Source organism: Dyadobacter sp. CY343, assembly GCF_021390335.1.
GTDB lineage: Bacteria > Bacteroidota > Bacteroidia > Cytophagales > Spirosomataceae > Dyadobacter.
In genome coordinates, this window is sequence record NZ_JAJUXK010000002.1 from 1 (window position 1) to 57,671 (window position 57,671).

Consider the following 57,671-nt stretch of genomic DNA (forward strand, 5'->3'; position numbering starts at 1 on the left):
GCAAAAAAATTTATTCAAATAGCAACGGTAAATGCAAGCGGCAGCGGGGATCATCAGTACAGTTATGTGGATCAAAACCAATACAACGGAACTGTTTACTACCGCCTGAAAATGTCAGATTTAGACGAGACTTATACATACAGCAAGATCATTTCTCTGACTGGTGAAGGAAATCTTACTTCTATTTATCCAAACCCCGCAGGTGAAGCTGTCATTTTCCAGGTGAACAATGCATTGCTGAAAACCACGGCGACTTTGCATGATATTTCTGGACGAAAATTGCAGAGCATTTTGATTACGAATGACCGGCAGGAGATTAACGTTAAATCGCTGGCGAGCGGGTTCTATATTTTGAAATTTGCTGATGGAAGCGCGGAAAGATTTGTAAAGGAGTAATTGCAGTTCCGGGCTAAGTCGAATAATTGTAAACCTGTTGTGCGGTTAACATTTAGATGGAAAAAGATTGTGCATTTTACTGAAAATTTAGTAAGTTAATAGCGGTACCAAACCGTATTGACGATGCACAATCATAACGCAAATTCTGGCAATTGCCAACCGGTTTTTTGGGACGAAATTAACGCCGATGGTAATTTTAGATTTTACCCGAACAGACCTAGGTATCTGATATACAGACACTATCCTGTTATGTTTAACAGAATCTTATCAATAGATTCGTAAAATTAGCTTTTTGGTAAGCTTCCCTCCGGGTATCCAAAACTGTTTCCAGACTTGATTCACATGACAAATATAACAGAAGGCGACGCGGACTTTTAGAGAGGACGGCACAATTGTCAAAGCTACTCTTTTAAAGTTTTGCGGAAGCGATAGTGAGTACATTATTGACTCAATACCTGTACTTATTTGTCAGAGACCTGGGATTGCGAGGCTGAAAATTTGTAGGGACGATGATTTAGTTCTGCCTTCGACGGCTTGGCATCCAAGTCATGAGAGTTACTACCGAGGCTTTAATATGCACCTGGTATTTCCAGAAGCGGCTTTCCGTTTGCAGCAGGCATGACCATCGCAAGCATGCATAATTCACAGTACATTCCATTCTTGAAACACGACATTTGCCTGAATGTGAACTACTTGCGGACTAGCTAGCAGGCAAACCACTCGGGTGCATAAAACATGCATTACTTTGCTATCGAACAACGAATGGTATAGCATCAAAGACGCCGATTTTCACCGAAGCCTTTGCCGGGATGCTTCAAGGCTGGCCTTGCCTGGTATTTTACCAATGAATCCAAGTATTCAGAACACGCAGCTCAGCTTTTGAGAGTTTGGTTTCTCGATGAAATGACGAAAATGAATCCGAATCTCAACTTCGGGTAGGCAATACATGGCCGGGCTAATGGACGGGGAATCGGAATCATCGACACGCGGGCGCTGGCCGTACTGATCCCTTTTGCCCAAAAAAAGAAAGCATGGACTTACCAGCAAATCAAACCCATTCAAATGGATGGTTTTTACAGAATAGCAAAAACGGTTTCAAATAGATATCCTGATATTGACCTGTCAGGAATTGAAGAGGAAAACAACCCGGAAAACAGTCTGTTGCTGCTTACCAATGCGAATTTCTAGTTACACAATTCCCTCATCGAAACGCGGCGTGCCGAAACGTTTCAGACTTATGATGTGGGACTTTACTGCGGTGAAGAAAGACTTGTTTTCCATATAATTTAACCCGAATTCGCTTGCCGTTTGCTTGACAATAGGGGCGAGCCCCGGGTAATGCACGTGGCAAACTTTTGGGAACAAATGGTGCTCGATCTGAAAATTCAACCCGCCGATATACCAGCTTAACCACTTGTTACGCGGAGAAAAATTGACCGTCGTTTCCAATTGGTGGATCGCCCAATCTTTTTCAATGACGCCGTTCTCATTCGGAAGCGGGTGCTGAGTCCCTTCAACCGAATGCGCAAGCTGGAAAATTACCGTCAATACCAGTCCCGCTGTGAAGTGCATTAACAAAAATCCTGCAAGTATTTGCGGAAACGGAATATGAAATATAAGCGTGGGAATCAAAAGGAAAATACTGAAATAGATCAGCTTCATGGTGATCAGACCTGTGAGCATTTCCCTGTTTTCAGGTCCGCTTTGGCGGTTTACACCCGATTTAATAAAACCAAAGTATTGAATGAAGTCTTTCAATATCGCCCAGTAAAGGGTCAGGATACCGTAAAAAAAGAAGGCATAAAGCCATTGAAATCGGTGCGGCCGAGACACTTCCTCGTGCGGGGAGAGTTTAATAACCCCCCGGTCTTTGATATCTTCATCTATCCCGGCCACATTGGTGTAAGTGTGATGAAGGATATTGTGCTGCAATTTCCAGTTTGCCACGCCAGCTCCGGCCAGATTGATCGTATAACCCAGCCACTTATTAACAGCCGCACTTTTGGAGAATGCGCCGTGGTTGGCATCGTGCATGATGGACATACCGATACCCGACACGCCCAGTCCCATCACCAGCCAAAGGCACATGGCGGCCCAAACCGGCGGATTCAGGAAAATCAATATTAAAAACGGAAGAATATAGCTGCTCAGTAAAACGATCGTCTTAACGATCATCGTCTTATTGGCGTAGCGTGATTTTTGGTTATCGCTGAAATACTGGTCTACCCTTTTCTTGAGTGTAACAAAAAAGAGGCTTTTATCGCGGGCAGCGAATCTGATTTTTTCATTATTTGACATAAAACGTATTTGTGCTCGTTGCAGAGGGCCTGGTGAGAGAACAAAGTTTAATACTCGCAATGTCAGGAAGCCTTTCCGGATATAAAACGTTGTAAATCAATAGTTATTAGAGACTGAGCAAATTAATACGATTTTATTTTAGTACTATTTTGATATTGATATCCAATTTGCTGGATCGTACCGGTTTGTGAGCTGAGAGCACTATCTTTACCCATGACCGATCCTGATCCACAGCCCATTTCAACAATTGTTATTCTTGATACGCATCCTGTTATCAGAAAGGGCCTTGCCAGGCTTTTGGAGTCGAATTTTGAAACAATGCAGGTTATCGAAGCGAAGAATGTCGCTGAGCTCGGTCTGGCAGGTACGGATCTTGGGCGCGTCCTTTTCATTATCATCATGAACTCCGATTTCGAGGAAGACGGAACCAGCCCGGTGTTTGAGGTGAAGGCATTTAATCAGGCGGCTTCCATCATATTATATGGAGAGCAAACCCAGCCGGAACTGGTTATTTCTTATTTCAAATCCGGGATCAACGGATATCTTTCAAAACACAAAGACCTTTCAGAACTGATTACCTGTATCAACACGGTCGTTGCAGGTAAACGGTATGTCAGTGCCGACCACATGGACTTTCTGTTTGGGTATCTGATCGAAAATTACCGGACGCTGAAAAAAAAGGATCTGCTCACCCCGCGTCAGAACGAAATAGCCAGGTACCTGATGCAGGGCCTTTTCACCAGCTCGATTGCAGAACAGACCGGGCTGCATATCTCAACCATCAGTACCTTCAAAGCAGCCATTTTTTCAAAGCTGGGTATTGATAACATTCTGAAGCTCAAACAGATACTGGAAACGGGGGGAAATTAATGCTTTGGCAAAGCCAGCAAACCCGCGACAGGGGCTGACTAATTTAGGAAAGATTATTAAAATGGCTGATTTCAGGGATGGTTACTTCGCATTGCACGTTGTAACTTTGAGCATATTTATTTGCCTTATCAACATTCCCTGAGTTCAGATGAAAAAAATATTCTTAATCGGCCTGCTTTGTTCCTACTGTATTTCAAGCCCGGCGCAGCTGCTTGACCGGATCAAAAACAGGGTGGAGCAAAAAGTGGTAGATCAGATTGATGATTCGATCGATAAGGCGACCCAGAAAAAGAAAAACAAGGATAAAACCAGCACGGCCGATACTTCTGCTTCGGGTGCGGCCCAACCTGATCCGGCCCAACCGGGTTCGGCACAACCGGGTGCGGCCCAACCGGAGACGCAGCAGACGGGCGCGGCTGCTTCAACAGCTGGTAATAGCCAGCAGGACGGAGTTTCTGGTAAAACCGGAGCGGATATAACCGCTTATTCCAAATTTGACTTTGTGCCGGGAGACAAGATCATAGTGCATGAAGATTTCTCTCAGGATGCAATCGGAGATTTTCCTGCTAACTGGAATACGCGTTCCGGCGCTGAAATTGTGAATATCGCTGGCAAAGATGGAAAGTGGCTTCGCTTTAATCAAGATGGTATTTTTTATCCCGAATACCTGAACAGTAACCTGCCTGAAAACTTCACACTTCAGCTGGATGTGATTGCAAATAAAGACGTTTCGAACATTGGTGAATTTATGATCAGCCTGATGCAGACCGGGACTGTCGATGAGAAATTTAACTGGGGTGAGTCAAGACAGGTTTCTGCGCCAAGCTTTAAGATTTCCTTTCAACCCACATCCTCTGAAGGTCAGCTAACCTATTCATCGAATTTGATCGGTAGTCAGTACAAATACGGCGTGCCTGAATTTAATAAACACAAAAACACTACAAGGGTTTCAATCTGGAAGCAAAAGCAACGTATCCGGGTTTATCTGGACAGCACGAAAGCATTGGATCTGCCGCGTGCGCTCGACCCGGCGGCCACTTTGAACTCACTGGTATTTGCAGCCATTAATCCCGACTTCAACCAAAAAGGAGGCGCATTTTTCATAGGAAATATCCAGCTGGCTGTGGGAGCGGCAGATACGCGCAACAAACTAGTGAGCGAAGGCAAATTCGTGACACGCGGGATCCTGTTCAATGTCAATAGTGACAAAATCCTTCCGCAGTCGTATGGGACACTGAAAGACATTGCCCAGGTTTTACAGGAAAACACTTCACTTCGCGTTCAGATTGTTGGACATACCGATGCTGATGGAAATGAGAATACCAATGAAGACCTTTCAAAACGCCGTGCGGGCGCGGTGAAGGAAACATTGGTTTCTACTTTCAGTATTGACGCCTCGCGGCTGGAAACGGATGGGAAAGGCAAATCGCAGCCGATCGATACAAATGATACCCCGATTGGAAAGGCCAATAATCGCAGGGTGGAATTTATCAGGCTCTAAACGCATTGCACGTTTAGGTTACACAATGCGCTCATAGAGGTCTTTCAGCTCGCGCTGATAGCGGGAAGCGGCATCAAGATTTACTTCCCGGATCGCATCGTAGTCTTCGGTCTTTAATTGAATGCTATTATCTATCGCCTGGTGGAAAACGTCGGCTCCGCTTTGCGTCAACTCTGCAATAACGTCCCGGGCATTATCAAGGATAAATGAATTCCAGATGTCAGTGGTAATCGCCTCACCCGAGTTTTTATATTTGTCAACATATTTGCTGATGACAGCGTCGGTTCTGTCCCTGTGACTAAACAACAGGTTGTGAAATGTGAGCATTTTCAGGTGAGGGTTTTTAGATAAAATAGTGTGCGTACAGTGCGCATTCCTGCCTTATGTATGACGGGCAGGCACTTACTTCTTCACTACTTTGGTGCGCTCCACAGTTCCATTGTCAAATGTTATTTTGACGATATAAAGTCCCACAGGAAAATGATTGATACTGAATGTAGAATCTGCATTTGAGAATTCTGACCTTCCCTGATCCATCACAAGTTTACCAGCAGTATTCAAGAATTGCACACGCTGAATTTTTCCCGGATCATTGGCAAGCAATGTAAGCTGATCAACGGCAGGATTAGGGTAAAGTGCGATCTTATTGGCCGCATCCAGACTGATGCTTCTGATCTTGCTATATGCGAAAGTCTCGTCTTTGTCGATTATTTTCAGACGGTACAGGCTCTTTCCTTTCACCGGAGTAGCGTCGGTATAGGAATAGGAAATTAACCCGGCACTTTCGCCGTTCGACATCACGTGAGCCAGCTTATTCCAAAGTTTCCCGTTTTCGCTGCGTTGAATCTCGAAGCGATCGCTATTGGTTTCCGAAGTTGTCGCCCAGTCCAGTACAACCGTTCCCATCTCTCCTTTTGCAACATCAAAACGGGTCAGCGTCACAGGCAAGGAGATCTCCGAGTTTGAAATTATATTGTTGTCCAGCGATATTTTACCAGCCGTCGACAATGCCCTGCCGCTGAGAGAAGCGCCTGATGCCAGGTTAATTGCACCTGCGTTTACAACAGATCCCTTAAAGTTTACGCCAGATGCCACATTGAATGCACCATTCACCTGCCAGTACACATTTGTAGTCTGCGCGCCGCCGGTTAAGATGATATTCGCTGATGCATCCGCAGAAAGTGCACCGTTAATTTTAATGATAAAAATAGCATCAGGATTACCTTCGGCATCCAGGGTAAGGTCACCAGTGAATGCGGTGGCAGTTGTGCTGCAATGCACACCTTCGAGTAGCGTAGCGCCCTCGCCAATGGTCGAGCCCAAAGACGATTCGCACGGGTTGGATACTTCGCTAGCCAGAAAAGCGTAGGCTGCTGCCACGTCCGCCACTGCCAGTGCTCCTTCAATATCGCCAAAGTGCGTCTGGCCTGTTACCGTGACAGGAGTTCCGGTAACGTCGCCGGTGAAATTACCGATATCGCCGGTGACCGTCGTAGTTCCTGTATTAGCAAATTCTCCGGCTGATGTATAAAGGGCAAACCGCAAAGCTGTACCGAAAGTGGGGGCCGTTTGAGCCGAACTGAGGTGTGGCGCGAGTGCTACAAAGGTTGTAGCTGCCAGTACGTTGAGAAAAGATGTTTTCATATAGATGAAGTAAGCGTGAGTGAAGTTTCACGAAAACAAAGATGGTCTCTTTGCTGCCATGTAATATTATATCTTGTGTAGTAATAGTTGCAAGATTCACACTTTTGCGCAGCTGTTACTTTGAGTTTTCTTGTAGCTGATTTAGGATGGCCTGCTAGTTGGGAATTCACCAAATGCGGGTAAACGTGACTGATTGCGTCTTTAAACAAAAAGACCAACTTCAATATGAGCCTAAACCTGAGAATAAGTGCCCTGCTGTTTTTATTGGCCTGCGGAAATGTAGCCGACGCGCAGCAGAAGCAGGTTGATCCCGACGCCCGGTATGCCGAGGCGGAAATTGTTCAGCAAAAAGCGAATGGATTTAAGGGAATCTGGTACATGAACCAGCCTTCGAATGATGAATATGTGTACAAATACAGCGGCGGGCTGGCGGTATATCCGGCTAACCACCGCCCGTTTGCAGTGTATTCAAAGGAAGTTGACAAAACGTTCTTCTGCTTTGGTGGCACGGACGATGCTAATTCAACCTTACTTCATAATGTGTCCTATTTTGATCACAAAACCAAAAAGGTAGCAAATCCTGTTATTTTGCTTGATAAAAAAACGACCGATGCGCACGATAACCCCGTGATCTCGATCGACGACAAGGGGCATATCTGGATCTTTTCCACTTCCCACGGCATACAGCGGCCCTCGTACATTCATAAGAGCAAAAAACCTTACGATATCAGCGCATTTGATACTGTAAACGCGACCGAGATCGTCGATGGGAAAGAGCAGCCTTTCAATAATTTTTCATATTTCCAGATCTATCCGATCAAAGGCAAAGGATTTCTGGCACTTTTTACCAAATACAACAAAGCCGCTCAGCGTGTGATCGGCTACAATACCAGCCCGGACGGTGTGCGCTGGGGGGAATGGAAAGTGCTGGCTCACATTCAAACCGGGCATTACCAGGTAAGCGCGGAAGCTGACGGAAAGGTAGGAGTGGCTTTCGACTATCATCCTGACGGAAAAGGGCTCAATTACAGGACCAACCTGCATTACCTGGAAACTTCGGATTTCGGAAAAACCTGGCAGAATGCCGAGGGGATTCAGGCGCAATTGCCAATTACATCTACCCAAAATATCGCATTGGTGAAAGATTATGCGAGCGAGAAACTGAACTGTTACCTTTTGGATATCACTTTTGACAAAAAGAAAAAACCCGTGATCCTGGTGATTTCCAGCAAAGGTTTCGAAGCTGGTCCGGGGAATAATCCAAGGGAATGGACGCTGTTTCAAAGAAAGAAAAAAACGTGGAATAAGAGCGTTGTAACCACTTCGGACAGCAATTACGATATGGGTTCGGTGTATGTGGAATCCAGAAAAGTGATGAAGGTAGTGGGTCCCACAGTAGACGGGCCGCAGGCTTACAACCCGGGCGGCGAAGTGGCTATGTGGCTGACCGAAAACGGCGGCAGGACCTGGAAGAAAGAAAAGCAGCTCACCCAAAACAGCGAAATGAACCATTCTTACGTGCGCCGGCCTTCCCACGAGCAGCCCGATTTTTATGGGATTTGGGCCGATGGGAACGGGCGAAAACCGTCGGAATCAAATCTATACTTTACCAATCGAAACGGAGATGTGTACAGGCTGCCCAGAAGTAGCAGCGAAGATATGATCACGCCCGAGTTAGTGAAGTAATTTGGGTAAATACAAAAAGCGCCGGGCATTTCGAAATGCCCGGCGCTTTTATAACTATACCTTAATAAGCGACATTAATGCTTCGCCCACCATAACGGAGTAAGCGTTCCATCCACACTTCCCAGGAAGTTCAGTGCCTGATCGTACCCTCTTGCATTGCTCGCAGGCAAGCTGGAAGGATATTTCAGACGCTGCGGGAAGAACTTGATATTCGACGTCATGTAGTTGCTCGCATTCAGCGCAGGCATATTCACCAGCGGGTTTTCAACTGCCGGGTTCTCAAAGAAAGGCAGCCCCAGCCTGCGATGATCGCTCCAAGCTTCCAGCGGCAGCCACGGTGTTTGCGCAATGAACTTTTGCGTGATTATCTTGGTGAGCAGATCATTTTTGACAGCCCCGTTTTTGTACAGGTTGTTGACAGGATAAGTCTTGTTCACAGTGCCTTCCGCATTGGTATAACCGTCTTTAAATTTCATCGGATAAGTTGCAGGCGGCTCGGCCACGTGCGTCCAGCTTACTGAAGTACCAACCCGGTTGTACGCAGTTGAAGCTTTATAAGCGGTGGCAAAACCTGCTACATTCCAGTAGGCGAAACTTGCATCGATACCTGCTTCGTAGGCAGCCTGTCCGCTCATTGGAACAGTCCAGCCTCTTACAGCAGCCTCAGCCAGCAAGAAGTACGTTTCCCAAGGCGCGAAGAAGATTCTCTTGCTGGTGCCATTGCGCAAATGCTGCCCGTGGCGGGGAATAGTGCCGTTGTACGAGCGCACATTATTTTTAGCTCCCTTTGCGCCCCAGTCACCGTTCGCAGGTGCATTCCACGTATTTTTCGCCTCAATCTTTTTAACGGTTGCTCCCGCTGCGTCTACCAGCGTACGTTCCGTAGTTTTGGCTGTGTTATCCCACGAAGGGTAAGCATTGAAATCCGAATTGTCCACATCACCCGGGATGATATAGGTTTTGTAAGCGCGCGGATCGATCGTGTTAGGCAGCCCGTCCAGCCAGTAACCCGCCGAGGGATCGTTGGTCATGGTCGTGAAATGATCCGCAAAGCGCAATCCAAGATAATCCTGTGGCTTGATGAAAGGCAGCTGCGCAGGTTTTACCTGTTCTGCAGATGTGATACCGCCCAGGCCGAGGTACAGGTTATTGATCGTCGCCGAGATAGGGAAGTAGTTCCATTCGCGGGTCATCACGCCGGTCAATGCATCCCAGCCAGCAGTTTCCTGGATTTGAAAAGTTTCGTCGGCCGCAGTCAGCAGAGGGCCCGCCGCTGCCGCTTCGAATTCAGCTTTTGCTTTCGCCGGATCTACTTCCGAAAGACGCATAGCAAGTCGCAACCGCATGGAATTCGCATATTTCTGCCATTTAGCATAATTGTAACCGTAAGCCTGGTCGTATTTGGAAATCGCCGAGCTGGAAATGCCCAGGTCAAGTTTGGCAGAAGCGTCTTTCAGTTCATCCAGCAAATAATAGTAAACAGTTTTTTCATCAGAAAACTCCGGATTTTTTCCCTCAAAACCATTAATGGGAATAGGGCCGAAATTGTCGGTAAGCTCGCTGAGCAGATATACCCGCCAGATCCTCGCCACCTGCAATAGGTTACCGGTATATTCCTTGATATTACCCGTCGCGATCTGTTTCTCGGCTACCTGCACGGCGGCATAAATGCTGTTCAACCAGCCGCCCAGATACCCCGCTCCGTAATAGTCGCTCGACCAGCCGTCGTTATAGCCTCCCGTCGAGATACCTCCGCCCGCCTGCTGGCGACCGGCTGTTTTCCAATACAATACAAATACGCGCTCGGCAATATGCGGGTCCATCTGGCTCCCGATAATCGAACCGTTGATAAAATACTCCACCTGCACCTGACTTTCAGTGGCCAGGTAAGGGTCTGCATTTATCTCGTCAAAATCATTGCAGGCGGTTGTCAGCAACATCAGCGCCGCAGCGGGCAAAAGCGCCCTTCTTAAAAATGCTTTCATATTTTAAATATCTTTTGTCTAACTGATGTATCAGAATCCGAGGGTAAGCGAGAAAAGGAACGAGCGCATCGTGGGGAAACCACCGTTTTCAAAACCGACTGCATTGGTACCAGTCGCGAAAACAGACTCAGGGTCAATGCCTTTCAGGTGACTTTTGATCATCCAAACATTATTGGCTGAGGCGCTGATCTTCGCTTTCTGAAAGGTATTGCCCAATAGCTTTTTAGGAAGACTGTAACTGAGCATCACATTTCTCAAACGGATATTGGTCGCATCGTACACGTAAGCTTCGCCCACACCCAGGTTATTCAGGGTTGAAACCGTGCTCCAATATTGCTGCTGGGTAACCGGTTCGGTGTTAACCGTCGCCTGATCTCCTTCGCCCATCACAACGCCGTCCACCACAAATTCAGGTCTTTCGCCGCCCGGCGCAGTTACTGCCGCAGCTCCCGCCGATTGCAGACCCACATTGGATGCAGAGAATATTTCGCCGCCCAGACGCGCATCGATCAAGAACGAAAGTCCGATTCCCTGGTAGGAGAAGTTATTGGAAATCCCTAAAAGTCCTTTTGCCTGCTGGTTACCCAGCTTCACGATCGTCGCGTCACGCTGCGGAAGTCCTTCGGCTGTCAGGACCATTTTGCCAAAATGCGGGCTGGCCTGATCCTTCACGCGCAGAAACTGGGTTCCGTAAATATCCCCGTATAATCCGTCGGTGGTCGCTCTGATAAACAGATCGTCGAATGCACCAAGCTGGTATTCATTGACGCCCAGGTCTTTGGCGATATCGATGATTTTATTTTCGTTTTTAGAGAAGTTTGCTGTCAACGACCAGTTCAGGGAAGTCGGTTTGGTTAAAATACCCAGATCAGCCATGATCTCGATCCCTTTGTTCTGAATATTACCCGCATTCACTTTCATGTTCGAATAGCCGCTCATCGGGTCCATTGGGATATCGATCAACTGGCGCGTCGCATTGGATTTGTACCAGGTAAAGTCCAGTCTCAGCCTGTTGTTGAGCAGCTTCAATTCAGTTCCCAATTCCAGGTTTTTGATCAATTCGCTGCGTACGCCCGAACTTTTCAGCAGCGATTGCCTTACCGCGATCGTATTGCTCAATGGATCTTTGGAAATATTATATCCATTGTAAAGCTGGTAAGGCGCCAGGTCATTTCCCACCGTCGCATAAGAGCCGCGCAGCTTGGCGTAGTTGATCCAGAGCGGCAGGGTAGTGCCCATTTTATCGAGCATATCCGTTACTACGTAAGAAAGGCTGTACGAAGGATAGAAATAGGAGCGGTTTTCTTCGATCAGCGCCGAAGACCAATCATTACGCGCCGTCACATCAAAGTAGATCCAGCCTGCATAATTTATTCCCAGAGAACCGTAAACCGAATTGATCTTTTTGCGGCTATAACCCGGCCAAACCTGCGGAGCTGCCGCTGAATTGGTAGGTGTAAAAAGGTTAGGAACCTCCAATGCGCCCGTATTCACTGTAAGGGAGCTATACTTCTGCTGCATTAAGTTACCACCTAATGTAAAGGTACCTCCCAGCTGCCCAAACACTTCATCTTTGGTCGCTTTGATCAATGCGCTGTAATTGGTTTCGCTGAAAGTTTGCTTGCCCAGCGAATAGGAGTTGGAAAGCGGGCCGCCTGCGTAGGTTTTGCGTTCGGTATTGGTCGTGTATAAATCACCTCCTGCTTTCACTTCCGCATCCAGCCAGTCTGTAAATGCATATTTCAACGATCCGTTCATGATGAAACGGTTACGCGTATCATTGTTGAGGTTGTATTTGCTGAGCCAGTAGGGATTGGATTGCGAGCCCGGCGCGCCCGGGTACCAGAGCATTTTTCCAAATTCATTGGTAGCAGCGCTGAAATCGGTAATATCCAAACTCCGTGGCAACATATATAATACGAACACGCTGCTGTTGTCCCGACCGTTGATCGGCCGGTTGTAACCTGAGGTATTGTTGTATGCCATTTTAATGTCGCTCGTCCAGCGGCTTTCCTTACCGAAATGCGTAGTGGCCTTCGAGGTAAAATTCAGGCGCGTCAGCTTGTTTCCGGGAATGATACTTCTGTCTTCCAGGTAATTAAGTGAAGCGAAAACAGCGGTTGATCCGTATTGCTGTTGCAGGCCAAGACTGTAATTTTGACTAGAACCAGACCTCAAAAACGCATTAACATTGTCGTGAATAGCCAGAGGCGCCTGCGTGCTGTCCCACTTGGTCACTGATTGTCCCTCCACTTTTGGGCCCCAGCTGGTGGTATTCATCGCATTGTAAATATTATCAGTACCCTGTCCGAATGTATTCTGAAGTTCAGGTTTGATAAAGATATTCTCGGTGCCCAGGGTCGTGGAGAATGTGATACCCAGCCCCGGCTGTTTCCGTCCGGATTTGGTCGTGATCAGAATAACCCCGTTACCTGCGCGCGAACCGTACAATGCGGCCGCAGAAGGTCCTTTCAGTACGCTCATGGATTCGATATCCTCCGCGCTGATATCGCCTAGTCCGTTTCCCAGATCCAGGCCGGCGCCCCAGTAACCATTTTCTGTGGTACCTGTGAAGTTGTCGATCGGGATACCGTCCACCACGATCAGCGGCTGGTTGCTGCCGGTCAGTGAGGTATTGCCGCGTAATACAATCTTGGAAGATCCGCCGGCACCGTTACTGGACCTTACTACCTGCAAGCCGGCAACTTTACCCGTGAATGCATTTGCAAGATTCGTCTCTTTTGCGTCAGATAATGCCGATCCCTGGATTTCCTGGATCGCATAACCCAGCGATTTTTTCTCCCGCTGAATACCCAGCGCGGTCACCACCACTTCGGAAAGTGAGGTAGCGTCTTCCAGAAGTGTAATGTCGAAATAAGTCTTGTTACCTACTTCGATCTCCTGCTTTACATACCCAATGTAAGAGATGCTCAATACCGTTCCTGGTCCTGGAACTGCAATACTGAATGCACCTTCCGTGTCGGTGGTCGTGCCCGTTTTCGATCCCTTTACTACAACAGTAACGCCCGGGAGAGGAGGGTTACCTGCGCCGCCTGTTATCTTTCCGGAGATCTTGGTCTGTGCATAGACCTCCGAAAAGCTTAGCAGTAGCAGCAAGCCAAATACAAGTTTTCTCATTAGATTATTGGTATAGGTAAAACAACTGATAAATTAGAAGGAAAGGTTTGCTGAAAAATTTACTTTATTCTGGTATAAGTGCAAGAATATTGCAAAATCCATCAGTTTATTAAAGTTATTCAAAATTATGTATTGAAGTTTTGAATAATAGTGAAATATTATTTTTGTCACCGGTATTGCAAAAATAGGGATTGCAGGGCAAATGCACCGGGTACAAATGTTACATTGTACTGTATCAAAAGTTACCTGAACGTGATTTTTGAAGAGTTGGAACCCGTTAACGCGGATCGCGGGGATATTAAGTGTTATTCTTATTCCTGCTCAGATAGACCGAGGGAAGCTCGCCAAATTCGTCCTTGAATTGCCTGGCAAAATACTTGGGATTGTTGAAACCAACCTGATAGGCGATTTCAGAAATGGTAAGCTGGCTTTGTTCCAGCAATCGTGCGGCGCGCTCCATTCGGATCGAGCGGATAAACTCGACCGGCGTTTTGCCCGAGATCGCATTCAGCTTACGGTACAGGTGTATACGACTCATACCGACCTCGCGGCTCAGCGCCTCGACGGAAAATTCTGCATTGCCAATATTTTCTTCCACAATCGCAATCACCTGCCTGACCAGATTTTCGTCCCGGCTGCTGATCGCAATATCCCTTCCTTTGATCGCGATCTGCTGACTGAAAGTTTTGCGCGCTGCTTCCTGCTGTTTGAGGATATTGGAAAGGCGGAATTGCAGGATTTCGAAATTGAACGGTTTTTCAATATAATCATGAATGCCTAGTTCGTAACCTTCCAGATGCTGGTCGGGCGAAGTGCCTGCTGTGAGAAGTACCAGCGGAATGTGCTGGGTCCGCTCGTCATTTTTGAGCCGCCTTACCAGTTCCATTCCGTCCATTTCGGGCATGGTCACGTCGGTCACGATCAGATCGGGAATCACAGCAGTAGCCTTCGTCCAGCCCTCCGAGCCGTTTTTGGCTTCTATAATGTGATAAAGCTCTTTGAGATTGTCTTTTAAATAGAAAAGAAAATCTTCGTTATCCTCCACGAGAAGCAAAACCGGCAGCCCGCTATCGTGCTGGCTGGGCTCGCTTACCTGAACAGGTGGCGTAACCGGCGCAGGCGCAGTTTCTAATATAGATAATGTTGCATTCTGCGCTTTTTGAACGGGAAGCATTACTTTAAAACAACTACCCTCGCCAGGCTGACTCTTGACTGAGATCGCGCCGCCGTGCAGGCTTACAAATTCTTTGGTAATGGAAAGCCCGATTCCGCTGCCCTGGTTGAGCAGGCCCGCCGGCAGGTCATTCTGGAAAAAGCTCTCGAAAACTCTCTCCTGTTTTTCTTCCGGAATGCCGATCCCCGTATCGCAAACGCTGATTTCCAGCCAGGATTTATCGCCTGAATGCGGAAGTTGCGCGCTCTCAATCTCCACACTTACCTCGCCGTTTTCAGGCGTAAATTTGAATGCATTCGAAAGCAGGTTGAACAGTATCTTTTCCAACTTATCTTCATCAAAAGAAGTATTCAAGCTGTCCATTGAAGACTTAAATGACAGGCTGATCTGTTTTTTCTGGGAGATATCTGCAAATGAAAAAGTTGCTTCCCTGATGAAGTGAACAATGTCACCCTCGGTCGGGGAGAACTTGATCCCGCTTACTTCCAGTTTCCGGAAATCTAGCAGTTGGTTGACCAGGTTGAGCAGCCTTTTCGCATTGCGCTGCATGAGCTGCATCTGATTCTGCAGTGGCGAGTCGGGGTTGTCTTTCAGGATCTTTTCCAGCGGCGACAGTATCAGTGACAGCGGCGTTCTGAACTCGTGGCTCATATTGGTAAAGAACCTGATCTTCACATCGTTCATCTCCCGCAGCCGCCTGGATTCCCTTCTTTCCTGCTCGATCAGATACCGCTCCCGCTCCTTTTTGCGGATCGTTTTACCGGCCAGATACAATGCGAAAATGAATAGCAGCAGATAGGAAAGCCTGGCAACAGGAGCGTTCCACCAGGGCGGCAGTATCTGAATTTCAAGCGTTGTTTCATCACTATTCCAGCCGCCATTTTCATTGGACGCTTTTACCCTGAAAACATAAGTGCCCGGGTCGAGGTTGGTATAGGAAGCCGTGCGCGAAGTGGAAGATGCGTGTACCCAATCATCGTTAAAACCTTCCAGTTTATACTGGTAGCGGATCTTTTGAGGATGAAAAAAGTCAAGAACTGTGAAGTCCAATGCAAAAATATTGGCACTATGCGGCAGAACGATCTTTTTAGTTTCCGAAATAGCTTTTGAGAGTATCGCCCGGCCGCCTTCCAGCTGATCGTGCGCACTGAGCTTTTTATTAAAAACAGAAAACGAGGACAAAACCACCTGCCGGAAAATGGCTTTGGGCAGGATCTCTTCGGGACGAAAACGGTTATAACCTCTCGCACCGCCAAAAAACAGCTCGCCCGATCGCGTTTTCAATGCTGCGTTTTCAGTGAATTCCGACCCCTGCAATCCGTCGCTTTCATCATAATTGATAAACTGCACTTGCAGACCAGTTTTGGTTTCGGTAAGCTGGGTCCGGGCCAGCCCGTAAGGCGTAGCAATCCAGAGATCGCCCGAATCGTCTTCGATCACAGACAGAATCGAGTTGTGCGGAAGTCCCTGTGCCTGTTTAAAAACCCTGAACTGCTTTTTTAATGGGTCAAATAAATTAAGTCCATCCTGCGTGCCGACCCAGATCCTGTTTTTAGAGTCCTGAATAATAGCGTGCACAATGTTGTTGCTGATGCTGCCGGGCGCATTCGGTTCATAATGGTAATTGATAAACTTCCCCGAAACCGCATCACGTACATCGACCCCGAAAGAAGTCCCGATCCACAAATTTCCCCTGTTATCTTCTGTGATCTCGCTGATATAGGCATCGTGAACAGAGTTGGCGGCGCGGGCGGGATAGTGCGTAAATTGGCCGGTACTGCGGTCAAAAAGTTCCAATCCGCCGTCCAGTGTCCCGACCCAGAGATTGCCACGCGAATCCTCTTTGATCTCCCACACGCTGTGGTGCGACAAGCTGGCCGGGTCAGCCGGGTTGTGCCGGTAAGTCGTAAAGCGGGTCCCGTCAAATGAAGTAAGTCCGCCGAAATAGGTCCCGATCCAGAGCACATTCTTTTTATCAAGAAAAAGACTGATAATCACATTGGCACCCAGGCTATTGGGATCGGCCGGGTTATTCAGGTACTGCTTGTAAGTGTTTTTTTGCCTGTCAAAATAGATCAGTCCGCCTCCGTTTGAACCCATCCAGATATTCCCTTTCTGATCTTCCAGAAAGCGGTTCAGGTCATTATAGGGCAAACTGGTCGGATCAGCGCGTTTGTGCTTGAAGAGAGGAAACGGGAAAATATCTTCGTGATAATAATTCACGCCGTCTTTGTAAGTACCTACCCAGATCACCCCAGAGTGGTCCCTGTAAATCGCATTAAAGGTATTTTGACTGATCGCATTCCGGTCGTCATCGTCGGGCAGGATGTAGCTGATAGTTTTGCTTTTCTTATCGAGCAAATTAATACCGCCATGATCTACCCCGATCCACATTCTTCCCTGGTTGTCCTGCACTACGCCCTGGATGATATCGGAGTTGAGTCGCGGGGAGCCATTTGTTTTATTGTAAAATGAGAAAGACAGGTCGGTAGGATTGAAACGATAGATCCCCAGGTTTTCCCTGATCGCATACAACCATAGCTCACCGTCCGAATCGACTGTTATCCCGTAATTAAGCGACCTGTTCTGGTGCTTTTTGGCCAAATAATCCGACCGCCAGATTACTTTTCGGGTTTTGGGATTGATCTTTTCGAGTATCCCGTTCCGGTGGATAATCCATAAATGCTTATCCGGACTGTCGCTGATCGCCGATATTTCGTTGCTCGCAATGCTTCTTGGATCCTGCGCCGAATGCCGCAGGTGAATGGTCTTGCCGCCACTATCTGCCGGACATACAAACAAGCCGTTTTTTGCCTGCGCAAACCAATACTGCCCGATTTTGTCTTTGTGAATGGTCCGGATAAAACCGGCAGGTATTCCCAGCTTTTTTAATTCCGTCTGCGTGTCGCTGGCAAATTTCTCTGTCAACGGGTCGTAAACGCTGTTTTCTGTATTCGATCCGGCCCATATTTTCCCTTCCGGACCTTCCCACAAACTACGGATGCTATTGCTTCGCAAGCTGGTACTATCGGCCGGGTCGTTTTTAAAAACCTTGAATTCGTAACCATCGTAACGGTTCAGTCCCGCATTGGTGCCCACCCACATAAAACCATGACTATCAAGTAAAAAGCAGGTAGGGTGATTATTGGAAAGCCCGTTTTTTACATCCAGTTTCAGAAAACGTAACTGGTCGGATTGCCCCGAAACCAGCCCGGGCAACATTGAAAAGCAAAATAGGAAGAGGAGTTCTTTAAGCAGACGCAAGATTCTTTACTTTACCTCTGCTCAATTTACTTTTTTTTGGTTAACGAAAAAATGCCCTGTTGCACAAAAACGGCTGTTACTGACTACAAATTCTGCTTTTTTAATTCCTCCACGGCATGATTGGCCGCGCGGGCGGTCATTGCCATGTAGGTAATGGAAGGGTTTACGCAGGAAGAGGAAACCATGGCAGCTCCGTCGGTGACAAATACATTCTTACATGCGTGGAGCTGATTGTATTTGTTCAATACAGATGTTTTTGGATCTTTCCCCATTCGCGCCGTGCCCATATCGTGAATGCCCAGCCCCGGGTGCGTGTCTGTACGGTTGAAACCTGCCACATTTTTGAAGCCCGCAACTTCGAGCATCTCCACAGCCGATTCCATCATATCTTTCCGCATGGTCAGTTCATTTTCGCCAAAAGCAGCGTCAAAAACAATTAGCGGGATGCCCCATTTGTCTTTTTTCTCTTTGTCCAAAATCATCCGGTTGGAAGGGTCCGGCAATATTTCGCCAAAACCGCCAAAGCCCATTGTCCAGGTGCCGGGCCGGGTCATATCTTCTTTAAAATCAGCGCCGAAACCATTCATAGTGATGCCGCGTTTCCAGTCACTTTTGCTCGCGCCGCCCTGGTAACCATAACCCCGCAAAAACTGCTTTTTATCAGTGCCCCAGTTTCGGAACCTGGGTATATACAATGCGTTCGGCCGCTGCCCGAATATGTAGTCGTTCTCAAAACCTTCCACGGTAGCATTCGCGCCTACGCCAAGGTGATGGTCCATGATATTGCGGCCAACCTGATCGCTATCGTTGCCCAGTCCTGTCGGGAATCGGTCGGATTTTGAATTCAGCAGCAATGCAGCCGAGTTCATTGAGCCGGCATTCAGGAATATGATCTTTGCAAAGAATTCCTCCACAGCCATCGTATTCTGATTGATCACGCGTACGCCTTTTGCCTTCTTTGTTTTGTCATCATAAATCACCTCGCTGACAATCGTATCGTGCAGCATCGTAAGTTTCTCAGTTTTACGAGCAGCCGGTATCGAGCCTGAGAGCGAGCTGTAATAACCTCCATACGGGCAGCCGCGGGCACATTTGCTGCGGTACTGGCACGAAGCGCGTCCCAGATCGGTATGCCAGGGTTGTGGCTTGGTCAGATTGGCGATCCGGCCGATCGTTACCGGGCGTTTCAGTTTCTGCATCATCGTTTCCCTGAAATAAAGCTCAGGGGCGCTCATCGGCATGGCGGGCAGGTAATGACCGTCGGGCAGCACGTCCCAGCCTTCGGCCTGACCGCTGATACCCACGAATTTCTCAACGTGCGTGTACCAGGGTTCCAGGTCTTCGTAGCGGATAGGCCAGTCGATTGCGATACCCTCTTTGGCATTGGCCTCAAAATCCTGCCTGTTCATCCGGTAGGATTGTCGTCCCCAGTGCATGGATTTCCCGCCTGTGTGGTAGGCGCGGATCCAGTCAAACGGGCGCTTTTCTATATACGGATTCTTTTTGTCATCGGTAAAAAAACCTCCGGTCTCCTCATTTGCAAGGGTACCAAATCGGCTGTTGGCCCAGTATTCTTCGGCGGATTGAACAGAAACCTTTCCCCGATGTTCAAATTCCCAGGGCGCTTTCATCGCCGTATCATAATCTTCAATATGCTTCACTTCCCGGCCGCGCTCGATCATCAGCACTTGCATACCGCGCTCGGTAAGTTCCTTGGCCGCCATGCCGCCAGTCATGCCCGACCCGACCACGATGGCGTCGTAAGTATTTAATTTATTGGCTTTCAAATTTAGGTTCATGGTGGTAGCGGACTAATAGGCGAAGGATTTTTGATTGGGTTTCAGCTGGATCATTTCCAGTTTTCCAGGTATGGGGGTGTAGTCAAATGAAGATCTGATACCTTGTTCGGATGTGAAATAACCCAGCATGGTCAGCTCTTTCATCAGCCGCCAGTAGGGCAGGACTTTGGAAGCAGCGGCGATTTGCCTGGCGGCGTCACTTTCTATTTGTGTTAATAGCTCAACCCGTTTGGCAGCGTCCGATTCGAGAAAGCCCTTTTTTTCAAGATCCTGAATACCTTCCAGAAAGATGGTTTGTTCAGGGGCTTTGTAACAGTCGCGCAGCATCATCACGATAAATTCGGGGACACCCGCATCCTTTGCGCCGGGGGTACTGGTTTTGGGAATGATCATTTCAGCAACCTCGGCTACGATCAGTTTCTGCTGATCGCTCAGATTGATAGCCGTGCCAGACGCATTTTTGGCATTATCCCAATTTTCCATTGCCAGCAATGTGGGCGCTGAAAACGTACCGCCGATCAGCAGGGCCACCCGCTGAATCGCCTCTCTTCTATTCATCATAATGCTGGCTTTTGTTAAATCGGATCAATTTGTATTCGATGCACGCCATCAAACAGACGGCCGGAGATAAAAGCAGCCGGCCTTCTGTTTTTAATGGTCTGCCCCGGAATGTACTGGTACGTGATTTGTATAGTACGCCCGAAATACAAACTACAATCACTATGAAAAACGAAACAGGTTCCGAACCCAAATTCACAACCAAAACTTCTGCCGCGGCTGAACCCGCATTGAATGAGCTTTTTCTGGATTCACTCCGGGACATCTACTGGGCAGAGAATCATCTTGTTAAGTCACTTCCTAAAATGATTGAATCCGCACATTCTGAGAAATTGGCGGCAACTATTCAGAACCACTTGGCCGAAACCATTGAGCATGTGAGCCGGCTGGAAGTGGTATTTGATATGCTGGGCGTAGCAGCTATTGCTAAAAAATGTGATGCAATGGAAGGACTAACCAAAGAAGGCGAAGGCATCATCGAAAGTACCGATGAAGGCACTTCAACGCGCGACGTGGGTATTATCCTGGCTTCCCAAAAAGTGGAGCACTACGAGATCGCAACTTATGGCGGGCTTGTTCAGCTGGCAACAACGCTGGGGCTGACCGACGCTGCTGAGATACTCAGCCAAACGCTAGCCGAAGAAAAAACCGCCGATCAGCTGCTTACCCAGGTCGCAGAAAGCGATATCAACTATCAGGCTTCCACAGAGGCTTAACATTCTTAACGATACTTATGGACGAAAATAAAAAACCGGTTGACCCGAGCGTAAAGCAGGAAACCGAAAAGACTGAGAAGTTAGCAGCACATACCGCAGATAGTTCGGGAGAATTAATGACCAACAATCACGGTACGCGTATTAACGATGATCAGAATTCCCTGAAAGCAGGAGAGCGCGGTGCGTCGCTGCTGGAAGACTTTATATTGCGTGAAAAAATAACACACTTTGACCACGAGCGCATTCCTGAGCGCGTCGTGCACGCCAGAGGCTCGGGTGCCCATGGTGTATTTAAGGTGTATAAATCAATGGCCGATGTGACCAGGGCGCACTTTCTGAGTGACGAATCACTGGAAACACCTGTTTTTGTCCGGTTCTCAACCGTTGCGGGTTCACGCGGGTCGACGGATCTGGCGCGAGATGTTCGCGGATTTGCAGTGAAGTTCTATACCCAGGAGGGTAACTTTGATCTGGTGGGCAATAATATGCCCGTGTTCTTTATCCAGGATGCGATCAAGTTCCCGGATCTGGTCCATGCAGTGAAGCCCGAGCCGGATAATGAAATTCCACAGGCGGCTTCCGCTCACGATACTTTCTGGGATTTTATCTCTTTAATGCCCGAATCGGCGCACATGATCATGTGGGTGATGAGCGACAGAGCAATTCCTCGCAGCTACCGCATGATGGAGGGTTTTGGTGTGCATACATTCCGGTTCGTCAATGCGGAGGGAGTTTCCAACTTTGTGAAATTTCACTGGAAACCATTGCTTGGCGTACATTCAGTAGCGTGGGACGAAGCTCAGAATATTTCTGGAAAAGATCCCGATTTCCATCGCCGCGATTTGTGGGATGCGATCGAAAGCGGCAATTTCCCCGAGTGGGAGCTGGGCGTACAAATCGTACCTGAGGAAGATGAATTCAAATTTGAGTTTGACCTCCTTGATCCGACCAAGATCATACCCGAAGAACTGGTACCTGTGCAGCGCATTGGTAAACTGACGCTTAACAGAAATCCTGACAACTTCTTTGCTGAAACCGAGCAGGCGGCATTTCACATTGGCCACGTGGTTCCAGGTATCGACTTCACAAACGATCCGTTGCTGCAAGGCAGGTTGTTTTCATACACTGATACGCAGCTGATCCGGCTTGGCGGGCCCAATTTCCACGAGATTCCTATTAACAGGCCCGTGGTACCGGTACACAATAATCAGCGCGATGGTTTTATGCGCCAGACTATCAACCGCGGCAAATCAAGTTATAACCCCAATACAATCGGGAACGGATATCCCCTGCAAGCCAAGGCATCGGAAGGTGGCTTTACCACTTATCCCGAGCGTATCGACGCGAAGAAGATACGGGCGCGCAGCAAAAGCTTTTTCGATCACTTCTCCCAGGCTCAGCTTTTCTTTAACAGCCAGTCGGATCCTGAAAAAAACCACATTATTGATGCGTTGAGCTTTGAGCTTGGCAAGGTGAATTCAGTGGAGATCCGGCACCGGATGCTGGGGATTTTGTCGATGATAGATAAAAGTCTGGCTGCGGCTGTTGGTTTTGCATTGCGCTTACCGGTTCCTCAGGATCCTGAGCTGCCGATGAACCACAGCATTCCGGCCGACGGAAACCCTGCTGATTTTGATTCTGTCATTTTCGAAGCATCATTGAAATCGTCTGCCGCGCTGAGTATGGCCAATACGGTAAAAGATACTATTGCAACCCGCAAGATTGCATTTCTGGCTGCTGACGGAGTTGATGAGAAATCGTTGACGAAGGTGAGAGCAGCTTTGGAAGGTGCAGGAGCGGTTGTGGAGATCATCGCGCCAAGACTCAACTTCATCGTTTCAGAAGGAGATGAGCAGATCGCCGTTGACCACAGCTTTCTGACAGCTGCATCAGTTTTGTACGATGCGGTTTATGTTCCGGGTGGTACCAATAGTGTGGCTACAATTGAAGCCGAAGCCGACGCTGTTCATTTTCTGAACGAGGCTTTCAAGCATTGTAAACCAATTGCAGCCGACACTGGTGCAGCGCAAGTGCTGGAAGCGACCTATTTCAGCAAGAAAATCCCTTCTGACTTTTCAGATCAAACTGTGCTGAGAGAAGGTATTGTGGTTGGTGATGATGCAGATTCGCTCGCTGATAAATTCATTCTTGCGATATCTCAACACCGTTTCTGGGAAAGAGAAAAACCAAGAAAGATTCCTGCTTAATAGGAGTCTATATCATGAAAAAGAGGCTGTCTTGCACTTCGCGGAGACAGCCTCTTTACTTTTAACTGAAATATTAAGCTAACATTTCAATCGCCTGGTGATTTCCCTGCTGCAATGCGAGATCTTTAACGGATAAACCCCTCACATCCAGAATACTAGTATCCGCACCCTCTGCCAGTAACAGTTTGACAAGCTCATTCCTGCCAAACATCGCCGCAAACATCAACGCGGTACCGCCGTTTCCGTGTTGCAGGTTCAAATCGGCGCCATTACTGATCAGCAGCCGGGCAATATCGTCGTAACCTTTGAAACTCACGCCCATCAAAGCGGTATTGCCGCCATGATCAGCTGCATTCACATCTGCGCCATGTTTCAGCAGAAGCGCTGCGGCCTCGTAATGATTGTTGTAACAGGCGATGATCAGCGGCGTATATCCTTTTTCGTCCTGCACATTCACCGATTGCCCTTTCTCAATGATTTCACTGATAACCGGCGCATTGCCCAGCCGGGCTGCGTGAATAAGTACTTTGTCAAGATTTTCCATGTTTAGTTCAATGTCGCTGTAATTTGCCATTGCGGCAGGGTGAATAAATATAAGCCCGCCTTGCAATTATCCTGCCAACCGATCTGCCCCGCTTCACTAGCCTTAACGGGCGGATAGATCAGAAGCTTTTCCTGTAATATTTAAAACCAACCTACAACGTGGTTTTTCATATTGGCCCCTATATGATGATTTAGCATCGGTCTGACGGAAGCGGTAAACCAGGTGGCAACGTTCCCGGTAACGTCTGCGTAAAAAAATAGGGATAATGTATTGTTCGCGTTCAAAATTGGCTTCAAATTCTCCCGGATCCGGAAGTCGGGAATTCGCCCGATCTGGTAAAAGTTACATTTTTCAATGGTATGCTCACGTATTTACCGTTACGATCTTCGTTTCGGTATTAGTGGCTAGATTTCAATTATATGAATTTTAAGAAGAGATATTTACTGATAATAGCTGCTGTTTTTTGGTTTTCAAATGCATTCGCGCAAAGCACAACAGCGTACAGCTGGACCAATCTGCCACAGATAAAGCAGCCGGTTTTTAAGAAGGATACCTTGCTGATCACCACTTTTGGTGCCAGGCCCGACGGTCACACTTTAAATACGAAGGCAATCAATGCAGCTATTGAGGCTTGCAGCAAAAAGGGTGGGGGTGTTGTATTGGTACCCGCCGGCTTGTGGATCACCGGGCCTGTGGTGATGAAGAGCAATGTAAATCTGCACCTGCGTGTCGCTGCGACCCTTCTTTTTACGCCTGACAAAACACAATACGCACTTACGGAAGGTTTTTATGAGGGAAAAAGTGCGGCGCGAAATCAGTCTCCTGTGTCAGGGATCGACCTTGAAAATGTAGCGATCACCGGCAAAGGTATCATTGACGGAAACGGAGATGCGTGGCGGGCGGTCCATAAAAGTCAGCTTACGGAAAGTCAATGGAAAGAGAAACTGGCTTCCGGCGGAGTGCTTAAAGACGATGGGAAAACGTGGTATCCAAGCGAGCAATTCAAGAAAGCGAGCGTGGGAAATAAGAGCATGCTGCTCACACCAGGTAAGTCCCCCGGGGATTTTGCGGATATGAAAGATTTCCTCAGACCTAACCTGATCGTATTCAATAATTGCCGTAAAGTGCTTTTGGAAGGAGTGACCTTCCAAAATTCAGCTGCCTGGTGCATTCATCCCCTCATGTGCGAGGATTTAACAATCCGTGATGTGCGGGTAAAAAATCCGGAATACGCGCACAACGGCGACGGAATGGATATCGAATCCTGCAAAAACTTCTTGATAGAAGGCTGCACGCTGGATGTGGGCGACGATGCGATTTGCATTAAATCCGGAAAAGACGAAGAGGGAAGAAAGCGGAATATGCCCACAGAAAATGGGGTGATCAGAAATAATATCGTTTACAACGGACACGGAGGATTTGTGGTGGGCAGCGAAATGAGCGGCGGAGCGCGGAATATCTTCGTTCAGAATTGCACTTTCATGGGTACCGATAAAGGCTTGCGTTTCAAATCGGTGCGGGGAAGGGGAGGTGTGGTGGAAAAGATCTATGCAAAAGATATTTATATGAAGGACATCGCGCAGGAAGCTGTGTTTTTCGATCTGTATTATTTTGTCAAGTTTGCTACCGACGGCGAGCGGGATATGCGGCCGGTAGTGAATGAAGGTACGCCGGTGTTCAGGGATATGCACTTTGAGAATATTGTTTGCAATGGCGCGGTAAAGGGCGTTTTTGTGCGCGGACTTCCTGAAATGCCTGTCAGTAATATCGTGATGGAAAATATGGTACTTTCCGCCGATAAGGGGATAGAACTCACTGACGCAGATCAGATTCGGTTCAAAAATGTGCAGCTGATCACGAAGGAAACGAAGCCTGTTGTTTTTATGGAGAATAGCAGCAACATCAGCCTCGATTCGATCAGGTACGATTTTGAAAGTGAAGTTCTGTTTTCAGTTTCCGGCGAAAGGAGCAGGAATATCACTGTGCAAAAAACAGACGTTTCGAAAGCGAAAAAGGTGAATGAATTTCAGAAAGGCGCACAAGAAAAAAGTCTGATCATTGATCCGGGAAAATAGTAATCTCCCAGGTATCGCTGATCAGACTTTGCTAATATCAGTTCAATAGTTATGGAATCGGCTCAAACTTGGTTACCACATTCGTGAGCGGACGTACTGTTTGCAGGTAGGCGTATATTGCCTTTAAATCGCTTTCCTTCATGCCGGCATACATGTTCCACGGCATTACGGTATTGAATTCTTTCGGGCCGACCCGGTGCGGCTTGTAGGAAGAGTCGGCGTATGTTTTAAAGCGTTTCACAAATCCTTCCTCAGTCCACGAGCCGATGCCGGTAGCTTTGTCGGATGTGATATTGGGAGAGCGCAGCGTACCGGTTGGTATCTTAAACTCCATTCCGCCGCCGAAATCGGTTCCTTCCACGCGGGCTCCTTTTTCCATTTTACTGTGGCATTCCACGCAGCTTGCAGCTGTAACCAGGTATTTTCCGTAGGCGATCTGATCGGTTTCTGCCGGCATTTTTGTGAAAGTTGCTTTGGAAGGCATCGTATTCAGTAAGATGCTGACGGGGAAATCTGCTACCGATTCGGGTACTTCGTTTTTCACGGGCTCCAATGTGCGCACGTAAGCAATAATGCTGTAAATATCTTCCTGGTCCATTTGTCCGAAACCGTGGTAAGGCATTACCGGAAACAATGCGTTGCCATTTTTGCTTACGCCTGTCGTAACCGCGCGGAAAATCTCACCGTCGGTCCAGTTGGCCAGCGCGTAGGGGGTAATGTTTCTCGCGTAAAAATTGCCTGGAAAACCCATCTCAGCACTGAACTTCTCGCCTCCGCCACCGAAATTTCCGGAAAGTGGGGCCGCAAAGTAATTCCAGTCGCGGGTCGAGTGACAATCCATACAAACGGAAACGTGATTTGCCAGATATTTGCCACGCTCGATCCGGGCAGGCGTTTTTTCAATCGTGAGCACCGGAGGTTCGCCTACATTGGGAAGCGCTGACTTGACATAAATACCGGCGCCGGCAACAAGGATAATGAGCAACAGCAGGATCACGCCGAAGATTTTGAAGAACTTTTTCATTGAGTAAATGAGGGGAAAATGGTTCAAGGTGTTAAAGGCGCGAAAATAGCAGCTACCTGAGTGCTAAGTGAATTATATGGAGAAAACTTAGTTAACGGATATTTGTATATGCATCGCCCGGATTTTCCCAAATTAGTTGCAACCCTTTTTAGTAACAGTGTGTCAAAGTCCCGGGTCTCATCTTTCACAGCTCAAATCATGCAGAAAATTTTCAGGTTGCTATCACTTGTCTTTATTGGTTTCGGTTGTGTAGAACCAACCGACAGTCCGCCCAACGGTGTTGACTTTACCGGTACCGGTTACCGGCCGATTTACTCCTCGCCGGATGAGCTTGCCAGAATTCAGATTGCGGGAGCGCAGCCCCTGGCTCAACCGGGCAAGATCTACCTTTTTGACCCCTACATTTTTATCAATGAGCTGGGAAAAGGGATTCATATTATCGACAATAAAGATCCTAAAAACCCTAAAAATCTGTCGTTTATAGCCATTACCGGCAATTACGATATTGCTGTGAAAGGCAACTGGCTCTACGCAGACAATGTTTCAAACCTCCTCGTTTTTGATATTACCGATCCACTTTCGCCCAAGCTTTCCAAGACAATCGCCGACGCGATTCCCCATAATAACTTTCCGCCTTTTCAGAATGTATATTTCGAATGTGTGGATACCAAAAAAGGCATTGTGTCGGGCTGGGAGAAAGTGCCTATGTCGGCTCAGCCTAAGTGTTTTAGATAAGAAATAAATTCTATTCGTTCGTCCGGCATTTTTTATTTTAAATATGAAAAAAATAATTCCGATCCTTTACCTGGGCCTTGCTGTTCTGGGGCTCTGCATGATCCTTACCTCCTGCAATGAGGGCAAGGATTCGTCACTCACTCCACAGACTGGTACCGGCGGCTCCATGGCCCGCTTTGCGATCACCGGCAACACACTTTATATCGTCTCAAAGCAATCGTTGGAGGTTTATAATATCACCGACGGTGCCAATCCGGTCAAGACGGTCACGAAAGATATGAGTATGGGGATAGAGACGATTTTTCCTTACAAAAATCACCTTTTCATCGGCGCAAACGACGGGATGTATATTTATAATAACAGTAATCCAGCCAACCCCGCATTGCTGAGCAAATTCACGCACGTGCAATCCTGCGACCCGGTCGTGGTGCAAAACCAATATGCTTACGTAACCCTGAGAAGTGGCGTGGTTTGCCGGCAGGGCAATACGCGCAGCTCGCTGGACATTGTCGATGTGAGCGATCCTTCCAATCCAAAATTGGTTAACTCACAAACCATGTCGTCGCCATACGGGCTGGGCGTTTCGGGTAACAAGTTATTTGTTTGCGAAGGGGAATTGGGATTGCGGGTCATGGATATTTCCGATCCGGAAAAGGCGGTAGAAACAAAGTTTCACCAGGATATTCCGGCATACGATGTGATCGTCAGACCAAATCATTTAATCGTAACCGGCCAGAAAGGTCTTTTCCAGTATCAATATGATCAGGCAGACAAATTTGAACTGCTCAGCAAGATTCCTGTTTTATGAGAAATAGCTATTTGTTCGTCTTCGCTTTTTGTTTGATCCTTAACCGCGTTTCCGCGCAGGTGGATGCGCAAACTGCCTCGGACCACGTGATCATCAAATATTCGCCGCTACCTATGTTTGATTTTGACAACACGATCCAGGTCGGGGTCGAAATCCCATTAGGGAAAAGCGGGGTTACATTACAGCAGGATCTGGGTTTTGGTCGGTCCACTTTCAGCGCCTGGTACACCGAATCGGCCAATGTGCCGGATAAAACTACTTACAAAAGCAGGACCACGCTGAGATATTACTATTTTACGAAGCGGCGCGTAAGGGGATATTTTGGCGGTGAGTTTATGTTCAAACAGGTTGTGTACCGGCAAAATCAATGGGTAGGAATGGACTGCTCGGGTTTTGGCGGCTGCGGCTATTTCGAAAATAAGGATGTCCGCATTGCGCGGGTAGTAGGCGCGGGGCACGGAAAAATCGGCTGGCAATTTTATTTTCCCAGCCGGCTCACGATGGATCTTTTCGCCGGGATGGGAATGCGGAGTATTAAGGTACGGACATTGACACCCGGCCTGAACGATGCATTTGTAAGAGGTCCGGATGAATTCTGGGCATCCTCAACACCAGGCACGCGCGATTTTGTGCCGAGCCTGGTGTTGGGATTCCACCTGGGTATTGTGCTTGGGAAATTTGAAGATTGATATGACCTAGCTTCCCGAGTTCGCTTTTTTACCTGCGCTGTATTTCTTCTCCGCAGTTTTGGCTTTCTCGAAATCCAGAACAACACCATTAATGCAATAGCGAAGACCGGTAGGAGGCGGGCCGTCGTCGAAAACGTGTCCCAAATGCGACTTGCAGCGACCGCACATTACCTCGATCCGTTGCATTCCGTGGCTGTTGTCTTTTGCTTCAATGATCGATTTTTTGTTGATCGGTTCAAAGAAACTAGGCCAGCCACAACCGCTTTCATATTTCGCATCACTTTTGAAAAGGGCATTTCCGCAAACCGCGCAATAGAAGGTTCCGATCTCTTTGGAATGCTCATATTCGCTGGTAAATGGTCTTTCCGTTCCTTTCAGCCGCGCTACTTCATACACTTCCGGTGAAAGTACCTTCTGCCAGTCCTGATTACTTTTATTGACGGGAGCTGAATCGGTCCGCGAATACTCTGTCGCTTTTTTCTGGTCCGTTTGTTTGGAGGCCGACTGTCCGTAGCAGTTTTGAAGCAACAGCATCAACATCACCGAAACCGCTAGCACTACTGTATTTTTCATATTTGTTGATTTTGATTTTCCTTATATACGATGAAACGCCGCCCGTAGTTGACTTTGGCCAATACTATTGCAACAATTTTATCGGCGAAAAAGTCAAATGAATACGGAAAGATCTTTCACACCCAGCATTCTCGCATTGGTAAATCCTTCACCGAACGTTACCCCAACTGCGTGTCCCATTTCGCGGGCGCGGGCAGTGATGAATTCGAGGAACTCGGGTGTGGAAATATAGCTTTGCGGCTCGCCTTCCCCTCTATATTCGGGAATGTGAAACTGACTTTTGAATGCCCGCACAGCTTCAATTTTCTGATCGTGAAATGCGGTTATATCAACCACAAAATCAGGCTTTATATACCTGTCCTGCACTGCATGAAAGACTTGTCTCGGCCGCCAGGCTTCCTGTTCATTACCCAATGCATCATAAGTCTTCACCATTCTCAAACCAGAATAGAAACAACTGTCCGAAACCAGCTTACCGCCACGCCCATGATCTGGGTGCCGGTCGTCGATCGAATTGGTGATGACGATATCGGGCTGATATTTCCGGATAAATGGGATGATTGCCTTCTGATGTTCCTCGTCGTTTCGGAAAAAACCGTCAGCCAAACCCACGTTTTCCCTGACGGAAACGCCCAGGATAGCCGCAGCGTTTTTTCCTTCCTGAATCCGGCCTTCGGGTGTTCCCCGCGTGCCAAGCTCGCCACGGGTCAGGTCAATAATACCTACTGTTTTTCCCAAAGCGATTTGAGACAAAAGCGTACCGGCACAACACAGCTCCACGTCGTCTGGGTGGGCTGTGATGGCTAAAATATCCAGTTTCATAGTTGAGGTTATTTAATGCGGAGTTTCTGGCCGATCCGTAATGTAGCCCGCGCTGACATCCTATTCCGGCGTGCTATGGATGAAATGCTCACACCATAACGGTCTGCGATCGCGCCGAGGGTATCACCCGGACGTACTTTGTGAAGTACCGAGCGACTATAAGCAACAGGCGCCGCATCGCCTGACGCAAATTCACTTTTATTTGACTTACCACGTAAATGATTCCAAACGCTGCTTGTCAGCGTGAAGTGATCGGATTTGATCGTTTTATTATCCCAATCAAAAATATATCTTGGGTCGAAAGGGTTACCCTCATACCTGTTTTCATAATGCAAATGCGAGCCCGAACTCCGGCCGGTATTTCCTCCCAATCCAATCATTTCTCCCGCTTTTACCATCTGACCCGATTCAACCGATTGTTTCGATAAGTGGCCGTAAAGGGTTTCCAGACCATTATAATGCCTGATCACAATAAAGCGCCCGTAGCCAGATCCGTCCCAGGCTACAATACGGACCATTCCGTCAAAAGTACTGCGGACCGTATCACCCGTTTCCAGGTCAAGATCGGTTCCGTTGTGCCACCTTCCCCACCTGTAACTGAAATGCGAAGTGGTCGGAGTTTTCTCCATCGGCGTGGCCCATTTACGGTTCAGCGCTTCATTATATAAAGTAAGATCAACCGGTTCGTCAAATTCCAGCGGGTTCAAACCATAAGGATTGATCGTGCGCGCGTCCCAGATCACATAGTATTCGGCAGCTTTTACCCATTCGTCTCCAACTTGCAATGAATCAACTACCTCCACTACTTCGGTATCTCCTTCGTCGATGGTAGTTGTATCTTCATTGACTGTTGGATTGAGTGGTTTTACGGGTTCAAACTGGTTTTGAAATCTCAGGTTGGAAGTTTCTACCTCGTATTCATCCTCAGGCTGAGGAACGGCAGTTTTGCTTACAGGTCCTTCGTTGGCGTTGTTTCCGGACTGGTTAATTTTTGGGTTTCTTCTAAATTTACCTCGCTCTTGGGCTTGCGTGTTCCATGAAATCAAACACACCATCACTAGCAAACTTACAATAAGCTTTACTTTCATACTTAAAATGGGGCAGACTACACGCAAACGGAATAATGCGTGTAGTCTGGTTAAATTTTAGGGGTTGGGCAAATAATTAAGCTGTTGTTTCCTCGATAATCTCTTCCACTTCTCTTTCCATCAAAAATCTTTCAGCATCAAGGGCCGCCATACAGCCGGTACCGGCTGCGGTAATTGCTTGTCTGTAAACATTATCCTGCGCATCACCACAAGCGAAAACGCCTTTGATATTCGTGCATGAACTTCCTTTTACTGTCTGAATATAGCCGGTTTCGTCCATATGCAGGTATCCTTTGAAGATATCCGTATTAGGTTTGTGACCGATTGCTACAAAGAAACCAGTTACGTCCAGAAGTTGCTCCTCGCCGGTTTTATTATTTTTAACTAAAACTGATTCAAGACCTTCGTCTCCGTTCAGTTTAACGGTTTCTGTATTCCACAAAATCTCGATGTTAGGGAGCATTTCAACCCTTTTCTGCATGATCTTTGAAGCGCGCATTTCGTCGCGGCGCACCAGCAGGTATACTTTCCTGCATAATTTGGCAAGATAGCTGGCTTCTTCGGCAGCAGTATCTCCTGCGCCTACCACAACCACATCCTGACCCCGGAAAAAGAAACCGTCGCAAACCGCGCAGGCAGAAACTCCTCTTCCGTTCAGCCTGTCTTCGCCTTCAATACCCAGCCACTTGGCCGAGGCACCGGTCGAAACGATTACTGAATCGGCTGTAATTTCATGTTTGTTGTCGATGATAACCTTGTGAGGATAAGATGTAAAATCCACCTCAGTGGCCATTCCGTAACGGATATCCGTACCGAATCTCTTAGCCTGTTTCTCGAAATTGATCATCATTTCAGGCCCGGTAATACCGTCGGGATAACCCGGATAATTATCAACCTCGGTCGTAATAGTAAGCTGGCCGCCCGGCTGGGCGCCTTGGTAAAGTACAGGATTCAAACCTGCTCTGGCTGCATATATGGCGGCGGTGTAACCGGCAGGGCCGGAGCCGATAATTAAGCAGGAAACTTTCTCAGATGACATGGATAACGATAACTTAGGTAAATGACGCGTGTTAAATCTTCTTGAAAACAGATCGAAAACAGGAGTGTGCGAATTGGAGAAATGCCATTCAGGCATTCAATAACTACAACAAAGGCAGATGGACAAAAGTGCGAAATTTAAGCCCTTTATGCAAGTTTATCAGAGTATCCGCCACTCTATCCGCCTGTTTCTCTGACGGTTTTCATCCGAATCATTACCTGCAACCGGCTTGGTTTCACCGTATCCCCGCGAAGAAATGCGCTCGGTGGCAATGCCTGATTTGTGCAAATATTCCTGAACCGATTGCGCCCGTCTCCTGGACAGCTCCATATTTTCTCCGTCAGACCCCACATCATCGGTATGCCCGGAAATTTCGATTTTGATCGACTTGTTTCTCGTCAGGAAGTCGGCCATTTTATCAAGTTCCACCTTCGACTTTTCGTCCAGCTCATATTTGCCGGTTTGGAAAAAGATGTTGTTCAAGACCTCAGCGCGATCCTTTTCAATCGCTTCCAAAGGAATTTCCAGGTCTACAAAAGACACCGAGTCACTGACCGAAAACGAGAGGCTTTTGAAAAGGTAACCTGCTTTGGAAACATAAAATGCGTATTCGCCGCCTTTGTTTAGGACCGTCAAAAAAGAGCCCGTTTTACTGTCAGAGGAAAAGGCGCCTACTTTTTGTTGTGTTTTGAGGTCAAAAAGGTCGATTTCCGAAGCCAGCGGCCGACCCGTTTTTTTATCTGTGACTTTGCCTTTTGCGTAGCGCGCGGGCACAATGATATTCTGTAACGATTCGGGCACTTCGAAACTGTAAAGCAGCGAGCGGCCTTTGCCTCGGTCGGAAGTATCGTCGGTATAATAGGCAGTGCGGCCGTCGGAAGCGATGAAAAGCCCAACCTGCTCGGATGCGGTATTAATAGGATACCCCAGGTTTTTCGCCGCCGACCAGACCGTATCAATTTTTTGAGAAACAAATATGTCAAATCCGCCCATTCCAGGCAGCCCATTTGAAGCATAAAACAAAGTGCGGCCGTTGGCGTGAATGAATGGTGCATTCTCATCGTCGGACGTATTGATAGCGGGCCCCAGGTTTTTCGGCGCGCCCCATTGCCTTTTTTCATCCAGAACACTCACCCAAATATCCCGCTTCCCCTGCCCGTCTTTCCGCTCGGAGGCGAAATACAAGGTATGTCCGTCGGCTGACAACGATGGTTGCGATTCCCAGTCGCGGGTATTGACCTGCTGTCCAAGATTCACAGGCGCACTCCAATCGGAACCCTCTTTTTGGGAAATATAAAGGTCGCAGCTACCATAGCCGTCGGGTCGGTTACAGGCTGTGAAAACCAGCGTTCTTCCGTCGGCGGAAACACTGCACGTTCCTTCGTTATTAATGGTATTGATAGCAGGAGAAATTTCTTCGGGCGTATCCCAGCTGTCTTTTGAGCGCCTGGAAATGTAAATATTCTCGTCCCTGTTTTCGGTTAATCCGGTGAATATGAGCGTTTCATTGTCCGCTGTCATAGCCGGAAAATACTGTGTGCGCAGGAAATTGACAGTATCGCCCATTGATCTTTTCTCAATATTCAAAGGACTTTTGATCGCCTCGCGGGCAAATTTGGAAGATATAATAGATTTCTCCGCCAGGCGAGAGAGGCTGGATTTAGGAGGAAATAACTTGAATGCGTTCTCAAAAAAAACCTGAGCGGAATCGTACCGCTCAGATTGGAAGTAATATCTGCCCAGCCACTGGAACGCCGTCGCAGATTGTGGGGCGTCGGGTTTTATGGAAACAGCGGCAGTGTAATATTTTTTGGTGAGATCGGCATTGCGCTGCAAATCGTAGATCTGCGCCAGCCGCATATTGGTATCGTAGCTTTTTGGGTTTTCAGCCAGTACTTTTTCAAAAAGAATGATCGCCTCTCCCAGTTGCCGCTCCTGCCACGCTTTTTGAGCTTTATCAAAATTCTCGCGCCCCTTTTTAGACAATGTTGTTTCTTGTGCTACAAGGGAATATGATGCTGTGAAACAAAAAAGGATTACGAAAAAAACGGCCCGTCGCATTATGGAATGTTCATAAACTTATGGGTTTGTAACGACATTTTCCATTTCGGATTGTCTTTGATATAGTCAATAATCAAAGGCAGCATTACATCGTGCTTACTCCATTCGGGCTGCATCAGCAGCGTGCAACGGTCGGATACCAGCGCGGCGTGCTCTTCTGCGAAATCGAAATCACTTTTGTTGTAGATAATCGCTTTCAGCTCGTCGGCGTGGCGGTAGATATCCGGGTGCGGCGTTTTGAATTTTTTGGGTGAAAAACAAACCCAGTCCCAATGCCCGGTAAACGGATAAACGCCCGAGGTTTCGATATTGGTTTTAAACCCGGCCTGCTGTAATGCGCCGGTCAGTTTGTCCAGATTGTACATTAGCGGCTCGCCTCCGGTAATAACGGCCAGGCGGCCCGGGTACTGCAATGCACCATTCACAATCGAGTCAATGGAAAATCTGGGGTGCAGATTAGCGTCCCACGATTCTTTCACATCACACCAGTGGCAGCCCACCTCACAGCCGCCCAGGCGGATAAAATAGGCGGCGCGCCCACTATGCTGCCCCTCGCCCTGCAAAGTGTAAAAAGCCTCCATCACCGGAAGCGTAGTGGTTTCAATAGGTAAAGTCTCAGTTAACATTTTGCAAAGATACAAAAATCGAAACAGCCGTTTTATGTTAAACCCGCCAGTAGATTGTGTTGATATATAAGCGCTTTATTTTAAGTTTGTTACGTGCCCCTATTAAAACTATCAACGTTCATGAAGAAAACTCTACTCATCGTTGCTTTCGTGTTTTCATTTTCCTTCTCGTTTGCGGAGAAAATTCAGATTGTCAACTTCCAATCCTTACCTGCGAATATGCAGCTGTTTCCGCGTAATGCGAATAATGAAGCGGATATTACGATTTCCGGAAACGTGGAAGCCGCCGGCTATTCCTACATATCCGTTGTCAAATCGCGTGATGGCGCGCGGGTTGGTTACCATAAAAATGAGCTGAAATATACCGGCGAAAGTGGTGCATTCAGTGTCGTTTCTAAGATCAAATCTGAGCTTGCGGAGTATGCTTTTGAAGTGTATGTGTGCAAATCGGCGACAGATTCTACGCTGATCGTGAAGCGGGAAAATGTCGTTGCGGGCGATTTTTACCTGATCTATGGTCAATCCAATGCAGTAGCCTGGGAAGTGGACTATAAATACCGGAACGAATATTGCCGCACTTTCGGGACCGGCCCGCAGGGAAATAGTTTCGGGCTTTCAAATGAGATCAGTCCGCGTGTAGGGATTTTTGGTATTGAATTTCAGAGACGCGTAGCTGAAAAGTACGGCTTTCCAACCTGCGTGATCAACGGCGCACTTGCCGGCGCTTCCCTTGCCCAGCTCATCGACCGCAATCCAAACGACCACGCCGACGCTTCCAAACCTTACGGGGTATTACTCAGCTATGCGATGCAATCGGGCTTGCTGCCTGCATTGAAGGGGATATTTTACTGGCAGGGAGAAAATGAAGCTGCCTCACCGGACCCGCTGTCCTGGGCGCCACGTTTTGCACAAATGGTCTCCAACTGGAAGGAAGATTTTCCGATGATCGAAAAAGCATACGTTTTTCAGCTTCCCCTGTTTGGCGGCGGCGGTTACGACGACCGGATTGGCCAGTTTAGGGAAGATCAGCGACTTTTAGAAGAAAAATATCCGATTGTGCAACCATATGCCGCATTGGGCGCGCCCGGCTGGAATGGCTTTCACTACGGTTTGGAGGGTTATCTCAAACTAGGCCAGGAGCTGGCAGATATGGCCGGGTTTTATCATTATAAACAAAAAGAAAAGATCACTTCGCCCAGTCTGAAAAAGGCTTTTTACTCTACCAAAGACTCGACGGAGATCACTATGGTATTTGAGGATTACCAAAAAATGGTTTACCCTAATGATACATTAAATAACAATATCGAAGGCAGCCTGGAACCTGTTTCCAATTATTCGGTTAAAGATTTCTTTTACCTGAATGCAGAGTGGCAGAAATTGAAATCGGGTAGGGCCGAGGCTAACAGGATCATCGTGGAAAAAAAGACCACAGGGCCCGATTCGACTATCAAATACCTGCCTTCTAAATATCACTACGCGGGCTTGCTCAGTGCGCCGTGGGTTTATATAGGGCCTTTTTTAAGAAATGACAAGGGTTTCAGGGCATTGGCATTTCACCACAACAAAATTCATCCTTTTCCGGACCTGGGTAAAATCACACTGGCTGCGCGCGACGATGTCGGCAACGTGGAATTGACCTGGAATGAACTGCCGGGAGTAACTGGCTATATTCTCGAAAGGCATAGCAAAGCGGATTCCGCCGGCTCACACGAAATCCTGCATTTGCCACTGCAAGCTAGTTATGCTGATAAATCGGCGCAGCAGGGAGTGGAATATATTTACTCGATCCGGGGTGTAACCGAAAATGCGGAGTCGGCGATCACGAGCATTACGCACAAGAAAATGAGCGCGGATGTGCTGGGTACCGAGCTGCTGACTGCCGCTGGCTTCGATGTATTTCCAAATCCGGCTACGGCAGAGGTTAATGTAGTGTCGGCGCGGGGCGGTATCCAGACATTGGAGGTACTATCCGTTTCGGGTGCGAAGCTGAAAGAAGTACGTTATGATCAGCACGACTGGGCTATCCTTAATCTGGCGGGAATCTCGCAGGGCTCTTATCTGATCCGCATTCATACGGCGGCCGGCTCGGTGGTGAAACGAATCGTCGTCCGCTAACTTTTTGCTGATTTGCAATCGGCCAACATATCGGTCAATCGTGCTCTGAACTTTGCCCCATACTGGATTTAGTGGCATATTTGCGGCATGAATACTACACCAGTTCATCAGCAGGAAGTTATCTGCGCGCTGGCGACGCCTTCGGGAGTAGGTGCGATCGCGGTGATCAGGGTTTCGGGAGAAGGCTCGATCTCAATGGTTAACGCCATTTTTAAGGGTAAAAATCTGGAAAAAGCAGAGTCCCACACGGTACATTTCGGGACGATTTCTGACGGGACGGATATTATCGACGAAGTGCTCGTTACTGTTTTTAAAACCCCGCGGTCATTTACCAAAGAGGATTCGATTGAGATTTCCTGCCACGGTTCCGACTATATTATCCGGCAAATATTAAAGGTACTGATCTCAAAAGGCGCAAGAATCGCGAAGCCAGGCGAGTTTACGCAAAGAGCTTTTCTGAACGGACAATTTGACCTCGTCCAGGCCGAGGCAGTCGCGGATCTGATCGCGGCTGACTCGCAATCCAGTCATAAAACGGCATTGAACCAGTTGCGCGGCGGCTTTTCAAAAAAGCTGGCTGCATTGCGCACGGAGCTGATACATTTCGCTTCGCTGATTGAACTGGAACTGGACTTTGGCGAAGAAGATGTTGAATTCGCCGAGCGCGACGATCTGAGAAAGCTAATCGAGCATTTGCTGGAAACGATCGCCCCGCTGATTGAATCTTTTGATCTGGGTAATGCGATCAAGGAAGGCGTGCCGGTTGCGATTATCGGCTCGCCCAACGTTGGAAAATCCACATTGCTGAATGCATTGTTGAACGAAGAAAAGGCAATTGTGACGAGCATTGCCGGCACGACGCGCGATGTTATTGAAGATACGATGCTGCTTGGGGGCATTAAATTCCGCTTCATCGACACCGCCGGGATTAGGGAAACTGTTGACTTTGTCGAATCTATCGGCATCGAACGCTCGATAGCGGCGATGGAAAAGGCCGATATTGTGATCTTTTTGTTTGATAGTGAGGAGACTTTCAGGGATATCAAAGCCTTGTCTGAAACCCTTCCAGCAGACAAGCAGTTTTTGTTTGTATTGAATAAAATCGATATCGACATCGATAGCGCCCCCCGCCTTTATTTATTGCATGAAGAGATCATTGCAATTTCTGCCCAAACCCAAAGCGGCCTGGGCGCGCTGACCACCAAACTGATCGCCCTCGTTCACAAACAATCCGCTACCGACACGGTAGTAACGAACCTGCGACACTACGAACATCTCCAAAAAACCTTCAACTCACTGACAGACGTCATCAACGGGCTGACGCTAGGAGTGACAGGTGATTTTCTAGCCCAGGATATCCGCCTTTCGCTGCACCATTTGGGGGAGATTACGGGGACGATTGTGACGGATGATTTGCTGGATAATATATTTTCAAAGTTTTGTATCGGGAAGTAGCGTAGCTAAACAACTGCAAAATTCTGCAAACAACAGCCTCTAAAACAGAGACTTATCCAGTATTTTCTGTGCTTTGTTACAGGAATTTTGTGACGTTTTGTTTATATTTGTCCCCTATTTGTCACTGAACGATGAGGGTCGATGGGATAAGTGAAAACTGGAGAGATTACTTCGCTTACTTACTCTTAAAAGATCTTATTTACCGTTATATAGTCTAATATCACCCAATGAGCTCCGATATTAGCATCACGCGTATTTGCGAACATTGCAACAAAGAGTTGCAGCGAAAACACTATAACAAGGCTACGATTTCGCGCGTTATGTACTCTTAATGGTTATTGTTACAAATATGGACGCGCCATTTCATCAGCCTTTGCCCGGTTGTCATCGCGCTGAGTAATGTCGGCCCTTTGCAAAGCAGATTTTAGTGATTCTCTATCCAAATCCTGACAATACGCTGGCGCACCTGGTTGCTGTCTCCAAGATTCTGAAAGTGTGCCGCCATCAATGGCATCGAAACCAATTTCGTCAACGAGATCAATAACCGTCTGTTTTTGCTGCTGATCATCACCCGCAACCGACAATGCAATGCGGTTTGGGCTGCCAGCAGGAATTGCCTTTGAAGCCAGGCTTGGCGCGACGATGTTATTAAATGCCTTGATCACAGGATGCCCGATTACCTTCGCCACCCATTCACTGTCTGTCAGTCCACCCTGGATATCGGCGATCTGCCCGTCGCGTGAAGGGTAATAATTCCCGGCATCAACAATCGTGGCTTTCGACGCAGAAAGTAATTCTTTTGGAAGATTGACAATGGCCTTATTGGGAATAGCAATAATGATAAGGTCTTCTGCTCCTGCTGCTGCTTCCGTAGTCACAGCAGTTGCACCTGTTTTGGCAGCAATCTCGCCAAGTGATTTTGGTCCGCGCGAGTTTGCAATCATGACCTGATGTCCAAGCGCTGTTAAATACCCGGCCAATGTGCTTCCAATGTTTCCGGGTCCTATGATTCCTATTTCCATGATGTTTGTATTTAGTTTTTCTAATTAATTTATTTGTTTGAAACACGCGGATCAATTCCATACTGGTCCGGCGCGCCCAGATGTTGGCGCAGGGTTTTGCCTTCGTATTCCTTATGAAAAAGCCCGCGCTCTTGTAAAATGGGAACTACTTCGTCCACAAAAGCATCAATCCCGTCTGAGTTCACGTCTGGCGAAATCCAGAATCCATCGGCAGCACCAGCTTCAAACCACGCCTGCATATGATCGGCAGCTTCAATTCCCGGACCAACAATTACAGGATGATAATCGATCACACCGTGCGCCAAAATATCACGCAGAATCCATCCTTCTTTTGCAATCTTCAAAGCATGTGGTGCACGGGGATCATAACGAGACGGGCGGGCATCCTGCAACAGTTCTTTTGAAATTGGTTCATCAAGCCGGGTTGCATCAATTGGAATGCTAAGCATTTGCTGAAGATAACCGGCCCTTTGGCGGAATGAATGCGCTGTTAGTTGAATCCGGCGGTCGAGTGCTGCTCGTCTGTCTTTGGCGATGGTCGTCATCAGACCGGGAATGTATTTAATCTCGTCAGGATCACGTCCGTAACGTTTAGCAGCTTCCCTGAATGCATTCCGTTGGGCACGTGCATCTTCAATAGTAAATGCTGCGCCGATAACTGCATTGGCAAAACGCCCTGCCAATTCGTGACCATTAGGACTGCCGCCGGCGTGAAAAATAATGGGCTGGCCTTGCTCGGATGGCGGAATGTAAAGCGGTCCACGCGAGCCGACATACTTGCCCTGTAAATTGATGGGAAGGATCTGCTCTTTCTTAGCAAACTGGCCAGTCTGCTGGTTGTGCACCCACGCACCCCTTCCCCAACTTCCCCAAAGTGCCTGTATCAGTTGGACTGTCTCGTGCGCACGGCCATAACGATCTTCACTGGATGGAATTTTCCTGCCGTAATTGGCAGCAACATCATCGCCGCTTGATGTAATGGCATTCCAGCCCGCTCGGCCATGGCTCATTACATCGAGCGCTTTGAATTGCCTTGCCAGGTTGAAAGGCTCATTGAATGTAGTAGATCCCGTTGCAACCAGTCCGATATACTCCGTTTCGCGCGCCACAGCAGCCAGGGTCATCATTACATCCAGGTTGAAGGCAGGAGATTCGCTTTCTATATCTGTTATAACAGCGCCAGGGCCATCTGGTAAAAATATAAACTGAAATTTGCCGCGCTCAGCTGCCTGCGCCTGCTTTACACGCACATCAAAACTGGTGTAGCTTTCGGGATCTACTCTCGGCATACGCCACGCTCCGGGTTGAGAGCCATATCCATTCCCGAGATGAAGACCAATTAGCATCTGCTTGCTGATTCCCAAGTGCAAATCTGTTTTTTCTTTTAAAGAATCCATAGTGCTATGAGACTACATGTACAGTGCGCGACTTAGACGAACACCGTATTCTGCATCTGGGTTGGTAGTTGGACTTTCAACGCGTTCCATAATAGCTGCCACAGCCAGGTCTCTGCGTTTTGGTAACCTGTGCTTTTCTGCTGTATCAATCACAGCTTGAATTTCGGTCAATAATAAATCTGTGCAATAGGAAGGAGCTCCCGGCTGCTGCCGCCAGGAATCTGCCAGAGAGCCTGTATAAAAGGCATCAAACCCCGTGTCATTAATTAATCGGGTAGTAATTTCCCGGTCAATATCCCGGTCAGCGGCAATGGGAATCGCAATTCGGTACGGGCTTCCCGCAGGTTTTCCATTTACAACCAAAGAATGGGAGCCGATCGCATTCCATGCTTTGGCAATTGGACGTCCCAGCTGCTCTGCTACCCATAGACTTTCTACCTGTCCCGCTTCAATGCTATCAATGCGGCTATCACGTGCGGGGTAATAATTAGAAGTGTCTATCACAGTGACTTCTTGTGAAACTTCGGCAAAAAGAGGAGCAAGCTCTGGAATTCGGTTCAAGGGAACAGACAAGATAATTACCTCTTTATTCTGGACGGCTTGTTGAGCCGTAACGGCTTCGGCACCGGTAGCCAGCACAGCCGGATCAATATGCTCGGGCCCACTGGAATTAGCCACAACTACATCATGTCCTGCCTGGGCCAATTTCAAGGCCAATGTTTTTCCGATATGGCCTACGCCGATAATTCCTATTTTCATATGAAAACTATTTTAAGATAAGATAATTGAATCAATATATAAGCAAACGTTTATGTATAGTGGCAAAATAAATCCCGCGTCAAGATGATCAGCGGGCAAAAAGTTATCAGGCTGTTTTCAGAGACTGTAAAAATGTCGTCAACTCATCCAACTTTTCATCATTAATGGCAAGGCGCATATTACGCCCTTCCTTATTCGACTCAATCAAGCCGGATTCAGCGAGCGATTTTAAGTGCTGCGACATGGACGGTTGACTTATCGGCACAAATTCGAACAGATCCGCACAGCCTCTGTTTGTCCCTTTTGCAATTTCTTTCAGCAGGAGCAGACGGTGCGGGTCGCTAAGCGACTTTGCCATTTTAGTAAGTGATTTCGTATCCATATCTATTTTTTTTTAACACATGCGCATTCGTTAATGTATGATTAACTATGTGTGTGCTACAATCGTTCCCTACCAATAATATCTACCTGATCTGCCAGGATTATTTTCCCTGAATCTGTTACTCCATCCTCCTTGATCCATTCGGCATTTTGAGTGGATGCAATGCCCTCTCTGATATTTCTTGCAAATTTCCAAAAGGTCTGTTCAACTCTTTAACGAAGCTGATAGAAGGAACAGTGACAGATATTACAAGCAAATCAACCTCAGAGGATTGTACCAGCTTCGTTAGTTCAGCACTATCACTCGTTGATATACAAGGATTAAATAAAATACACCTAACTTTCTTGGGAGCGGTTTTTTAAGAATAACACTGACTTGGTGGCAAAACTTTAAGGTTTGCTCTTTGAAATCGGAACCTTGAACAAGGTCGTATATACTGAAAAATGCACTGTGATGATTTATATTGATGGACTTGAATAATACTTCTGCTGGTGAATACAACCGCCTTAACGCATTAAGAAAATACGATATCCTCGATTCCTTGCCAGAGCAAGACTACGACAATATCACGTATTTAGCTGCTCAGATTTGCCAAACACCCATTTCCTTGGTTAGCCTGGTAGATGATACAAGGCAGTGGTTTAAATCCAATCATGGACTTAATACACGTGAAACCCCACGTGAATATTCATTTTGCTCCCACGCAATACTTGACCCAAATGAAACCTTTGTCGTTACTGATTCAAGGCTAGATGCCCGCTTTGCATCAAATCCCCTCGTAACGGGTAACCCTCACGTGATTTTTTATGCTGGCACGCCGCTTATTGATGAAGATGGATTTGCGCTGGGGTCATTATGTGTGATTGATCATGAGCCAAAAGTGTTAACCCAGGATCAGCTTAAAGCATTGAAGATATTAGCTGACCAGGTCGTAAACCTAATAAAGCTAAGAAGACGAAATAGGGAATTGAGTGATAGCGAGGCACATTTTAGGTCGCTGCTCAGTCAGGCACCTGTTGCAATGAGTCTTTTTACGGGGGAAGATATGCAGATTGATCTGGCTAATGACCTAATGCTTTCCTATTGGGGAAAAGATGGGTCTGTAATTGGAAAGTCACTGACTGAGGCGCTTCCCGAAACAAGAGATCAACCTTTCCTGGGAATCCTGAAAGATGTACTCACAACCGGTGTGGCATATACTGCTGAAAATATGCCGGCCAATCTGGAAATTAACGGCGTAATAGGAACCTACTATTTTGATTTTACCTACCAACCAATACGTGACAGAAATGGCAAATTCTATGCGGTCATGGACATAGCCATCGATGTAACTGACCGGTTTCTGACCCAGCAAAAAGTGGATCTCGCCCAGCAACAAATATTGGCCTCCTTCGAAGAGTTACCGGTTGCTATTGCCTTGATCGACGAATTGGAACTCACATTTACAATGGCTAACCCGTTTTACGCTCAACTGGTTGGAAGGACACCGGATCAATTGGTTGGTAAACCCCTTGTAATTGCTCTGCCTGAAATTCAGGGACAAGGTTTTGATTTAATTCTTAGAGATGTGATCACGACGGGCATACCTTATACTGTCCTGGAAACCCCCGTGGATCTTGTACGTAACCATAAGCTGGAAACAGCTTATGTTGATTTGACTTATCAGCCACGGCATCAGCTCAACGGAAAAATATCAGGTGTGCTGGTGATCGCCACCGATGTAACAGCGCAGGTCATAAGCCGGCAAAAGATAGAGATGAGTGAACGCCAGTACCGACAGCTTTCAATGGAGCTGGAAGACAGGGTCAAACTTCGCACGCAGGAACTTACAATCGTCAACGAAGATCTTATCAGGCTAAACAACAATCTGCGTCAGTTTGCTCATATTGCGAGTCATGATCTGCAAGAACCTCTCCGTAAAATACAATCATTTAGCTCTCTGCTTACAAAGGAACTTGGCTACGAGGTCAATGAGAAATCCGCATACATATTAGGCCGCATCAATGCGTCGGGACAAAGGATGTCCGCATTGGTAAAAGACTTGTTAGCATATGCGTTAGTTGATTCTCGGCAGCAAAAATATGGACTGGTTTCATTGAATTCAGTGATGGCCGACGTCTTGGAGACTCTGGCACACGAAATACAAGAACGTGAAGCCATTATTGAGATTGATCAACTTGGCGTGCTGGAAGGCGATAATGCACAACTTGCGCATCTGTTTCAAAACCTGATTTCAAATGCCATTAAATTTACGCCGCGCGGAGAAAAACCCCACATCCATATCGAATATCTCAGGCGGAATAAGGCAGACCTACCATTTGATCTAAAACTTTCTAGCAATACTGAAGTATTCCATCAGATTAATGTCAGGGATGAAGGTATCGGTTTCGATGTGAAATACCTGGACCGTATTTTTCAGGTTTTCCAAAGACTGCATACACAAAACGATTTTGAAGGGACAGGGATCGGGCTGGCAATCTGTGAGCGTGTGGCATCCAATCACGGTGGGGTTATCACCGCGATCAGTAGTCCTGGCGAAGGATCAACGTTCTGTGTGTATTTACCTGTATTTTCAGAGTAGTTTTGGTAAGCGTTTAAATTTTAGAAAATCTACCACATTTGCAACTGATCAGCCCGATAATGGTGCAGATCAGAAATAGTCTTGTAATAATCTCATTGTTTTTTGAGTGGGATTAATGTACCAGCTTCAAGGGCGAAGCGGATCAGATTAGAAGTATTGTAAGGCCGCTGCTGCATGAGGTTCAGCCTTACATACCAGGCTCCACAAAGTATTGCATTTCATAAAATCGGTTATTTGAACAAATTTTGGCAAATTCTGGTGGCCTTGGAGGTTTTGGTTTTTGGTTAATGCAGCGAAGTGCACTTACAATGACACAAAGGTGGGAAATGACGCTTCATGGGAAAATGCAAAACTTTTAAAACGCTGATATAGGACTTTGAAATGTCGGTTACGCCCACCGAATTGAAGAACTAAAAGGATATAATAAAACCCTGTTCTTGGTCAAAAAACATTTCATAATTCGACTGCGTTGAAGAAATCTCTGAGTTTTTCCGGGTCCAGTTTCCCATCTGTACGAACGCTGCTGCAAAGGTCAAGTCCAAAAGGTTGAACCACTTCAATAGCTTGTCTGACATTGTCTTTGTTTATCCCGCCCGCGAGAAATAAAGGTATTTTTATTGATTGCCTGATTCGTCTGCTTATTTCCCAATTGTGGATTCGCCCGGTTCCGCCTAACTCTTTAACCGTTAAGTTCGGGTTGCCGCTGTCAAGCAAAATTGCGTCGACATATGTTGAAATTTCAAGTGCCTCCTTTATTGCGCTTTCATCCGTAACATGGATGACCTGTACGAGTTTAACATTTGGCAATTCCTTGCGAAGTGTTTGATATTCCCGTTTTTCCAGCTCGTGAACAATTTGAATAGTTGTTGTGTTTGCTTTTTTATAATGAGCAATAATATCTTGCGGCTTTGTCTCACTTGTTAAGAGGAAAGTTGCAATAGGAGGGGGGACTTTTTCAGCAATTTGTTTGATGAGCTCATCACTAATTATACCCGGTCCGCTTGGCATATGCCCCACCAGACCCAATGCCGCCGCACCATATTCAATAGCGAGCATTGCTTCGGCAACACTGCTTATGCAACAAATCTTTACTCTCGGTCTTTTCATAATAGGAATAAAGATAAACTGGCCAAGCACTTCCCCGATGATGTCAATGCCTATTACGAAATCAAAGATCCCGTTTTTGATGTCTTGATGGCAGGAGCAGAAATATGGGCATCCTCTGTAAGGTGGTCACACCCTAAAAGCGATTTGTAATAAAGCGTGTGTAGGAACAATGCCGTTCACTCATTTGTGGGGTTTGAGGGAATGATAGCATTTTCCTTCACGTTGCGATCAGGTTACCAAATTTCTCCATTTGCCTATCGGAAAGATTATGATTGAAAACCCACTGCTGTACACTTACATTTAAAGGAATCAGCAATTTAATTGTTGGTCTTAAAATTCAGACGATATGACAAGTTCAGTGTTAAATTTCGCCTTGATATGTCGCGGCTATACAGTTGTTGTCTTTCACTTGCTGCCAGATCTTCTGTTAAGGCGTCATTCCATAAGTAGTTTTGGCTTTCCAGTGATAAACCCAGGCGACTATACTGAATGCCAATGGCGCCTATCAGTGCAGGACTGACAGCATTCATGTATTGCGGATTCCAATTTGGGAAATCGAAATGTGCGTAGCGACTACGGAACTTAATCATTCGATCTACTTTTGCTCCCGCATCAAAATAGACCCTTAGTTTTGATTTGGTTGGAATGTAAAAGCGGCCGTGCAAAGAAAGTGCAAGGGAATTGTGCCATTCCTGGTAATTTCTCCCACCACCGACTTTGATATACCACCCGGACAGATATTGATCGTCAAATCTAAGATAGTGGTAGTCGAGTCGGGAATATATTGAAAATAGGTTACTGATCTTTTTCTCTGTCCAAATCCCAGCTCCAACGGCCAATGCCGGTGTGAATTTGTTTTCAGACTGTTGTGCAGGTTCACCTTGCGGATAGCTGGTCCAGCTTAGCGTATGTTTTTCAAAAGAATAATGACTTGCTATTCCGTAGGACCAGGAGGATGAAGATTGCGCCTGAACCGTTTTCGATAAAAAAAGGCCAACAAAAGCAATCAAAATAGAACGTAAAATTTGAATAAGCATGTGCTTAAGGTTAAGAACTCTTGAGTATTCAAATATGTGAAATTACTGTCGAACCCGCAAGCAAGATGCCTTGAAATCAGGATCTTATAAGAGTCGATTAACGGGACTGGCACTACAATACGAAGAGATGTTCGCGAGTAACCGTTTACTTCAGATAGGGAAAGTAAAATAAATAACAGTACTGGATGAAGCCCTTCCAGCGCGGTAGCAGGTAGTTGCAGGCAACCGCGCCAGCCAGTTAGGCAAATCCAGTATGAGCTAAGGCCAAGGGGGTAAAGTGTGGATCACTTCCTATTTCGGGAAGTTTGCATCCGCTTTCACTTTCCGGATCTGTCTTAAATGCCTGTCAACATGGCCCCATTGATAAATGTACACCTGGTGCATGTTTCTTGGATTTGGAGTGGCGGTTAGCTCGAAGTGCGCACGCATATCTGCGTCTGTCTTCTTCACGAAAGCGATGTTTTGTTCGCGGCGGCTAAGGAAAAATTTCAAGTTATCCTTTCCTTTTATTAAACCAGTCGGAAAAGCAATATCGGCAGCTACGTGAGGGTTTGTTTCCATAATAAACTCGGAATAGTAACTGTCAGGCCTGCTTGATTTGTTTAATTCCGGCTGCGGCTTACTGCGGGAGCCCATACTGATTTCGCGCGCCCAGATAATCTCCCACAATGCCAGGTGTTCGACAATTTCGCCGATCGACCACCGGTCTTTTGACTCACGAAATTCCCACTGTGCGGGTGTCAGATTTTCTGTTTCTTTTACCAATTCATCCCGGGTCCGGTTTAATTGATCGATGGTATATTGACGATCAGTTTCTGTCCAAAGCTTTTCCTGGCCGAAGGAGGGGCACGCAAGACAAATGAATAACAGTAAGGTGCAATAGTTTGAAAGTCTCATTTCCGTTTGGATTATAGGTTTGCCCAAAACTAAATGGAAATGCAAAAATGGACGAGCGCATTGTTTAAACGGTAACTCTATTGAGCAAACGGGGATCGGATAAGCGTCTTTTTCGTAGCGGAGCTCTTTTAAACATGATCAGCCCATTAATATGTAGCTGGCATTCTTTGTCTTGATAACATCGAATGGATTCGGAGCCTGTTGTATTGTTGCAGCAGGATCGGATAAATATTGTAGATAATATTTGAGAGCGTAATGAGTAGCGCGAGTGCGATCTTTCCGGTGAATAATGCGCTTATTGAACTCAGGATAAAGAATACGAGGCAGCAGTAGTGGTATCGCTCCTGAACGTTAATGGTACCCAGGTAGGCCAGGGCTTTTTTCTGGTTGTTTACAATACTCACTTTTCTACCAAATTTCGCTTCTATGCGCTTGACAAACGTACCATTTTGAACAAACCGTAAAATGAATGTAACGCCGAGTCGCTCGTAGGTTCTGCGGTCATTACTCAGTGTCAGCGCGGAAAGCCACTTTCTTGGCAGCATAGAACCTAGTATGCTCAATGCGACGAATACAATGAGGATATAGGGAGATTTCCTTTCAGCAAAATACAATCCCCAGTAATATCCAACCGCCGCAAAAGATGCGATCGTCCAGAATACATTGATCAGCTGGTTCAGCACGGAGCAAGATATTTAAAGACATATTAACGATTTGATCCGGCGGCTTCGCCTTCTTGATAGAAAAAAATGGCGGGACGAGTTGCGTGCAATCGTCCCGCCATTTTCTAGCTTATTCTTTCACAACCTTTAACACACTATTTCCCTCAGCCTTCAAGAGAAATATGCCTGCGGGTAGTGCTGAAATATCGACTTTCTGAGAGGGAGAAGTTCTTTTGATCGTTTTTAAGACCCTTCCATGGTAGTCGAGCAAATCAACCGATGTTGCCTCTGTTTTTTTCCAGTCAATCCAAAGTTCGTTTTTAGCCGGAACAGGGTAGGCGATCATGCCATTTTTTGCTAACGATTTAATCGTAACAATTTGACTATAAGCCATTTTTCCGTCCAATTCTTTTATTTTCAAACGATAATAGGCCCGGTCGCCAGTGCGGAACAGGGAGTCGGTGAAACTATATTCAGTTGTAGTCAGAGAACTCGCAGCTACCTGACCGATCTTGCCGAATTTTTTCCCGGTTTCACTATATTCCACATCGTACACGTCAATACCGACCTGCTCGGCAACCTTCCATTCCAGCTTCACTTTCTGGTCGTCCAGCCTTTTTCCATCGAAGCTCACCAAACGAACAGGCAGCGGGTTCTGACCTACGGATCCACCGAAAAAGCCACTGAAACCTTCCACATTAAAAGTCACTTCCCAGCGGTTCTGATCCGCATTAAATACGATGTCGTCGTCGTCCGGATCTATCACAGTACGCTTGCTTTCATAACTCCACGGCTCACCGCTTAAATCGTAGCTGTCGCCATGGAACTGATAGATTCTAATGTTAGCTATTCTTGCAGCTTCTCCCGTTGCGACACCGGTAGGAAGTCTGTCTCCTGCGGTCAGCTTCAAGTTCAGCGCATCAAATTCAGCCTGTCTGAAATACAACGTAACCTGGCCCTGAGCTGCTTCCGGATCGGTTTCCGTAGGCGTAATGTCATAATGCCTTTGCAGGTAAAAGGCATCATTGAAGGAATAAACCTCTCTGTCCAGATATACTCTTGCTACCACTTGGCCTCCGAAATTCGAGGGTGCAAATGTCAGCACATCCAGATCGCAAACGCCCGTTTCTGCGGTAAATGTGTGCGACGAAAAGTCTGTAAATGTGAAAGCACTCTGTTTTTTATTTCCGGCAAGACTTGTTCCGTCGGACGATTGAAGACTTTGAAGTTCATACGCACCGATATCCGGTATATCATTGAATATCCTTGCATTACCTGCCAGATCGGTCAGGGGATATTCAGAGATCGGCAAATCCTCAAGTACTTCACCTGCGTCAATAGCAGGGCTGCAATTTGTCAGTGTAAAGTCGCCTTGAAATACATCTTTAAAGGCCGGATCTTCATCCAGGTTTCCTCCCAGATCCTGAATTATGGCCGGTGGAAATTCATCGTCGTTTACTTGCCAGTTTCCGCTGCCTCCACTGCCCCCAACAACGCTGTTTGAAATAGCTCCGGTCGAACCATCCGACGAAAAATCATTCTTTATATAATTGCCTTCCTCGTCGAATTCGTAGGAAAATGAAAGGTTATCGTAAACTATACTACTAACCACATAAATATCGGAGAAAAGTGACCCGAATGCCGCTCCGTTACCTACTCCCAAATTCTGCGACACAGTAGAGCTGAATAATGCCAGCGAGCTCCCAGGTCCGATTGTCGTAATCCCGCTGCCGCTGAAAAAATCCGTATTGTTATAAATAAGGGAGTTTGAAATGAAAGTCAACCCGTTTACATTCGTTATTCCGCCACCGAGATTTCCCAGGCTGTTCCGGATCATTGAATTTACAAATCCCGCCAGCGCACTTTGCACGTAAACACCGGCTCCAAGATACACCGGCACAATGTTCTCATTAATCAATAGCGTTTCGCCAAGTAGAGCTTCATTAGGGTCACTCAGGTTGAATGCGCCCTCAATGGTGACTCCATCCAGCAGTACCTCAGATCCAGGCGAGCCAACAATGGTCACTACATGAAGTGTATTATTTCCTAATGCCTCATAAGGACCTTCTTCGTAAAGCTTATTGAAATTGAAATTATCGTCTCCTGCCAGGTCTCCGCTTAAAATGGTCTTGTTGGCAGGGTCACCTGTCACACGTTGTCCGATCTCTGTTTCTCCTCCCGCAAAGCCGCCGTAAACAGATACACTCCTGGGTATCAAGAATGTATTATATATGCTTTGAGGGTTATCATCCGATAATGTATGCGGCGTGTAACGCGGAGTATATGTTCCGCCAGCTACCCAGATCTGATCGACAAAACGGTTGACGTTTGCTGCAAAAATTGCGTCGGCCAAATCTCCCGCGGCTTCTGTCCAGCTGCTTCCATTACCCGTTCCGCCCTTTTTAACGTACATTATCCCGTCGTCGCTAGGAAACAAAGGAGTGGAAAGGTTTTCAAACTGACTTTCAAGTGCGCCGATATCTATCGATGAACCTATTTTTCTCTGCATTCCGCGCTGATCTGTTTCAAGATACGATAGGTCAGGAACTTGTCCCGGCTCAAAATACAGGTCACGGCCTGCATTAACCGCTTCACTGTAAGGTCTTAAACCATAAACACCTTCTCCCGAAAAGAAATATGGATTTGTGTCCAGATTTCCTCCGTCATCTGTCCCGATTGCTGGATCCCAATTGCTGCTCCCACCGCTGTCGCGAACAACGGAGGCAGAAAAGGTCACTGTCGCAGCAGGGTCCCGGTAACTGTTTTCGGAGGCCGTCGAAATATTGCGTGACAAAATCGTATTTCTCACCTTCGCATTCGTGTTTCCGTTAAAGTACGCGCCGCCACCTTCCAACTCTGCGAAGTTATCGCTTATGGTAACGTTTGTAAGTACCGGCTGGGAGTTGGTAATATACATTCCACCTCCCCGGGTGCTGCTGTTGTTCTCGTAGATTAAAGAATTGGTCATGACAAACGTCGACCCCGTAGCATAAATACCTCCACCGTCGCTAGCCCCTGAGTTATGCGCAACGATAAGGTTGGTCAGTGCCGGCGAGGAGTTAATAATTGTGATGCCTGCACCAATCTGTTGTGAAATTACTTCGCCATTGAGCTCGATCGCATCCTCACCAAATGCCTGTGCGCCGGCAATCACGAAACCATCGAGAGCTGCGTCGCCCAGATCGCCCACCGCCAGTACGACGCGGTTTGTATGCATTTCTGTTTCAGGCTCTTCCTCATCAAGGGTTAGGTTCCCGCTCAGAATTGTGGTAAACTCTTCGTCACCTGGGAGTCCGGTCGAACTAATCCTGAGCTTCCGGTCTGCGATCGATTCCTCGATTCCCTCGAAGCCGCCGTACATTTTAATTCCCGGCAGCATAATGAATACCTGATCCTGATACTGAAAATCGTCCCCTTCATTTACATAATTATGATTGTAAAGCGGGTGGTATATCCCATTCGCAACCCAGATTTCTTCAACTCCTGGATTTTCTTTGGCAAAAAGGAGTGCATCAGCCAGCTCGTAGTATGCATTCTCCCAGCTGGTCCCATCTTGTAAGACTTGGTCGCCTTGACGCACGTAAATGATCGCAGGCGCATCGGCAGTTGCTGCTAATCTGGCTGTGGACGGACGCTGCGGCGTAACAGATTTCGCCTTTCTTACAGTGGTCATATAACTCTTGATCGCACTTTTGGGCGCACTGTCAGCCTTCATTTTTTTCCAGCTCTGCAAATCCAATGGTGCATTTGTCCTCGGGAGTCTGGACTGCTGTTTTGTTGATTTGATAATGCTGTCAAAACGGCCTTTGTTCTGATCAGCGTACTTCTGAAATTTTTTGATCCCCTCAGCCGATTTCGCTCTTGTGCGCTGCTGCGCCTGCGACCATGGAATGGTAAGAATGGATAATAGGATTGTTAGATAGAGAAGCGTAAAAGTTCTTTGTTTCATACTGAACGTTGATTAATAATAGAATAAACTAAATGCAGCCCAAAAAGGGCCTATCACCAAAGCCGAAAGCAAATAGCAACTACTTGCAGCCCTGGTCGCATTCTAAACTATTATTTTCCAAAGGGTTATGTGTAAAATAACCTGTACAAAAAGGTAGTGAAAAGTCGTGGTTACTAATGACAATATACGTTATCAAGTGCTGATTCCGGTGTGAACGGCACGGTGAGTATAGCGGTCGGCTCACGCTCTGCCTAACATCAATAAAGGGTCTTTTTTAGCAAATGAAGCGAACACTCTGAGCCCTGGCACGTTTTTCGCTTAGCTTGATGCTCAAACCAAAACCAAATTGTGATGAGCTCAAAATATGAAGATTACGACGGAGAAGACAGTAATGGTGGTGGCTTTGCCCTTGGCCTGCTTGTTGGCGCTACTGTAGGAGCACTGGCTGCGATTCTTTTCGCACCAAAAGCTGGTTATGAAACACGTCAGCAAATTAAAGATCTGGCTGATCAGCAAAAAGACAACCTTAAAAACCAATGGGAGCAAACAAAAGCAAAAGCAACTGAGGTTGTTGATGCTGCCCGCGAAAAGGTAGAAGCTGTTGCCGGACAGGCAAAAGGAGCTGTGGATACTTATGCTGATAAAGCAAAAGGAACTGTGGATAGAGTAGCTGACGAGACAAAATCAGCCGCCGATCAATTCCAAAACCGTTATTGATGTCTTTGGAAGGAACAAGTGATAAGCCGGCAGGCACTGATCTGCCTGTCGGCGAAAGCTATCAAATTCCGGTGATCAGGGAAAGACTGGTAGTTGGCACGGAGCGTGTGGAAACTAGTCGCGTGCTGGTTTCGAAAGAAATTGTTGAAGAACAGGCACAAATCACAGCTGACATGATCAGTGAAGAGGTGCTGGTGGAACGCAGACAGATCAACCAATATGTAGAACAGGCTCCCCCGGCTGTACGGCAGGAAGGAGATGTTACCATTATTTCGGTGATGAAAGAGGTATTGGTTGTAGAAAAGAAGTTGATGCTAGTGGAAGAACTCCATATTACAAAACGTGAGCATCACGATCAGGAGACATTTACTGAGACTATCAGGGAAGAAAAAGTCGTAATAACAAGAAACACTTCAGGCACGGATATTTAGAATTCGGCGCCAAATCAACAAACAACCTTTAATAAAATAATCATGGCAAATACAGTAGTTGGAATTTTCGAATATGAAAGTGACGCGCAGCAAGCGCAAAACTATTTATTGGCAAATGGATTCGCTGATGGAGATGTAGATATTAAAACTGCGTCTTACAAGTCGGATGCGAAGGAAGAAACCGTAACTGACCGGGACCAGGATTTCGGTGACCGCGTCGGAAATTTTTTTAGAGATCTTTTTGATGGGGATGATGACGAAACTACCCGTTACTCGGAAGCCGGAAAACGTGGAACCATTGTAACTGTTCATGCAGCGACCCTGGAAGAAGCAGAGGCGGCAGCCGCTGTTCTGGATGATTTCGGTGCAATAGATGTAAACGAAAATAACTTGGGAAGTACCAGTTCTGACTCTTACATTGGATCTGAACCAGTTACCAATTCCGGTTCCTACATTGATTCTGAGCCGGTAACTGCTTCTGATTCGCGGATCGGTTCCGACTCCTTGATTGGTGCAGATGATGTAACTGAGTCAGACTCGGTATTTAATAAGAATTTCGTTGCTGGCGACGAGTCAGCTTCGCTGCCTATCATTGAGGAAGAACTTACGGTTGGTAAGCAGGAAATTGAGACGGGTGGCGTGCGGTTGAGAAGCCGGATTATTCAACGCCCCGTTCAGGAGAGCATCCGCCTCCGTCAGGAGCAGGTAACTATCAACAGAACGCCGGTTGACCGCGTTGCTACAGATTCCGAATTTGATACTTTCAGAGAAGGTACCATTGAAATGAAGGAATATGCTGAAATACCAGTTGTGAGCAAAGAGGCGCGTGTGGTAGAAGAGGTTAGCCTGAATAAAACTGTGGAGGAACGCGACGAGATTATCAGCGAAACTGTGCGTCACACCGAAGTTGACGTCGAGGATCTGACAGATGAAGAAAGACTTCGGAGGTCGGGTTTAGATTTGTAAGAAGTGATATTTTAAAATGCATACTGGCCCCTGCTTCGGCAGGGGTTTTGTTTTCCCATAGTGTCTATTTTTTATTCATACTAAACTTTTAATATATGTTTGACCAGATATTTGATATGATCCGCCAAAGCGGCCAAAGTACTGTTATGGACAATGATCAGGTTCCGAATGAGCATAACGAAGACGTTTTAAAAGAAGCCCACAATGCCGTGGTCAGCGGACTGGAAAATGTTAAAGATACTGATCAGGCAAACGGCCTTTTTGAGTCTGTACAAAGCGGCTCAGCGCAATCTAATCCGGCGGTGCAGCAGATCTCCAATAATTTCATGGGGAGCATTATGAACAAATTCGGGATCAGTTCCGGTGCAGCGGCCTCTATTGCAGCGGCGCTTATCCCGATGGTAATCAGCAAGGTAGTCGGCAGGAATAACCAGCAAGGCGGCGCAGGCGGTTTTGATCTGGGCGGTTTGCTCTCCGGCCTGACTGGCGGAAACGCCGGGAGTACCAATACCACACAAAGTGGCGGTTTGGGAGGTACTATCAACAGTGCTGGACGAAAACTGGGCCTTGATAAAGACGGTGACGGAGATGTAGATCTTCGCGATTTGTCAAAAATGTTCTAGGCACTTTTTAAATTAGCCTAAAACAAAAAAAGCCGGGCGCTTTCCAGATAGGAGAGCGCCCGGCTGCATTATAAGGCTATTAACGGCCTTTGCCCAGGAGGACCACCTGAATCGTTAACCCGATCACATACAGATCGGTAACCAGACTGTACGTGTTGAGATAAAGCATATCGTATTTTAATCTAAGCAAATTTTCAGACGAGCTCGTTGCGTAACCTACTTTCACCTGCCCGATCGACGTGATACCCGGCCGGATCGTCAGCACTTTCTGGAAGTCGTGACTGGCTTCTTTCATGAGCATATCCACATCGTACTGATTCAGTGGCCGCGGGCCTACAATCGACATTTGCCCCATTAATACATTCAGGAATTGTGGCAGCTCGTCTAGCCGGGTGCGGCGCAGGAAGTTGCCTACCGGTGTCAGACGGGGATCTTTTTTGCCGAGTGAATGCTGCAATCCATAGGTATGCGCGTCCATATACATCGTCCGGAACTTGATGATCTTGAAAGTCTGGCCCCACCTGCCGGTACGGTCCTGCATAAAAAACACAGTTCCTTTCGACGAAACTTTTACCAGTAACATAACCAGAAGAAACACAGGCAAGCCCAGGATCATGATCACTGAGGAGAAGGCAATATCAAAAGCGCGTTTTGTAAACTGTTCGTCGATTTCGGTAAATGCCTTTGTTTGAACATTAATGATCGGGTATGTTTCGCGCGGCTCGAATGCGAATTTATTGTTTAGAAAACCATGGTAGTCGGGTACCAGCCGCACGTGCGTTTTCTTTCTTTCCGCCAGCCTGATCACGTCTTTGATCTGTTCATTGTTCATTTCGGACAGGCAGCAGTAAATATAGTCCGGGCGCTCGGTTTCGATGAAGTTTTCCAGACTTTCTGCCTGCGTCCGCATGTTCTGGATCTTGAATGTTCCGCAAAAAAAGTAGCCCAGTTCCTGGCGGTTGTCGTAAAATCCCTTCGCCAGCCCGCTCAGATCACCATTTCCGATGATCACGTAGCGTTTCAGATTATAGCCTGATTTCCGGAGGTATTGCAGAACCAGCGTAGCCGCTCCGTGCGTCGCCAGGGCAAGGAAAGTGAAGATTTTGTAGGAAATAAAAACCAGGTTTTCACTGAATCCGCTTTGCTCACCGCTCACATAAACGAACAGTTCGAGGAAAAATAAGTGAACGGTAATAGCTAGGATCAGTTTCAAAAACCGGCTGTAACTATTGTAAGTAACGCGCGTAAATGAATAGAGCCGAAAAACATTGATACACAGGATCCAGATCAGATTGCTGACCAGGAAAAGATTGAGATAAGCGTGATACGAAAACGGGGCCAGCGATGTGAGCACCATTTCGTGCGTAATCAGGAAAGAGATGTTTAGCAGTAAAATGTCAGTCCATAAATGAAAAGCTGGCAGGGAGGAGGTAAAGTAATTTTTCATAAACGATTCCGGGAGGTTAACTTTTTGAACGTGAGTAGTAAAGGGTATTGGTTTAAAATGATGATAGATACATATTGGCGCTATCGCAACTCAGAATTAGCAGGACATCAGGCTCCTGAATTTCTGAATGATGCGGCTGCTGAATGAGCCTCTGTTACCAAGTGATCTTTCAGCATAATTTCTTTCGTATTGGTCGTTTGCTCTGACTTCTACATTTGATCCGGTGCTTTTCCAGTTCTTTGTTTCGTAAAAACTATGTGTAAGCTCGGTGTCTCTCTTGGGATTGAAGTATGCATCTTCGAGACCGATATTGCTGATCAGGTTGACGTTGGGGACTGCGGCGAGGCCGTAGTTTTTAAACAGCGTATATTGCCACTGAATACTCCATGTGTGCTTTTTGGTTTCACCGTACACTTCATCGAATTTTTCCTGCCAATACTTCGCAATGTCCGTATTCTTGAAAAGCCTCTGTGCGCGCATTTGATTCTTGATCTCGGGAAGTTGTTCCATCCAGAAATCATATTTATTCCAGGCTCTTTTCCAGGTTGCCCAGCCGGAAATATTTCCAACCAGGGAAAAGAAGTGATCCGGCCCGCGCATGTTTACTTCTTCATTCCATCTGGCTCCCGATACGTGCATGACACGATCGTTGGTACTGTATCTGTCGAGCATGGATTTGCAAAATGTAAAGAAGGTAGGATGAGGCAGGCAATCGTCTTCCAGAATTATCAATTTTTCACATGTTTCAAATGCCCAGCTAATCGCGGAAGAAATCCCGAGGGCACTTCCCATATTTGTTTCGGC

Annotated in this window: 46 protein-coding genes (1 of these 46 running past the window's edge); 19 read left to right on the forward strand and 27 right to left on the reverse strand. The window is 47.0% G+C overall.

All coding sequences use genetic code 11. The features are described 5' to 3' along the window. The 3 genes from LZG94_RS06550 to LZG94_RS26365 all read left to right on the forward strand — a co-directional run. Window positions 1–396 (forward strand): T9SS type A sorting domain-containing protein (locus LZG94_RS06550; RefSeq protein WP_233791134.1); only part of this gene is annotated, 396 nt, incomplete at its 5' end. A gap of 801 nt (window positions 397–1,197) precedes the next feature. Next, window positions 1,198–1,335 (forward strand): alginate lyase family protein, encoded by a 138-nt coding sequence (locus LZG94_RS26520; RefSeq protein WP_409013242.1) that lies wholly within the window; start codon window positions 1,198–1,200, stop codon window positions 1,333–1,335. 123 nt (window positions 1,336–1,458) lie between these two features. After that, on the forward strand, window positions 1,459–1,584 hold the full coding sequence (locus tag LZG94_RS26365; protein ID WP_255700615.1) for a hypothetical protein: 126 nt from the start codon (window positions 1,459–1,461) through the stop codon (window positions 1,582–1,584). Here the strand turns inward: LZG94_RS26365 and LZG94_RS06555 are convergent, their stop codons facing one another. Further along, window positions 1,585–2,694, reverse strand: a complete 1,110-nt coding sequence (locus LZG94_RS06555; RefSeq protein WP_233791135.1) for an acyl-CoA desaturase — start codon at window positions 2,692–2,694, stop codon at window positions 1,585–1,587. Between the two features lie 213 nt (window positions 2,695–2,907). Between LZG94_RS06555 and LZG94_RS06560 the strand changes: the two genes are divergently transcribed. Both LZG94_RS06560 and LZG94_RS06565 read left to right on the forward strand, forming a co-directional pair. Beyond that, window positions 2,908–3,564: a response regulator transcription factor gene (locus tag LZG94_RS06560; protein WP_233791136.1), complete on the forward strand. Its 657-nt coding sequence runs from the start codon at window positions 2,908–2,910 to the stop codon at window positions 3,562–3,564. A gap of 148 nt (window positions 3,565–3,712) precedes the next feature. Continuing rightward, window positions 3,713–5,065 carry an OmpA family protein gene (locus tag LZG94_RS06565; RefSeq protein WP_233791137.1) on the forward strand — a complete coding sequence of 451 codons (1,353 nt, stop codon included), beginning with the start codon at window positions 3,713–3,715 and terminating at the stop codon, window positions 5,063–5,065. Between the two features lie 18 nt (window positions 5,066–5,083). Here the strand turns inward: LZG94_RS06565 and LZG94_RS06570 are convergent, their stop codons facing one another. Then, entirely contained in the window at window positions 5,084–5,392 is a 309-nt protein-coding gene (locus LZG94_RS06570; protein ID WP_233791138.1) for a hypothetical protein, read from the reverse strand. Window positions 5,393–5,467: 75 nt separating this feature from the next. Then, window positions 5,468–6,709: an ice-binding family protein gene (locus LZG94_RS06575; RefSeq protein WP_233791139.1), complete on the reverse strand. Its 1,242-nt coding sequence runs from the start codon at window positions 6,707–6,709 to the stop codon at window positions 5,468–5,470. Window positions 6,710–6,934: 225 nt separating this feature from the next. Here LZG94_RS06575 and LZG94_RS06580 point away from each other — a divergent pair, with 225 nt between their 5' ends. Then, window positions 6,935–8,395 carry a BNR-4 repeat-containing protein gene (locus tag LZG94_RS06580; RefSeq protein ID WP_233791140.1) on the forward strand — a complete coding sequence of 487 codons (1,461 nt, stop codon included), beginning with the start codon at window positions 6,935–6,937 and terminating at the stop codon, window positions 8,393–8,395. A 74-nt stretch (window positions 8,396–8,469) separates the two neighbouring features. On the opposite strand, the gene LZG94_RS06585 is transcribed toward LZG94_RS06580, so the two are convergent. From LZG94_RS06585 to LZG94_RS06605, 5 genes are all read right to left on the reverse strand, one after another. After that, window positions 8,470–10,380 (reverse strand): SusD/RagB family nutrient-binding outer membrane lipoprotein, encoded by a 1,911-nt coding sequence (locus LZG94_RS06585; RefSeq protein WP_233791141.1) that lies wholly within the window; start codon window positions 10,378–10,380, stop codon window positions 8,470–8,472. A gap of 30 nt (window positions 10,381–10,410) precedes the next feature. After that, complete coding sequence (locus LZG94_RS06590) at window positions 10,411–13,518, reverse strand: SusC/RagA family TonB-linked outer membrane protein (RefSeq protein ID WP_233791143.1); 3,108 nt, start codon at window positions 13,516–13,518, stop codon at window positions 10,411–10,413. 298 nt (window positions 13,519–13,816) lie between these two features. Next, window positions 13,817–17,914 (reverse strand): hybrid sensor histidine kinase/response regulator transcription factor, encoded by a 4,098-nt coding sequence (locus LZG94_RS06595; RefSeq protein ID WP_233791144.1) that lies wholly within the window; start codon window positions 17,912–17,914, stop codon window positions 13,817–13,819. A 125-nt stretch (window positions 17,915–18,039) separates the two neighbouring features. Then, window positions 18,040–19,755, reverse strand: coding sequence for a GMC oxidoreductase (locus tag LZG94_RS06600; protein WP_233791145.1), 1,716 nt, complete (start codon window positions 19,753–19,755; stop codon window positions 18,040–18,042). Window positions 19,756–19,767: 12 nt separating this feature from the next. Further along, the gene (locus LZG94_RS06605; protein WP_310589851.1) at window positions 19,768–20,316 is read right to left on the reverse strand and encodes a gluconate 2-dehydrogenase subunit 3 family protein; all 549 of its coding nucleotides are present in this window, start codon (window positions 20,314–20,316) and stop codon (window positions 19,768–19,770) included. A gap of 38 nt (window positions 20,317–20,354) precedes the next feature. Here LZG94_RS06605 and LZG94_RS06610 point away from each other — a divergent pair, with 38 nt between their 5' ends. Both LZG94_RS06610 and LZG94_RS06615 read left to right on the forward strand, forming a co-directional pair. Then, window positions 20,355–21,029 carry a ferritin-like domain-containing protein gene (locus LZG94_RS06610; RefSeq protein WP_229254874.1) on the forward strand — a complete coding sequence of 225 codons (675 nt, stop codon included), beginning with the start codon at window positions 20,355–20,357 and terminating at the stop codon, window positions 21,027–21,029. 17 nt (window positions 21,030–21,046) lie between these two features. Continuing rightward, entirely contained in the window at window positions 21,047–23,236 is a 2,190-nt protein-coding gene (locus LZG94_RS06615; RefSeq protein WP_233791146.1) for a catalase, read from the forward strand. A 73-nt stretch (window positions 23,237–23,309) separates the two neighbouring features. Here the strand turns inward: LZG94_RS06615 and LZG94_RS06620 are convergent, their stop codons facing one another. After that, window positions 23,310–23,780 carry an ankyrin repeat domain-containing protein gene (locus LZG94_RS06620; protein WP_310589852.1) on the reverse strand — a complete coding sequence of 157 codons (471 nt, stop codon included), beginning with the start codon at window positions 23,778–23,780 and terminating at the stop codon, window positions 23,310–23,312. A 419-nt stretch (window positions 23,781–24,199) separates the two neighbouring features. Between LZG94_RS06620 and LZG94_RS06625 the strand changes: the two genes are divergently transcribed. Beyond that, entirely contained in the window at window positions 24,200–25,855 is a 1,656-nt protein-coding gene (locus tag LZG94_RS06625; RefSeq protein WP_233791148.1) for a glycoside hydrolase family 28 protein, read from the forward strand. Window positions 25,856–25,904: 49 nt separating this feature from the next. Here LZG94_RS06625 and LZG94_RS06630 read toward each other — a convergent pair whose 3' ends face one another. After that, window positions 25,905–26,879, reverse strand: coding sequence for a c-type cytochrome (locus tag LZG94_RS06630; protein ID WP_233791149.1), 975 nt, complete (start codon window positions 26,877–26,879; stop codon window positions 25,905–25,907). 198 nt (window positions 26,880–27,077) lie between these two features. On the opposite strand from LZG94_RS06630, the gene LZG94_RS06635 reads away from it, so the two are divergent. The 3 genes from LZG94_RS06635 to LZG94_RS06645 are packed head-to-tail and all read left to right on the forward strand — an operon-like array spanning window position 27,078 to window position 29,111. Then, entirely contained in the window at window positions 27,078–27,614 is a 537-nt protein-coding gene (locus LZG94_RS06635) for a hypothetical protein (RefSeq protein WP_233791150.1), read from the forward strand. Window positions 27,615–27,657: 43 nt separating this feature from the next. Continuing rightward, entirely contained in the window at window positions 27,658–28,422 is a 765-nt protein-coding gene (locus LZG94_RS06640) for an LVIVD repeat-containing protein (protein WP_233791151.1), read from the forward strand. Next, window positions 28,419–29,111: a hypothetical protein gene (locus LZG94_RS06645; protein WP_233791152.1), complete on the forward strand. Its 693-nt coding sequence runs from the start codon at window positions 28,419–28,421 to the stop codon at window positions 29,109–29,111. Before LZG94_RS06640 ends, LZG94_RS06645 begins: the two co-directional genes overlap by 4 nt. A gap of 6 nt (window positions 29,112–29,117) precedes the next feature. Here the strand turns inward: LZG94_RS06645 and msrB are convergent, their stop codons facing one another. From msrB to LZG94_RS06675, 6 genes are all read right to left on the reverse strand, one after another. Further along, window positions 29,118–29,684, reverse strand: a complete 567-nt coding sequence (gene msrB, locus LZG94_RS06650; RefSeq protein WP_215236469.1) for a peptide-methionine (R)-S-oxide reductase MsrB — start codon at window positions 29,682–29,684, stop codon at window positions 29,118–29,120. Window positions 29,685–29,777: 93 nt separating this feature from the next. After that, window positions 29,778–30,506 (reverse strand): bacillithiol biosynthesis deacetylase BshB1, encoded by a 729-nt coding sequence (gene bshB1 / locus LZG94_RS06655; protein ID WP_233791153.1) that lies wholly within the window; start codon window positions 30,504–30,506, stop codon window positions 29,778–29,780. 8 nt (window positions 30,507–30,514) lie between these two features. Beyond that, window positions 30,515–31,594 (reverse strand): M23 family metallopeptidase, encoded by a 1,080-nt coding sequence (locus tag LZG94_RS06660; protein WP_215236467.1) that lies wholly within the window; start codon window positions 31,592–31,594, stop codon window positions 30,515–30,517. A gap of 76 nt (window positions 31,595–31,670) precedes the next feature. Next, window positions 31,671–32,633, reverse strand: a complete 963-nt coding sequence (trxB, locus tag LZG94_RS06665) for a thioredoxin-disulfide reductase (protein WP_233791154.1) — start codon at window positions 32,631–32,633, stop codon at window positions 31,671–31,673. A gap of 159 nt (window positions 32,634–32,792) precedes the next feature. Continuing rightward, window positions 32,793–34,619 carry an OmpA family protein gene (locus LZG94_RS06670; protein WP_233791155.1) on the reverse strand — a complete coding sequence of 609 codons (1,827 nt, stop codon included), beginning with the start codon at window positions 34,617–34,619 and terminating at the stop codon, window positions 32,793–32,795. Window positions 34,620–34,693: 74 nt separating this feature from the next. After that, entirely contained in the window at window positions 34,694–35,320 is a 627-nt protein-coding gene (locus LZG94_RS06675) for a 7-carboxy-7-deazaguanine synthase QueE (RefSeq protein ID WP_233791156.1), read from the reverse strand. Window positions 35,321–35,440: 120 nt separating this feature from the next. Between LZG94_RS06675 and LZG94_RS06680 the strand changes: the two genes are divergently transcribed. Both LZG94_RS06680 and mnmE read left to right on the forward strand, forming a co-directional pair. Beyond that, window positions 35,441–37,435 (forward strand): T9SS type A sorting domain-containing protein, encoded by a 1,995-nt coding sequence (locus LZG94_RS06680; protein WP_233791157.1) that lies wholly within the window; start codon window positions 35,441–35,443, stop codon window positions 37,433–37,435. An 87-nt stretch (window positions 37,436–37,522) separates the two neighbouring features. Further along, window positions 37,523–38,890: a tRNA uridine-5-carboxymethylaminomethyl(34) synthesis GTPase MnmE gene (gene mnmE, locus LZG94_RS06685; RefSeq protein WP_233791158.1), complete on the forward strand. Its 1,368-nt coding sequence runs from the start codon at window positions 37,523–37,525 to the stop codon at window positions 38,888–38,890. A 341-nt stretch (window positions 38,891–39,231) separates the two neighbouring features. Here mnmE and LZG94_RS06690 read toward each other — a convergent pair whose 3' ends face one another. The 4 genes from LZG94_RS06690 to LZG94_RS06705 form a co-directional block, all read right to left on the reverse strand. Continuing rightward, window positions 39,232–39,912: an NADPH-dependent F420 reductase gene (locus LZG94_RS06690; RefSeq protein WP_233791159.1), complete on the reverse strand. Its 681-nt coding sequence runs from the start codon at window positions 39,910–39,912 to the stop codon at window positions 39,232–39,234. Between the two features lie 29 nt (window positions 39,913–39,941). Next, the gene (locus LZG94_RS06695) at window positions 39,942–41,309 is read right to left on the reverse strand and encodes an NtaA/DmoA family FMN-dependent monooxygenase (protein WP_255700616.1); all 1,368 of its coding nucleotides are present in this window, start codon (window positions 41,307–41,309) and stop codon (window positions 39,942–39,944) included. Window positions 41,310–41,321: 12 nt separating this feature from the next. Next, window positions 41,322–42,068, reverse strand: coding sequence for an NADPH-dependent F420 reductase (locus tag LZG94_RS06700; RefSeq protein ID WP_233791161.1), 747 nt, complete (start codon window positions 42,066–42,068; stop codon window positions 41,322–41,324). Window positions 42,069–42,174: 106 nt separating this feature from the next. Continuing rightward, complete coding sequence (locus tag LZG94_RS06705; RefSeq protein ID WP_215236387.1) at window positions 42,175–42,450, reverse strand: helix-turn-helix transcriptional regulator; 276 nt, start codon at window positions 42,448–42,450, stop codon at window positions 42,175–42,177. Window positions 42,451–42,922: 472 nt separating this feature from the next. On the opposite strand from LZG94_RS06705, the gene LZG94_RS06710 reads away from it, so the two are divergent. After that, on the forward strand, window positions 42,923–45,031 hold the full coding sequence (locus LZG94_RS06710) for an ATP-binding protein (protein ID WP_233791162.1): 2,109 nt from the start codon (window positions 42,923–42,925) through the stop codon (window positions 45,029–45,031). Between the two features lie 453 nt (window positions 45,032–45,484). On the opposite strand, the gene LZG94_RS06715 is transcribed toward LZG94_RS06710, so the two are convergent. From LZG94_RS06715 to LZG94_RS06735, 5 genes are all read right to left on the reverse strand, one after another. Beyond that, window positions 45,485–46,138, reverse strand: a complete 654-nt coding sequence (locus LZG94_RS06715) for a phosphoribosylanthranilate isomerase (protein ID WP_233791163.1) — start codon at window positions 46,136–46,138, stop codon at window positions 45,485–45,487. A 317-nt stretch (window positions 46,139–46,455) separates the two neighbouring features. Next, window positions 46,456–47,175 carry a hypothetical protein gene (locus LZG94_RS06720; protein WP_233791164.1) on the reverse strand — a complete coding sequence of 240 codons (720 nt, stop codon included), beginning with the start codon at window positions 47,173–47,175 and terminating at the stop codon, window positions 46,456–46,458. 291 nt (window positions 47,176–47,466) lie between these two features. Further along, on the reverse strand, window positions 47,467–48,072 hold the full coding sequence (locus LZG94_RS06725) for a DinB family protein (protein ID WP_215233480.1): 606 nt from the start codon (window positions 48,070–48,072) through the stop codon (window positions 47,467–47,469). Between the two features lie 146 nt (window positions 48,073–48,218). Beyond that, the gene (locus LZG94_RS06730) at window positions 48,219–48,755 is read right to left on the reverse strand and encodes a hypothetical protein (RefSeq protein ID WP_233791165.1); all 537 of its coding nucleotides are present in this window, start codon (window positions 48,753–48,755) and stop codon (window positions 48,219–48,221) included. A gap of 109 nt (window positions 48,756–48,864) precedes the next feature. Further along, the gene (locus LZG94_RS06735; protein ID WP_233791166.1) at window positions 48,865–52,683 is read right to left on the reverse strand and encodes a choice-of-anchor Q domain-containing protein; all 3,819 of its coding nucleotides are present in this window, start codon (window positions 52,681–52,683) and stop codon (window positions 48,865–48,867) included. Between the two features lie 351 nt (window positions 52,684–53,034). Between LZG94_RS06735 and LZG94_RS06740 the strand changes: the two genes are divergently transcribed. From LZG94_RS06740 to LZG94_RS06755, 4 genes are all read left to right on the forward strand, one after another. Beyond that, on the forward strand, window positions 53,035–53,400 hold the full coding sequence (locus LZG94_RS06740) for a YtxH domain-containing protein (RefSeq protein ID WP_215232675.1): 366 nt from the start codon (window positions 53,035–53,037) through the stop codon (window positions 53,398–53,400). Next, window positions 53,400–53,831: a YsnF/AvaK domain-containing protein gene (locus LZG94_RS06745; RefSeq protein WP_233791167.1), complete on the forward strand. Its 432-nt coding sequence runs from the start codon at window positions 53,400–53,402 to the stop codon at window positions 53,829–53,831. Before LZG94_RS06740 ends, LZG94_RS06745 begins: the two co-directional genes overlap by 1 nt. 42 nt (window positions 53,832–53,873) lie before the next feature. Then, window positions 53,874–54,797 carry a YsnF/AvaK domain-containing protein gene (locus LZG94_RS06750; RefSeq protein ID WP_233791168.1) on the forward strand — a complete coding sequence of 308 codons (924 nt, stop codon included), beginning with the start codon at window positions 53,874–53,876 and terminating at the stop codon, window positions 54,795–54,797. Between the two features lie 95 nt (window positions 54,798–54,892). Further along, on the forward strand, window positions 54,893–55,420 hold the full coding sequence (locus LZG94_RS06755) for a hypothetical protein (RefSeq protein ID WP_233791169.1): 528 nt from the start codon (window positions 54,893–54,895) through the stop codon (window positions 55,418–55,420). Window positions 55,421–55,499: 79 nt separating this feature from the next. Here LZG94_RS06755 and LZG94_RS06760 read toward each other — a convergent pair whose 3' ends face one another. Next, window positions 55,500–56,867, reverse strand: coding sequence for an exopolysaccharide biosynthesis polyprenyl glycosylphosphotransferase (locus tag LZG94_RS06760; RefSeq protein ID WP_233791170.1), 1,368 nt, complete (start codon window positions 56,865–56,867; stop codon window positions 55,500–55,502). 96 nt (window positions 56,868–56,963) lie between these two features. Continuing rightward, window positions 56,964–57,671: the 3' portion of a nucleotide-diphospho-sugar transferase gene (locus LZG94_RS06765; RefSeq protein ID WP_233791171.1), read on the reverse strand. The gene runs 228 nt beyond the window's last position; only the last 708 of its 936 coding nucleotides appear in the window; its start codon lies beyond the right edge, outside the window; the stop codon is at window positions 56,964–56,966.

Excerpts from the sequence above, each read along its gene's own strand:
- LZG94_RS06580 (WP_233791140.1), top strand. The coding sequence starts at position 6,935 with ATGAGCCTAAACCTGAGAATAAGTGCCCTGCTGTTTTTATTGGCCTGC.
- LZG94_RS06720 (WP_233791164.1), bottom strand. The coding sequence starts at position 47,175 with ATGCTTATTCAAATTTTACGTTCTATTTTGATTGCTTTTGTTGGCCTT.
- LZG94_RS06630 (WP_233791149.1), bottom strand. The coding sequence starts at position 26,879 with ATGAAAAAGTTCTTCAAAATCTTCGGCGTGATCCTGCTGTTGCTCATT.
- LZG94_RS06680 (WP_233791157.1), top strand. The coding sequence starts at position 35,441 with ATGAAGAAAACTCTACTCATCGTTGCTTTCGTGTTTTCATTTTCCTTC.
- LZG94_RS06605 (WP_310589851.1), bottom strand. The coding sequence starts at position 20,316 with ATGATGAATAGAAGAGAGGCGATTCAGCGGGTGGCCCTGCTGATCGGC.
- LZG94_RS06625 (WP_233791148.1), top strand. The coding sequence starts at position 24,200 with ATGAATTTTAAGAAGAGATATTTACTGATAATAGCTGCTGTTTTTTGG.
- LZG94_RS06675 (WP_233791156.1), bottom strand. The coding sequence starts at position 35,320 with ATGTTAACTGAGACTTTACCTATTGAAACCACTACGCTTCCGGTGATG.
- trxB (WP_233791154.1), bottom strand. The coding sequence starts at position 32,633 with ATGTCATCTGAGAAAGTTTCCTGCTTAATTATCGGCTCCGGCCCTGCC.
- LZG94_RS06745 (WP_233791167.1), top strand. The coding sequence starts at position 53,400 with ATGTCTTTGGAAGGAACAAGTGATAAGCCGGCAGGCACTGATCTGCCT.
- LZG94_RS06755 (WP_233791169.1), top strand. The coding sequence starts at position 54,893 with ATGTTTGACCAGATATTTGATATGATCCGCCAAAGCGGCCAAAGTACT.
- LZG94_RS06715 (WP_233791163.1), bottom strand. The coding sequence starts at position 46,138 with ATGAAAAGACCGAGAGTAAAGATTTGTTGCATAAGCAGTGTTGCCGAA.
- mnmE (WP_233791158.1), top strand. The coding sequence starts at position 37,523 with ATGAATACTACACCAGTTCATCAGCAGGAAGTTATCTGCGCGCTGGCG.
- LZG94_RS06555 (WP_233791135.1), bottom strand. The coding sequence starts at position 2,694 with ATGTCAAATAATGAAAAAATCAGATTCGCTGCCCGCGATAAAAGCCTC.
- LZG94_RS06700 (WP_233791161.1), bottom strand. The coding sequence starts at position 42,068 with ATGAAAATAGGAATTATCGGCGTAGGCCATATCGGAAAAACATTGGCC.
- LZG94_RS06620 (WP_310589852.1), bottom strand. The coding sequence starts at position 23,780 with ATGGAAAATCTTGACAAAGTACTTATTCACGCAGCCCGGCTGGGCAAT.
- LZG94_RS06640 (WP_233791151.1), top strand. The coding sequence starts at position 27,658 with ATGAAAAAAATAATTCCGATCCTTTACCTGGGCCTTGCTGTTCTGGGG.
- LZG94_RS06705 (WP_215236387.1), bottom strand. The coding sequence starts at position 42,450 with ATGGATACGAAATCACTTACTAAAATGGCAAAGTCGCTTAGCGACCCG.
- LZG94_RS06735 (WP_233791166.1), bottom strand. The coding sequence starts at position 52,683 with ATGAAACAAAGAACTTTTACGCTTCTCTATCTAACAATCCTATTATCC.
- LZG94_RS06695 (WP_255700616.1), bottom strand. The coding sequence starts at position 41,309 with ATGGATTCTTTAAAAGAAAAAACAGATTTGCACTTGGGAATCAGCAAG.
- LZG94_RS06645 (WP_233791152.1), top strand. The coding sequence starts at position 28,419 with ATGAGAAATAGCTATTTGTTCGTCTTCGCTTTTTGTTTGATCCTTAAC.
- LZG94_RS26365 (WP_255700615.1), top strand. The coding sequence starts at position 1,459 with ATGGATGGTTTTTACAGAATAGCAAAAACGGTTTCAAATAGATATCCT.
- LZG94_RS06585 (WP_233791141.1), bottom strand. The coding sequence starts at position 10,380 with ATGAAAGCATTTTTAAGAAGGGCGCTTTTGCCCGCTGCGGCGCTGATG.
- msrB (WP_215236469.1), bottom strand. The coding sequence starts at position 29,684 with ATGAAAAATACAGTAGTGCTAGCGGTTTCGGTGATGTTGATGCTGTTG.
- LZG94_RS06600 (WP_233791145.1), bottom strand. The coding sequence starts at position 19,755 with ATGAACCTAAATTTGAAAGCCAATAAATTAAATACTTACGACGCCATC.
- LZG94_RS06590 (WP_233791143.1), bottom strand. The coding sequence starts at position 13,518 with ATGAGAAAACTTGTATTTGGCTTGCTGCTACTGCTAAGCTTTTCGGAG.
- LZG94_RS06690 (WP_233791159.1), bottom strand. The coding sequence starts at position 39,912 with ATGGAAATAGGAATCATAGGACCCGGAAACATTGGAAGCACATTGGCC.
- LZG94_RS06570 (WP_233791138.1), bottom strand. The coding sequence starts at position 5,392 with ATGCTCACATTTCACAACCTGTTGTTTAGTCACAGGGACAGAACCGAC.
- LZG94_RS06560 (WP_233791136.1), top strand. The coding sequence starts at position 2,908 with ATGACCGATCCTGATCCACAGCCCATTTCAACAATTGTTATTCTTGAT.
- LZG94_RS06575 (WP_233791139.1), bottom strand. The coding sequence starts at position 6,709 with ATGAAAACATCTTTTCTCAACGTACTGGCAGCTACAACCTTTGTAGCA.
- LZG94_RS06610 (WP_229254874.1), top strand. The coding sequence starts at position 20,355 with ATGCACGCCATCAAACAGACGGCCGGAGATAAAAGCAGCCGGCCTTCT.
- LZG94_RS06565 (WP_233791137.1), top strand. The coding sequence starts at position 3,713 with ATGAAAAAAATATTCTTAATCGGCCTGCTTTGTTCCTACTGTATTTCA.
- LZG94_RS06760 (WP_233791170.1), bottom strand. The coding sequence starts at position 56,867 with ATGAAAAATTACTTTACCTCCTCCCTGCCAGCTTTTCATTTATGGACT.
- LZG94_RS06595 (WP_233791144.1), bottom strand. The coding sequence starts at position 17,914 with ATGTTGCCCGGGCTGGTTTCGGGGCAATCCGACCAGTTACGTTTTCTG.
- LZG94_RS06635 (WP_233791150.1), top strand. The coding sequence starts at position 27,078 with ATGCAGAAAATTTTCAGGTTGCTATCACTTGTCTTTATTGGTTTCGGT.
- LZG94_RS06750 (WP_233791168.1), top strand. The coding sequence starts at position 53,874 with ATGGCAAATACAGTAGTTGGAATTTTCGAATATGAAAGTGACGCGCAG.
- LZG94_RS06615 (WP_233791146.1), top strand. The coding sequence starts at position 21,047 with ATGGACGAAAATAAAAAACCGGTTGACCCGAGCGTAAAGCAGGAAACC.
- bshB1 (WP_233791153.1), bottom strand. The coding sequence starts at position 30,506 with ATGAAACTGGATATTTTAGCCATCACAGCCCACCCAGACGACGTGGAG.
- LZG94_RS06725 (WP_215233480.1), bottom strand. The coding sequence starts at position 48,072 with ATGAGACTTTCAAACTATTGCACCTTACTGTTATTCATTTGTCTTGCG.
- LZG94_RS06740 (WP_215232675.1), top strand. The coding sequence starts at position 53,035 with ATGAGCTCAAAATATGAAGATTACGACGGAGAAGACAGTAATGGTGGT.
- LZG94_RS06660 (WP_215236467.1), bottom strand. The coding sequence starts at position 31,594 with ATGAAAGTAAAGCTTATTGTAAGTTTGCTAGTGATGGTGTGTTTGATT.